This is a genomic window from Stenotrophomonas sp. STEN056 (assembly GCF_056759635.1).
On the sequence record NZ_JBRRDL010000006.1, the window covers coordinates 112,878 to 169,606 of the forward strand.

51 protein-coding genes, 5 tRNA genes and 1 pseudogene (1 of these 57 only partly in view) are annotated in these 56,729 nt (G+C 64.5%); 24 read left to right on the forward strand and 33 right to left on the reverse strand.

The annotated features are described in order from the left end of the window. Window positions 1-22: 22 nt before the first annotated feature. From rplA to ACVOLO_RS05735, 11 genes are all read right to left on the reverse strand, one after another. The gene (rplA, locus tag ACVOLO_RS05685) at window positions 23-721 is read right to left on the reverse strand and encodes a 50S ribosomal protein L1 (RefSeq protein ID WP_481569299.1); all 699 of its coding nucleotides are present in this window, start codon (window positions 719-721) and stop codon (window positions 23-25) included. A gap of 4 nt (window positions 722-725) precedes the next feature. After that, window positions 726-1,154 (reverse strand): 50S ribosomal protein L11, encoded by a 429-nt coding sequence (rplK, locus tag ACVOLO_RS05690; protein WP_055767456.1) that lies wholly within the window; start codon window positions 1,152-1,154, stop codon window positions 726-728. A gap of 205 nt (window positions 1,155-1,359) precedes the next feature. Next, a complete protein-coding gene (nusG, locus tag ACVOLO_RS05695) occupies window positions 1,360-1,920 on the reverse strand; it encodes a transcription termination/antitermination protein NusG (RefSeq protein WP_481569300.1) in 561 nt (186 codons plus the stop codon). A gap of 10 nt (window positions 1,921-1,930) precedes the next feature. Continuing rightward, on the reverse strand, window positions 1,931-2,338 hold the full coding sequence (gene secE / locus ACVOLO_RS05700) for a preprotein translocase subunit SecE (protein ID WP_481569301.1): 408 nt from the start codon (window positions 2,336-2,338) through the stop codon (window positions 1,931-1,933). 50 nt (window positions 2,339-2,388) lie between these two features. After that, window positions 2,389-2,464, reverse strand: a tRNA-Trp gene (locus ACVOLO_RS05705). A gap of 102 nt (window positions 2,465-2,566) precedes the next feature. After that, complete coding sequence (tuf, locus tag ACVOLO_RS05710) at window positions 2,567-3,757, reverse strand: elongation factor Tu (RefSeq protein WP_481569293.1); 1,191 nt, start codon at window positions 3,755-3,757, stop codon at window positions 2,567-2,569. A 47-nt stretch (window positions 3,758-3,804) separates the two neighbouring features. Beyond that, window positions 3,805-3,880, reverse strand: a tRNA-Thr gene (locus ACVOLO_RS05715). Window positions 3,881-3,917: 37 nt separating this feature from the next. Then, a tRNA-Gly gene (locus ACVOLO_RS05720) sits at window positions 3,918-3,991 on the reverse strand. 29 nt (window positions 3,992-4,020) lie between these two features. Then, window positions 4,021-4,106, reverse strand: a tRNA-Tyr gene (locus ACVOLO_RS05725). A 136-nt stretch (window positions 4,107-4,242) separates the two neighbouring features. Next, on the reverse strand, window positions 4,243-5,259 hold the full coding sequence (locus ACVOLO_RS05730; protein WP_481569302.1) for an isoaspartyl peptidase/L-asparaginase family protein: 1,017 nt from the start codon (window positions 5,257-5,259) through the stop codon (window positions 4,243-4,245). Between the two features lie 113 nt (window positions 5,260-5,372). Further along, window positions 5,373-6,395: a cyanophycinase gene (locus tag ACVOLO_RS05735; RefSeq protein ID WP_481569303.1), complete on the reverse strand. Its 1,023-nt coding sequence runs from the start codon at window positions 6,393-6,395 to the stop codon at window positions 5,373-5,375. Between the two features lie 186 nt (window positions 6,396-6,581). Here ACVOLO_RS05735 and ACVOLO_RS05740 point away from each other — a divergent pair, with 186 nt between their 5' ends. From ACVOLO_RS05740 to ACVOLO_RS05755, 4 genes are all read left to right on the forward strand, one after another. Beyond that, a complete protein-coding gene (locus tag ACVOLO_RS05740) occupies window positions 6,582-9,359 on the forward strand; it encodes a TonB-dependent receptor plug domain-containing protein (protein ID WP_481569304.1) in 2,778 nt (925 codons plus the stop codon). A 285-nt stretch (window positions 9,360-9,644) separates the two neighbouring features. Beyond that, on the forward strand, window positions 9,645-12,347 hold the full coding sequence (locus ACVOLO_RS05745) for a response regulator (RefSeq protein ID WP_481569305.1): 2,703 nt from the start codon (window positions 9,645-9,647) through the stop codon (window positions 12,345-12,347). Window positions 12,348-12,528: 181 nt separating this feature from the next. Further along, the gene (locus tag ACVOLO_RS05750) at window positions 12,529-12,891 is read left to right on the forward strand and encodes an Hpt domain-containing protein (RefSeq protein WP_481569306.1); all 363 of its coding nucleotides are present in this window, start codon (window positions 12,529-12,531) and stop codon (window positions 12,889-12,891) included. A gap of 12 nt (window positions 12,892-12,903) precedes the next feature. Next, entirely contained in the window at window positions 12,904-13,512 is a 609-nt protein-coding gene (locus ACVOLO_RS05755) for a response regulator (RefSeq protein ID WP_481569307.1), read from the forward strand. Window positions 13,513-14,307: 795 nt separating this feature from the next. Here the strand turns inward: ACVOLO_RS05755 and ychF are convergent. The 8 genes from ychF to ACVOLO_RS05795 all read right to left on the reverse strand — a co-directional run bounded on the left by ychF (window position 14,308) and on the right by ACVOLO_RS05795 (window position 21,191). Then, complete coding sequence (gene ychF, locus ACVOLO_RS05760; protein ID WP_481569308.1) at window positions 14,308-15,399, reverse strand: redox-regulated ATPase YchF; 1,092 nt, start codon at window positions 15,397-15,399, stop codon at window positions 14,308-14,310. Window positions 15,400-15,480: 81 nt separating this feature from the next. Then, a complete protein-coding gene (gene pth / locus ACVOLO_RS05765; protein WP_481569309.1) occupies window positions 15,481-16,062 on the reverse strand; it encodes an aminoacyl-tRNA hydrolase in 582 nt (193 codons plus the stop codon). A 52-nt stretch (window positions 16,063-16,114) separates the two neighbouring features. Then, window positions 16,115-16,723 (reverse strand): 50S ribosomal protein L25/general stress protein Ctc, encoded by a 609-nt coding sequence (locus tag ACVOLO_RS05770; RefSeq protein ID WP_481569310.1) that lies wholly within the window; start codon window positions 16,721-16,723, stop codon window positions 16,115-16,117. Window positions 16,724-16,828: 105 nt separating this feature from the next. Then, complete coding sequence (locus ACVOLO_RS05775) at window positions 16,829-17,788, reverse strand: ribose-phosphate diphosphokinase (RefSeq protein ID WP_449465937.1); 960 nt, start codon at window positions 17,786-17,788, stop codon at window positions 16,829-16,831. A 110-nt stretch (window positions 17,789-17,898) separates the two neighbouring features. Further along, window positions 17,899-17,975: transfer RNA gene (locus ACVOLO_RS05780), tRNA-Gln, on the reverse strand. Between the two features lie 3 nt (window positions 17,976-17,978). Further along, window positions 17,979-18,854 (reverse strand): 4-(cytidine 5'-diphospho)-2-C-methyl-D-erythritol kinase, encoded by an 876-nt coding sequence (gene ispE, locus ACVOLO_RS05785; protein WP_481569311.1) that lies wholly within the window; start codon window positions 18,852-18,854, stop codon window positions 17,979-17,981. Next, window positions 18,841-19,509: a lipoprotein insertase outer membrane protein LolB gene (lolB, locus tag ACVOLO_RS05790; protein WP_481569312.1), complete on the reverse strand. Its 669-nt coding sequence runs from the start codon at window positions 19,507-19,509 to the stop codon at window positions 18,841-18,843. The genes ispE and lolB overlap by 14 nt, the downstream gene beginning before the upstream one ends. Next, complete coding sequence (locus ACVOLO_RS05795; RefSeq protein ID WP_481569313.1) at window positions 19,506-21,191, reverse strand: tetratricopeptide repeat protein; 1,686 nt, start codon at window positions 21,189-21,191, stop codon at window positions 19,506-19,508. Before ACVOLO_RS05795 ends, lolB begins: the two co-directional genes overlap by 4 nt. A gap of 67 nt (window positions 21,192-21,258) precedes the next feature. Between ACVOLO_RS05795 and hemA the strand changes: the two genes are divergently transcribed. The 4 genes from hemA to ppk2 all read left to right on the forward strand — a co-directional run bounded on the left by hemA (window position 21,259) and on the right by ppk2 (window position 26,991). Then, window positions 21,259-22,542, forward strand: coding sequence for a glutamyl-tRNA reductase (gene hemA, locus ACVOLO_RS05800; protein ID WP_481569314.1), 1,284 nt, complete (start codon window positions 21,259-21,261; stop codon window positions 22,540-22,542). Then, entirely contained in the window at window positions 22,520-23,605 is a 1,086-nt protein-coding gene (prfA, locus tag ACVOLO_RS05805) for a peptide chain release factor 1 (RefSeq protein WP_481569315.1), read from the forward strand. Before hemA ends, prfA begins: the two co-directional genes overlap by 23 nt. 837 nt (window positions 23,606-24,442) lie before the next feature. Further along, window positions 24,443-26,155, forward strand: coding sequence for an O-linked N-acetylglucosamine transferase, SPINDLY family protein (locus ACVOLO_RS05810; protein WP_481569316.1), 1,713 nt, complete (start codon window positions 24,443-24,445; stop codon window positions 26,153-26,155). Window positions 26,156-26,199: 44 nt separating this feature from the next. Next, window positions 26,200-26,991, forward strand: coding sequence for a polyphosphate kinase 2 (gene ppk2, locus ACVOLO_RS05815; RefSeq protein WP_481569317.1), 792 nt, complete (start codon window positions 26,200-26,202; stop codon window positions 26,989-26,991). A 127-nt stretch (window positions 26,992-27,118) separates the two neighbouring features. Here the strand turns inward: ppk2 and ACVOLO_RS05820 are convergent, their stop codons facing one another. Together ACVOLO_RS05820 and ACVOLO_RS05825 are read right to left on the reverse strand one after the other, a co-directional pair. Continuing rightward, entirely contained in the window at window positions 27,119-27,697 is a 579-nt protein-coding gene (locus tag ACVOLO_RS05820) for a TlpA family protein disulfide reductase (protein WP_481569318.1), read from the reverse strand. Then, complete coding sequence (locus ACVOLO_RS05825) at window positions 27,694-28,968, reverse strand: YihY family inner membrane protein (protein ID WP_481569319.1); 1,275 nt, start codon at window positions 28,966-28,968, stop codon at window positions 27,694-27,696. Before ACVOLO_RS05825 ends, ACVOLO_RS05820 begins: the two co-directional genes overlap by 4 nt. Before the next feature lie 77 nt (window positions 28,969-29,045). Here ACVOLO_RS05825 and wrbA point away from each other — a divergent pair, with 77 nt between their 5' ends. From wrbA to ybaK, 4 genes are all read left to right on the forward strand, one after another. Continuing rightward, complete coding sequence (gene wrbA, locus ACVOLO_RS05830; RefSeq protein WP_481569320.1) at window positions 29,046-29,639, forward strand: NAD(P)H:quinone oxidoreductase; 594 nt, start codon at window positions 29,046-29,048, stop codon at window positions 29,637-29,639. Beyond that, window positions 29,636-29,986, forward strand: a complete 351-nt coding sequence (locus ACVOLO_RS05835; protein WP_481569321.1) for a DUF2069 domain-containing protein — start codon at window positions 29,636-29,638, stop codon at window positions 29,984-29,986. Before wrbA ends, ACVOLO_RS05835 begins: the two co-directional genes overlap by 4 nt. 164 nt (window positions 29,987-30,150) lie before the next feature. Further along, window positions 30,151-30,636, forward strand: a complete 486-nt coding sequence (locus ACVOLO_RS05840) for an asparaginase domain-containing protein (RefSeq protein ID WP_481569347.1) — start codon at window positions 30,151-30,153, stop codon at window positions 30,634-30,636. Then, window positions 30,637-31,113, forward strand: a complete 477-nt coding sequence (gene ybaK / locus ACVOLO_RS05845) for a Cys-tRNA(Pro) deacylase (RefSeq protein WP_481569322.1) — start codon at window positions 30,637-30,639, stop codon at window positions 31,111-31,113. 111 nt (window positions 31,114-31,224) lie between these two features. On the opposite strand, the gene ACVOLO_RS05850 is transcribed toward ybaK, so the two are convergent. The 4 genes and pseudogenes from ACVOLO_RS05850 to sufT form a co-directional block, all read right to left on the reverse strand. Further along, window positions 31,225-31,611 (reverse strand): proprotein convertase P-domain-containing protein, encoded by a 387-nt coding sequence (locus ACVOLO_RS05850; protein ID WP_481569348.1) that lies wholly within the window; start codon window positions 31,609-31,611, stop codon window positions 31,225-31,227. Then, window positions 31,591-33,324: pseudogene (locus ACVOLO_RS05855) on the reverse strand (S8 family peptidase); the annotation flags it as partial. The pseudogene ACVOLO_RS05855 and the gene ACVOLO_RS05850, both read right to left, overlap by 21 nt. A gap of 324 nt (window positions 33,325-33,648) precedes the next feature. Next, window positions 33,649-34,749 (reverse strand): branched-chain amino acid aminotransferase, encoded by a 1,101-nt coding sequence (locus ACVOLO_RS05860; RefSeq protein ID WP_481569323.1) that lies wholly within the window; start codon window positions 34,747-34,749, stop codon window positions 33,649-33,651. A gap of 127 nt (window positions 34,750-34,876) precedes the next feature. After that, complete coding sequence (gene sufT, locus ACVOLO_RS05865; protein WP_481569324.1) at window positions 34,877-35,428, reverse strand: putative Fe-S cluster assembly protein SufT; 552 nt, start codon at window positions 35,426-35,428, stop codon at window positions 34,877-34,879. Between the two features lie 108 nt (window positions 35,429-35,536). Here sufT and ACVOLO_RS05870 point away from each other — a divergent pair, with 108 nt between their 5' ends. The 3 genes from ACVOLO_RS05870 (at window position 35,537) to ACVOLO_RS05880 (ending at window position 39,880) form a co-directional block, all read left to right on the forward strand. Beyond that, window positions 35,537-35,959 (forward strand): hypothetical protein, encoded by a 423-nt coding sequence (locus tag ACVOLO_RS05870; RefSeq protein WP_481569325.1) that lies wholly within the window; start codon window positions 35,537-35,539, stop codon window positions 35,957-35,959. Window positions 35,960-36,288: 329 nt separating this feature from the next. Next, the gene (locus ACVOLO_RS05875; protein ID WP_481569326.1) at window positions 36,289-39,243 is read left to right on the forward strand and encodes a TonB-dependent receptor domain-containing protein; all 2,955 of its coding nucleotides are present in this window, start codon (window positions 36,289-36,291) and stop codon (window positions 39,241-39,243) included. Beyond that, window positions 39,197-39,880 carry a 2OG-Fe(II) oxygenase gene (locus ACVOLO_RS05880; protein WP_481569327.1) on the forward strand — a complete coding sequence of 228 codons (684 nt, stop codon included), beginning with the start codon at window positions 39,197-39,199 and terminating at the stop codon, window positions 39,878-39,880. Before ACVOLO_RS05875 ends, ACVOLO_RS05880 begins: the two co-directional genes overlap by 47 nt. Here ACVOLO_RS05880 and ACVOLO_RS05885 read toward each other — a convergent pair. Beyond that, a complete protein-coding gene (locus tag ACVOLO_RS05885) occupies window positions 39,865-41,673 on the reverse strand; it encodes a tetratricopeptide repeat-containing sulfotransferase family protein (protein ID WP_481569328.1) in 1,809 nt (602 codons plus the stop codon). The genes ACVOLO_RS05880 and ACVOLO_RS05885 overlap by 16 nt on opposite strands. Window positions 41,674-42,056: 383 nt before the next feature. On the opposite strand from ACVOLO_RS05885, the gene ACVOLO_RS05890 reads away from it, so the two are divergent. Beyond that, window positions 42,057-42,995 (forward strand): helix-turn-helix transcriptional regulator, encoded by a 939-nt coding sequence (locus ACVOLO_RS05890; RefSeq protein WP_481569329.1) that lies wholly within the window; start codon window positions 42,057-42,059, stop codon window positions 42,993-42,995. Between the two features lie 8 nt (window positions 42,996-43,003). Here the strand turns inward: ACVOLO_RS05890 and ACVOLO_RS05895 are convergent, their stop codons facing one another. Genes ACVOLO_RS05895 through ACVOLO_RS05905 form a run of 3 tightly spaced genes read right to left on the reverse strand, consistent with a single transcriptional unit; the run spans window position 43,004 to window position 45,236 of the window. Further along, window positions 43,004-44,443 carry an NAD(P)(+) transhydrogenase (Re/Si-specific) subunit beta gene (locus ACVOLO_RS05895; protein ID WP_481569330.1) on the reverse strand — a complete coding sequence of 480 codons (1,440 nt, stop codon included), beginning with the start codon at window positions 44,441-44,443 and terminating at the stop codon, window positions 43,004-43,006. Next, a complete protein-coding gene (locus ACVOLO_RS05900) occupies window positions 44,440-44,937 on the reverse strand; it encodes a hypothetical protein (RefSeq protein ID WP_481569331.1) in 498 nt (165 codons plus the stop codon). Before ACVOLO_RS05900 ends, ACVOLO_RS05895 begins: the two co-directional genes overlap by 4 nt. Next, the gene (locus tag ACVOLO_RS05905; protein WP_057633060.1) at window positions 44,934-45,236 is read right to left on the reverse strand and encodes an NAD(P) transhydrogenase subunit alpha part 2; all 303 of its coding nucleotides are present in this window, start codon (window positions 45,234-45,236) and stop codon (window positions 44,934-44,936) included. Before ACVOLO_RS05905 ends, ACVOLO_RS05900 begins: the two co-directional genes overlap by 4 nt. Window positions 45,237-45,370: 134 nt before the next feature. Between ACVOLO_RS05905 and ACVOLO_RS05910 the strand changes: the two genes are divergently transcribed. From ACVOLO_RS05910 to ACVOLO_RS05920, 3 genes are read left to right on the forward strand one after another with little or no spacing between them, the layout of a single operon-like run. Continuing rightward, entirely contained in the window at window positions 45,371-45,919 is a 549-nt protein-coding gene (locus tag ACVOLO_RS05910) for an RNA polymerase sigma factor (protein ID WP_481569332.1), read from the forward strand. Window positions 45,920-45,924: 5 nt separating this feature from the next. Then, window positions 45,925-46,281, forward strand: a complete 357-nt coding sequence (locus ACVOLO_RS05915) for a hypothetical protein (RefSeq protein WP_481569333.1) — start codon at window positions 45,925-45,927, stop codon at window positions 46,279-46,281. Further along, window positions 46,278-46,709 carry a DUF3106 domain-containing protein gene (locus ACVOLO_RS05920; RefSeq protein WP_481569334.1) on the forward strand — a complete coding sequence of 144 codons (432 nt, stop codon included), beginning with the start codon at window positions 46,278-46,280 and terminating at the stop codon, window positions 46,707-46,709. Before ACVOLO_RS05915 ends, ACVOLO_RS05920 begins: the two co-directional genes overlap by 4 nt. A 298-nt stretch (window positions 46,710-47,007) precedes the next feature. Here ACVOLO_RS05920 and ACVOLO_RS05925 read toward each other — a convergent pair whose 3' ends face one another. Then, a complete protein-coding gene (locus ACVOLO_RS05925; protein WP_481569335.1) occupies window positions 47,008-48,111 on the reverse strand; it encodes an NAD(P) transhydrogenase subunit alpha in 1,104 nt (367 codons plus the stop codon). A gap of 81 nt (window positions 48,112-48,192) precedes the next feature. Next, the gene (locus tag ACVOLO_RS05930; protein ID WP_481569336.1) at window positions 48,193-50,499 is read right to left on the reverse strand and encodes a DUF1631 domain-containing protein; all 2,307 of its coding nucleotides are present in this window, start codon (window positions 50,497-50,499) and stop codon (window positions 48,193-48,195) included. 314 nt (window positions 50,500-50,813) lie between these two features. Between ACVOLO_RS05930 and ACVOLO_RS05935 the strand changes: the two genes are divergently transcribed. Genes ACVOLO_RS05935 through ACVOLO_RS05950 form a run of 4 tightly spaced genes read left to right on the forward strand, consistent with a single transcriptional unit; the run spans window position 50,814 to window position 53,659 of the window. Further along, window positions 50,814-51,389: a nitroreductase family protein gene (locus ACVOLO_RS05935; protein WP_481569337.1), complete on the forward strand. Its 576-nt coding sequence runs from the start codon at window positions 50,814-50,816 to the stop codon at window positions 51,387-51,389. After that, window positions 51,377-52,324, forward strand: a complete 948-nt coding sequence (locus ACVOLO_RS05940) for a 5'-3' exonuclease (RefSeq protein WP_481569349.1) — start codon at window positions 51,377-51,379, stop codon at window positions 52,322-52,324. Before ACVOLO_RS05935 ends, ACVOLO_RS05940 begins: the two co-directional genes overlap by 13 nt. After that, complete coding sequence (locus ACVOLO_RS05945; RefSeq protein WP_481569338.1) at window positions 52,321-52,872, forward strand: NUDIX hydrolase; 552 nt, start codon at window positions 52,321-52,323, stop codon at window positions 52,870-52,872. Before ACVOLO_RS05940 ends, ACVOLO_RS05945 begins: the two co-directional genes overlap by 4 nt. Then, complete coding sequence (locus ACVOLO_RS05950) at window positions 52,865-53,659, forward strand: N-formylglutamate amidohydrolase (protein WP_481569339.1); 795 nt, start codon at window positions 52,865-52,867, stop codon at window positions 53,657-53,659. Before ACVOLO_RS05945 ends, ACVOLO_RS05950 begins: the two co-directional genes overlap by 8 nt. Window positions 53,660-53,704: 45 nt before the next feature. Here the strand turns inward: ACVOLO_RS05950 and ACVOLO_RS05955 are convergent, their stop codons facing one another. Further along, the gene (locus ACVOLO_RS05955) at window positions 53,705-54,376 is read right to left on the reverse strand and encodes a DUF7716 domain-containing protein (RefSeq protein WP_481569340.1); all 672 of its coding nucleotides are present in this window, start codon (window positions 54,374-54,376) and stop codon (window positions 53,705-53,707) included. Continuing rightward, complete coding sequence (locus tag ACVOLO_RS05960) at window positions 54,373-55,791, reverse strand: MFS transporter (protein WP_481569341.1); 1,419 nt, start codon at window positions 55,789-55,791, stop codon at window positions 54,373-54,375. Before ACVOLO_RS05960 ends, ACVOLO_RS05955 begins: the two co-directional genes overlap by 4 nt. A gap of 90 nt (window positions 55,792-55,881) precedes the next feature. Between ACVOLO_RS05960 and ACVOLO_RS05965 the strand changes: the two genes are divergently transcribed. Further along, window positions 55,882-56,729 carry the 5' portion of a LysR family transcriptional regulator gene (locus ACVOLO_RS05965; RefSeq protein WP_481569342.1) on the forward strand. Its footprint extends 55 nt past the window's final position, so the window shows 848 of its 903 coding nt (coding positions 1-848); it begins with the start codon at window positions 55,882-55,884; its stop codon lies beyond the right edge, outside the window.

Consider the following 56,729-nt stretch of genomic DNA (forward strand, 5'->3'; position numbering starts at 1 on the left):
GTACCGAGGCCGCTTGAAACAATTACTTCAGGGTCAGCGAGGACTGATCAACCGTCACGCCCGGGCCCATCGTCGAGCTGACCGAAACCTTCTGCAGGTAGGTGCCCTTCGAGGTGGCCGGCTTGGCCTTGATCAGGTCCAGCAGCAGCGCCTGCAGGTTCGACTGCAGCGCGCCGTTTTCGAAGCTGGCCTTGCCGATGGTGCAGTGGATGATGCCGGCCTTGTCGGTGCGGTAACGCACCTGACCCGACTTGGCATTCTTCACGGCTTCAGCCGGGTTGGCCGAAACGGTGCCGACCTTCGGGTTCGGCATCAGGCCACGCGGGCCCAGCACGGTGCCCAGCTTACCGACAACGCGCATCGCGTCCGGGGTAGCAATGACGACGTCATAGTTCAGATCGCCGGCCTGCATCTTCTCGGCCAGGTCGTCCATGCCGACGGCCTCGGCGCCAGCGGCCAGAGCCTCGTCAGCCTTGGCACCGGCCGGTGCGAACACGGCGACGCGGACCGACTTGCCGGTACCAGCCGGCAGCACGGTGGAGCCACGGACCTGCTGGTCGGACTTCTTCGCATCCACGCCCAGGCGCACGGCCACGTCGATCGACTCGACGAACTTGGCCTTGCTGACGGTCTTCAGGATATTGATAGCCTCATCGAAGGCATACGCCTTGCCCGGGACAACGGCGGCCTTTGCGGCCTTCTCACGCTTGGTCTGTGCCATCAGATTAACCCTCTACCACCAGGCCCATGGAACGGGCAGAGCCCGCGATCGTACGCACGGCGGCGTCCAGGTCAGCAGCCGTCAGATCCGGCTCCTTCGCCTTGCAGATTTCTTCAAGCTGCTTGCGGGTGACCTTGCCCACCTTGTCGGTGTTCGGGCGCTTGGAACCGGAGGTGATGCCTGCGGCCTTCTTGAGCAGCACGGTGGCCGGGGTGCTCTTGGTGATGAAGGTGAACGTACGGTCCGAATAGGCCGTGATGATCACCGGCACCGGCAGGCCCGGCTCCAGCTTCTGCGTGGCAGCATTGAACGCCTTGCAGAATTCCATGATGTTCAGACCGCGCTGACCCAGCGCAGGACCGACCGGCGGCGAGGGGTTGGCCTGACCGGCCTTCACCTGCAGCTTGATGTAACCGACAACTTTCTTTGCCATTTGAGTGCTCTCCGGGTGCTAGCGCCTTGCGACAACAGGCTCCCCATCGGACCGGGAATCACGCGTCCCGGCATCGCGCTTTGAAATCCTTGAATCGCACCAAAGGCCACCTCTCGGCAGCCTTTGATCAAACCCCCAAGACAGGGAGCCGGCAATTCTAGCAGTTTTTTCAGCGCCTGCCTGAACAGGCAGGGCGCGGGCGGAATCAGACCGCCTTTTCGACCTGGCCGAACTCCAGCTCGACCGGGGTGGCGCGACCGAAGATCAACACCGAGACGCGCACGCGGCTCTTCTCGTAGTTGACTTCTTCCACAACGCCATTGAAATCGTTGAACGGACCCTCGGTGACGCGAACCATTTGACCCGGCTCGAACAGCACCTTCGGACGCGGCTTCTCGACACCTTCCTGAACGCGGTCCAGGATCGCAGCAGCTTCCTCGTCGCGAATCGGCAACGGACGATCGGCAGTGCCACCGATGAAACCCATGACCTTCGGGGTTTCCTTCACAAGGTGCCAGCTTTCGTTATCGATACGCGGAATGCCGGCTTCTTCGTGAGTTTCGATCTGAACCAGAACATAGCCCGGGAAGAACTTGCGCTCGGAACGGCGCTTCTGGCCGGCGCGCATCTCTACCACTTCTTCCGTGGGAACCAGCACGTCGCCGAAAAGCTCCTGCATTTCGTCACGCGCGATGCGATCACGCAATGCCTGCGCCACCGACTTCTCAAAACCTGAATAGGCGTGAACGACGTACCAACGCTTCACTGTTAACTCCTCAACGACCCAGGAACCACTGGGTCAGCTTCTGGATCACGAAATCGAAACCACCCAAGAGCAGGCTCAACACGATCACCACCACGACCACCACCCACGTCATACGGATGGCTTCCTGGCGGGTCGGCCAAACGACCTTGCGCAGTTCAAAACGGGATTCTGAAAGAAACTCGAGCGTCTGACGGCCCTTCGTGCTCAGCATGAACACGCCGCCTGCAGCAACCAGGCCCACGACGACAGCCAAAGCACGCAGCTGGCCGGACCATGTACCCAACTGGGTCGAGCGGATCGGATCGGCGAACCAGAACCACACGAACAAACCCGCCAGCACCAGTAATGCAGCACTGATGTACTTGACGATATCGCCACCGGAAGCGGCGGACTTGGAGTGGTCGATCTTGCTGTTCATCCGGCTCTTGCTGCTGGTGCGACCAAGGTCACTGGATAGGGAGTTGCAAGTGGCACGCCAGGAGGGACTCGAACCCCCAACCTGCGGTTTTGGAGACCGCTGCTCTGCCAATTGAGCTACTGGCGTACTGAAAAAACCTGCCTTCCCTTAGACGGCGAAGGCGGACCGAGGTTCCCGGCCCGCCATTCGCAAGACCAGCGGCACTATGCAACCGCCGGCATTACAAAATTACGCGATGATCTTGGAAACGACACCGGCGCCGACGGTACGACCGCCTTCACGGATGGCGAAGCGCAGACCTTCGTCCATTGCCACCGGGTTGATCAGGGTGACAGCCATCTTCACGTTGTCGCCCGGCATCACCATCTCAACGCCTTCCGGCAGCTCAACCGCACCCGTGATGTCGGTGGTACGGAAGTAGAACTGCGGACGGTAGCCCTTGAAGAACGGGGTGTGACGGCCGCCCTCGTCCTTCGACAGCACGTACACTTCGGCGTCGAACTGGGTGTGCGGCTTGATCGAACCCGGCTTGGCCAGCACCTGGCCACGCTCGACGTCGTCACGCTTGGTGCCGCGCAGCAGCAGACCGGCGTTGTCACCTGCCTGACCCTGGTCCAGCAGCTTGCGGAACATTTCCACGCCGGTGACGGTGGTCTTCTGGACCGGACGGATACCGACGATTTCGATTTCTTCGCCGACCTTGATCACGCCGCGCTCGATACGGCCGGTCACCACGGTGCCGCGGCCCGAGATCGAGAACACGTCTTCCACCGGCATCAGGAACGGCTTGTCCACGTCGCGCTCCGGCGTCGGGATCCAGCTGTCCAGGGCGTCGACCAGCTTCAGGATGGCCGGCACGCCGATTTCGCTCTGGTCGCCTTCCAGCGCCATGCGAGCCGAGCCCGAGATGATCGGGGTGTCGTCGCCCGGGAAGTCGTACTTGCTCAGCAGCTCGCGGACTTCCATTTCAACCAGTTCCAGCAGCTCGGCGTCGTCCACCATGTCGGCCTTGTTCAGGAACACGACGATGTACGGCACGCCGACCTGACGCGACAGCAGGATGTGCTCACGGGTCTGCGGCATCGGGCCGTCAGCGGCCGAGCACACCAGGATCGCGCCGTCCATCTGCGCAGCGCCGGTGATCATGTTCTTGACGTAGTCAGCATGGCCCGGGCAATCCACGTGGGCGTAGTGACGGGTGTCGGATTCGTACTCAACGTGTGCGGTCGAGATCGTGATACCACGCGCCTTTTCTTCCGGCGCGGCGTCGATCGAGGAGTAATCCTTGAACTCGCCACCGAAGCGCTCGGCACCGATCTTGGTCAGTGCGGCGGTCAGCGTGGTCTTGCCATGGTCGACGTGGCCGATGGTGCCGACGTTGACGTGCGGCTTGGTACGTTCGAACTTACCCTTGGACATGGCTGCTTCTTCTCGGTAACAGGTTGGTTATGGCGCTATCGGCAAGATGGTGCTCACGAAAGGAATCGAACCTTCGACCTCCTCCTTACCAAGGAGGTGCTCTACCGACTGAGCTACGTGAGCGAGTTTTCTATTATGACATGTTTTCAGAATCGTTCAATGGAGCGGGAGACGGGAATCGAACCCGCACCATCAGCTTGGAAGGCTGAGGTTCTACCGTTGAACTACTCCCGCACCGGGAACACACATCACAACATTGAAACTGGTGGAGGGAGGTGGATTCGAACCACCGAAGGCGTAAGCCAGCAGATTTACAGTCTGCCCCCGTTGGCCGCTTGGGTATCCCTCCGCTCCACCCCTTTTTGAGGACCTTGGCCTAAACGGTCAGGGGTGGGAGAGCGCGCTATTCTGGTGATGAACGCCGATGCTGTCAACAGAAATCTTCACATCTGATGAAATATTTCCGTCCACGCTCGGCGCAGCCATCACTCCTTCGGCATCGCCAGCTTTTCGCTGTCGAAAATGGCAACGTGCGGCACGCCGTCGGCACCGATCCAGCCGCGATACATGCCCTCGGCATTGAAGGGAGTCGCTGCGCTGCCGTCTGCTGAAAGCACGATGGCGCCGCCATCACCGCCCAACGCCGGCACGCGCTTGCCAATGACTTCCTCACCGGCCTGCGCTGCGGTTTCTCCCAGGTATTGCATGCGTGCGCAGATCTCATGCGCCACTGCCAGGCGGATGTAGAACTCCCCCCAGCCCGTGCCGGACACCGCGCAGCGCGCATTGGCATAGGTGCCGGCGCCGATGATCGGCGAGTCGCCGACGCGGCCGTAGCGCTTGTTGGTCATGCCGCCGGTCGAGGTACCCGCGGCCAGCTTGCCCTCGGCATCCAGCGCCACCGCGCCGACGGTGCCGAAGTGCTTTGCGGTTTCCAGATCGGCGTGCGCCTGGCCATTGGCCTCCTCCTTCAATGCACGCTGCAGCTGCTGCCAGCGCTTGTCCGTGCGGAAGTAGGAAGGATCGACCAGCGGAATCTTCTGCTCGCTCGCGAACATCTCCGCGCCCTCTCCCACCATCATCACGTGCGGGGAATGCTCCATCACCGCGCGCGCCAGCAGGATGGGGTTCTTCACCGTATGCACGCCTGCCACTGCGCCCGCGCGCAAGGTGGCACCGTCCATCAACGAGGCGTCCAGTTCATTCTTGCCATCGTGGGTGAACACCGCACCGCGGCCGGCGTTGAAAGTGGGATCGTCCTCCAGCACGGTGATGGCGGCGGTTACCGCATCCATCGCCGGCTTTCCGGCCATCAGCGCCTGGTGCCCTTTGCGCAGCGCCTCGGCCAGTGCCGTGCGCGCGGCGCGCTCTTCCTCCGGGCTGAAGTCCTTGCGCTCCACGCCTGCACCGCCGTGGATGACCAGCAAGGGGGAGGATGCGGCCATCGCAACCCCTGAAGACAACGACGCCAGGCCCAGCAGTACCGCAGAAGTCAGCTTCATGTTTCTTCACTCCGGAAAGGAAGCCGATTCTAGGCATCCCATCGACAGGCTGAACAGACAGGCACGAAAAAGGGGCCGAAGCCCCTTCCGGTCACGCTCCGCCTGCAGGCCGCTCAGTGCGGCCGCAACTGCAGCTCGCCATCCACCACACTTGCCACGGCGGTGAAAGCAGCGTTGTCGACCTTGAAACCATCCAGGTGCAGGCGACTGCCCTGCCCCACGCCGGTCACCGGGATCGCCCCGAAGTCCAGTGGTGCACCAGGATTCAAACGCCCGGCCTCATGACGCGGCATCACCAGCCATGCGTAGCCGTCGTTCAAGGAATAGACGCGCCCGCGCCCGTCGGCTTCCACGCACAAGGCGGTGTCTTCATCCACGCCGATGCCGATGATGTCGCTTTGGCCTTCCTCCTGCGCGGCGCGGGCCACGAATACGATCAGACGCCCCAGTCGGTCGCGCCTGGCGAAATGCGTGTCCGTGACCACGTTGGACAGGTAAGGCATGTTCAAAAAGCCCTTGTCCATGGTGACCTCGCTGCCCATCGGGTCATTCATGGCGGTGAGCGAATCAACACTGCCGCCATCCAGCGCCCCATAGGCATGGCGACCGAGAATTGCCAGGCCTGCACTGGTGCCACCAATCGGCTTGCCGGCACGAATGTGCTCGTTCAAGGCCGTGTTGAGCGCCGTGCCTTTCCAGAAACGGATGTAGCGCGCCTGGTCGCCGCCTGCGATGAAGATGGCATCGGCACCGCGCACCACGCGCAGTACGTCCGGGTCATCGGCAGCCTTGCGGTTGTCGAATACCAACGTCTGCACTGCGGTGACGCCACCGATGTCGTGATAGATCTCGTTCTGCAGATCATCGGCACCGGACGCGCGCAGGACCACCACACGCCCGTTGCCGGCACGTTCCACCCACCAACGGAAAGCCTCCGGGGCAAAGTCACCGCCGCCCATCAGCAGCATCGCGGCCTCGGTCTTGCCGGGGCGCGGCGCGTCCAGTTTGCCGATCTCGTAGTAGCGATAACCGGCGCGAGAGAGCGTGTCCGTGTCCTGTGCAACTGCAGCACTGGCCACACCCGCAATTAGTGCCAAAAGAAACCATCGGCCACGCCGGGAATTCTTACGTTTCATCACACTTTCCAGCCCGCTGATGTAATCGCTTGCAGCCCAAATGCCAGACTTTTCGGCAGTGGTCAAGGATGTAAAAAAGGTGTTAGATGCGGCCAACCCATTCAGATTTTCTGACTGGGATAACCGGCACCTACTGAGGCGCTGGATCGGGAATTTCCAGAACACTTTTCATCAGAGAGCTGATTCATGCGTAAACGCGCAGTGGTGTGTTCAATCCAGCTGGCCCTGTTGGCCATGTCTGCCCCCGTTCTGGCCCAGACCGCATCAGGAGGCCAGCCCCAACAACTGGATACCGTGCAGGTCACCGGCTCGCGTATTCCCCGTGCACAGGTTGAAGGGCCGGCGCCGATCACGGTGGTGACGGCGGAGCAGATCACGTCCGCCGGCTTCACCAGCATTCCGGATGTACTCCGCGCCATGACCCAGAACGGCGGCGAAACGCAGAGCCAGCAGTCCTCCAGCGGCGCGGACTTTTCACCCGGCGCCCAGCAGGTGGATCTGCGTGGGCTCGGCCCCAATCACACGCTGGTGCTGGTGAATGGACGCCGCATCGCCGACTTCCCGATGCCATTCAAGGGCCGCAGCAATTTCACGGACATCTCCAACATTCCGTTGGGCATGATTGATCGCATCGAAGTGCTCACCGGCAGTGCTTCAGCCATCTACGGCTCGGATGCGATCTCCGGCGTGGTGAATTTCATACTGAAGAAGAGCGCCGACGGCACCACGGTTGACGCACGCGTTGGCACCACCACCGAAGGCGGTGGCGAATCGTTCGACATCAGCATGGTCAGCGGCTTCGAGAAAGGCCGGCTGAGCGGCGTCTACAGCATCGAGCTGCAATCACAGACACCGTTGTGGGCGTACCAACGCGGCATCCAGGATTCGAGCAAGGATGCACCGAGTGATCGCTATCGCATTGCCCGTCGCAACTACCTGCGCACCAACTGGAGCGATGAGTACCTGGATCCAGGTAAAGCTGCCTGCGACAGGCTGGCGGGGCAGAACGGCAACAGCACCTACTACGCTGCCCGCCCCGGCTGGGGCCCGGAGGACCCGGTTACGAAAGACGCGACGGACGGCTACTACTGCGGCAGCGACGAAGCCATCGGTTACGGCACCATCATCAGCAAGCGCCGCGGAATAAACGGGTTCGCCTCCCTGAGCTATGCCTTCGACAATGGCAGTGAATGGTTTGCCGATGTGCAGATGGGCTACCACGACATAGCCCTGTTCAACGACGTCACCTCATGGAGCCACATGGCCGCCGATGGCAATGAGGACGGCTATTTCTTCAACCAGGCCACTGACCAGGTGGAGTTCTGGCAGCGCCAGTTCTCGCCGGAAGAAATGGGTGGGCTGAACAATGGAATGGTCAAGAGCACCCAGAAAACCCTGGGCGTGACTACCGGCCTCAAGGGAACCTGGGCCGACAGCTGGGGCTACGAGGCTGCACTGAGTTACTCGCAGTACCGTTCAAAGATCAGCTGGCCGCAGATCATCGCCGCCAAAGCCAATGCGCTTTTCCTCGGCCCACAGCTTGGCGTAGACGGCGATGGGTTCCCCATCTACAACGCCGACCCGGATCGCCTGTACCGCCCACTCACGCGCGCGGAATACGACTCCATTGCCGCGCGCTCCGTGTACACCCCGAAATCCGAAACCGGCACGCTGTCGCTTACCGTCAGCAAGGGTGACCTGTTCACCCTTCCCGGCGGCGATGCCGGCTTTGCTGGCACGGTCGAGCTGGGCCGCCAATCGTACGCACTGAACCCGGATCCGCTGGCCAAGGAGTATTACTACTACAGCTGGAAGGACTCCGACGGCGAAGGCAGCCGCAACCGCTGGGCGGGCGCTGCGGAACTGCGCCTGCCACTGCATGAAACACTGAACTTGAGCGTGGCCGGTCGCTACGACCAGTACCGCTATTCCGGCAACAGCATCGGTAAAGCCACATGGAGCAGCGGTATCGAATGGCGCCCCATTGCTTCGCTGCTGCTTCGTGGCTCCTATGGCACGGCCTTCCGCGCGCCGGATCTCCACTATGTGTACTCCGGCCCGGGCAATGACGAGACCACGGGCAACGATTACTACGCCTATGCGCAAAGCACCGATCCGGACGAATCACCGGCCGACTACGAAACCGGATTGATCCGCAGCCGTGAAGGCAATCGCAACCTCGACCCGGAGACCAGTACGTCATGGACCGCCGGTATCGTCTGGTCGCCGATGGATGGCCTGGATATCTCCGCCGACTGGTTCAACATCGACATGCGCGATCAGGTTCAGGATATGAGTACCGATCAGATCCTTCGCGACGAGGCCGCCTGCAGACTCGGCAACCTGGATGCCGCCTCGCCTACCTGCGTGGATGCTCTCGCACGCGTTACCCGCAGCAGCAATGGCTCGCTGTATGGCGTTCACGTCAACCCCATCAATATTGCCAAGGAGTCCACGGAGGGCCTTGATGTCGCCGTGCGCTACCGTCTGATCACCGGCATTGGGCAGTTCACCTTCAGCGGAACGCACACCTGGGTAAGGAAGCATGACTTCCAGCAATATGCGGGCGATGTGGTGAAGGACCAGTTCGAGGTCAACAGCGGCTTCGATATTCCCCGCACAAAAAGCAGCGCCAGCATCAGTTGGGAAAAGGACGCCTGGGCGGCTACCGTCTACGGCCAACGTCTTGGGAAGCTGCCCAATGGCTGGTCCTATGATCAGATCTGGGAAGACGGCGATCCGGGCCCCTACATCCGCGCCACCTATCGCTACAACGCATCGGTCCAGTACCGCTTCGACGAGCACTCACGCCTGACGCTCTCGGTCGCCAACATCTTCAACAAGATGCCGCCCAAGGATCCGACCTACACGTCCTACCCGTACTACGACATTTCCTGGTTCGACAGTGTTGGCCGGCAGATCAACCTGCAATACACCCACAAGTTCGGTGGCAGCGCGTTGTAACCCCTGCCCCGCTCGGCCTTTCACCCACAAAGCCCGCCGCATGGCGGGCTTTGTCCATTGAGAAAACCAGAGCGGCCAGCGCAGGATTTTCACCTCATGAAAATTAGGAATCAGCTGATGTGCGCATCAGCATGCGCCACCTAGCATGCGCCGATGCATCGCCTCCTGCCTCGGCGCCCCGCCGTTGACGCTCCCTCCGTAGCAGCCACCGTGCTGCTCCGCTGCCTTTCAGTGTGCGTGCTGCTTTGCCTGCTTGGCGCCGCAGGTTTCCACCTCGCAGCACAGGTGAGCGAAAGCACTTCGCAGCACCGCCGCGACATGAACGCGGCTGCCTACCGCGCACAGCTCTATTTCGATCAACGCGAAGCCCTGCTGAAATTCCTGGCCGACTCCGTTGTGGCATGGCCGGCACTGCCGGCAGCATCGGTCACGGGCAACGGCAGCGACATGCGCCGCATATCGCTGGGCACCACCCACGATGGCCTGCCGCTGCAGCTGCTGTTGTCGGCAAAGGCCGAAGAGACCCTGGACAGCCTCGGCGCGCAACTACTGCACGTCAACGATCATCCCGTGCCATCGATGCGCTGGCTGCACACTCCGGTTTCGCAGGACACTGCCGTGCTTCCCGCCCTGGACCCCGCGTTGCTGCAGCAACATGCTCTGCCCACGCGCGGCAACACGGGCGTGTTCTGGATGGTGCCAGCAGCACCTGACAACACCGCGCTCTACCTCTATCGCGCCGTGGGCGGCAGTATTGTCACGCGGAATTGGCTGGTGCTGGTACTGGATGCCAATGCCGTGACGCGCGCCATCCAGTCCAACGGGGACGAAGACGCGGCCCTGCTCAACCCCCATGACCTCCAGGCACTTTCCAGCGGCGCCGGCTCCCCGCCATCGCCCCGATGGCTGGGCTCGCATCGCAAGGATGCGTTCTCCACGGTCTGGGAACACGGGTTGCCAAAAGGCCTGGCGCTGGTCAAGGGCGTCGGCCAGGACGGCTGGCGTGTGGTCTACCACCTGCCCCTGATGCAACTGCTGCGCGACATCCGTGGACATCTCGTGGGCGCGCTGCTGGCATGCCTGCTCGCGGCCGGCACATTGTGGGCATTGATGCGGCGGTTGGATCGTCAGTTGATTCAACCGGCACGCCTGCAACACCGCCAATTATTGGAAAGTTTCGAGTTCGGCGCGACCGTCATCGACATAGCGCCGGTCGGCATCTGTGTCCTGCGTTGCCGCGACAACGAAGTGGTGCTGGACAACCAATGCGCGCGTGACTGGCTGGGGTGTGACACCGGCAAGGGCGACTGGGATGGCAGCTGGCGACACCTGCTGGGCTCATCGGATGCACAGGCCGGCAACCCGGTGGACTTCACCACACATGACGGCCGGCAACTGCAGGTACTGCACGCGACCACCCGATACCACGACGAGGACGTGCTGCTGTGCGTCTTCAATGACATCAGCCAGCATCAGCAGGTGCGTTCAGCACTGGAAGCCGCACGCAGTGCCGCGGACATGGCCAGCCGAGCAAAGAGTACCTTCGTCGCCACGCTGAGCCATGAAATCCGGACACCACTGTATGGAATGCTGGGCACGCTGGAACTGCTCGCCCGCACACCATTGGATCCCAAACAGGCGCAGTACCTGCGGCTGATACAACAATCCTCCTCGGTGCTGCAGCAACTGATACGCGACACCCTGGATGTCACCCGGATAGAAGCGGGGCAACTGGTACTGGCTTCGGCCGCATTCTCGCCACTGGACCTGGCCGAGAACACGTTGCGCGCCTACGCAGACTCGGCCCTGCGCAAACAGTTGCAGATACTGGTCTGCACCGATCCGCAGCTGCCTGCGCGGGTACTGGGGGATGCCGACCGCATCCGCCAGGTGCTGGGAAACCTTCTCAGCAATGCCATCAAATTCACTGACAGCGGACGCATTTTCCTGCGCGTACGCCTGCTGGATTGCCAAGACGGTGTTGCGTCGATCAGCTGGCAAGTCACTGATACCGGCGCAGGCATCGCAGCTTCGGAGCAGGCCCGGCTGTTCAAGCCCTTTGGCCAGCTCCAAAGCCGGGCACGCGGCGATGGCAGCGGCCTGGGCCTGTCGATCAGCGACCACCTGGTGCGACTGATGAAGGGTGAGCTGCGGCTGGTCAGCGAGCCCGGCCTGGGCAGCAGCTTCAACGTGATACTGCCCTTGCCGCTCGCCCCCGGCGACGCGGCGGGTACGCAGGATGCAGCACCGCAATTGCAGGCCAACCCTCCCGTCTACGTTCGTGCGTCCATTCCGGAACTGGTGGAAAGCGCCTGTCAGTGGCTGCAGCGCTGGGGCGCCACCGCGTTTGCCTACACCGACAGCATGGAACCGACCGCACCCGATGCGATCCTCATTGACAGCGACCCGCGTGATCGAGCGGCCTCCGACTGGCCCGGCCCGCGTGTCATCACCTCACCCGAAGCAAGCGAGGTGCCGAACCGGGATCCCGCTCGGCCGGAGCAGCTCACGGTCACATTGTTCAGCATCCGCGCCATCGCCCAGGCCGTCGCCGATCTGCAGCGGGGTACCCATGCCGCCACCATTGCACCTGCACTGCCACAGGTACTGACCGAGCTTGGGTTAAGGGTGCTGGTCGCCGAGGACAACCCCATTAATCTGCTGCTCCTGAAAGAGCAACTCAGAACGCTGGGATGCAGTGTGGTAGCTGCCCGTAATGGACGTGAGGCGTTGACCTACTGCGCAACCCACCAATTCGATGCTGTGCTGACGGACCTCAACATGCCCGAAATGGACGGCCTGACCTTGACCCGACAACTCCGCAGCCAGGGCTTCACCGGGCCGATCATTGGCGCCAGTGCTGATGCCTCCGAAGAAGACCGCGCACGCTGCATGCGCGAGGGCATGAATGACTATCTACTCAAACCGATCAGCATCCCTGCATTGCGCAGGGCACTGAGCAACGTGCGCGACGGGGCGTCCGCATGAGCCGGGTGCCTCGCCGGCCCCAACCTCAAACACCGTCGGCTCCGCATCACCCCCCGTCACTCCAGCGGCAGGCTGCATGGCAATGGCAGGTTGCCGGCGCATACAGCAGGCCATCTGCCGCCGCCGCACCAAATACGCCCTGCATCATGCCAACGCCCCCGTCTTCACGAGAGGCCTGCCAATGAACCTGACCTTCAGTGGCGAGCATGGCGACCATATCGTGGTTCCGGAGGCGGTACGCGAGGTATTCCTGCCTTCCATGCGCAATGATCAGCGCCGGCTGGCAGCGGCGTTGGAACTCCAGCGGCTTGACCTGATGCGGCAGTTGCTTCACCGCATGCGTGGTGCCTTGGTGATTGCGTCGGCAACGCACCTGGCTTTCGCTGCGTCACTGATCGAGGACGCCATTGCCAAGGGCGCCGAACCGGAGGAATGCGCGGAGTTTGTCCTCCGCTTCCTGCAGGCGCTGGATTCTGCCTTGTCCCGCCTCGAACTCACCCAGTGGCGGCGCAGCGACGCTCCCTTGCCACCGCCTCCTGCCTGAAGGCCACCCCGCATGAAGATCATCATTGCCGATGACCACCCCATCGTCCTGGCCGGTGTTCGCGATGTGGTCGCAGATGACCCCAGCATCGAGATCATCGGCCAGGCCATGTCGCCTGCAAGCCTGGTGGAGATGATGTCCGCGCTCACCCCGGACCTGGTGATATGTGACTACAACATGCCCGACGACGGCCCGCTCGGTGACGGCATCAAACTCATCTCCTACCTGCGGCGCCACTTTCCCCACTGCAAGGTGCTGGTCCTGACAATGATCTCCACGCCCTCCATGGTCGCCGCGATGTACCGTGCCGGCGCAAACGGCGTGGTGAAAAAAAGCGGCGACCTTATGGAGCTTCGCCTTGCCTTGTCCACGCTGCGATCGCGGCGCCTGTATCGCTCATTGCCAACGACGGCGGACACAAGCCCCGCCGCATTGTCTCCGCGCGAATTCGAGGTCATACGTCTGTTCATCAGCGGAAAGAATGTGAGCGATATCGCCAGGCAGCTCAATCGCAGCAGCAAGACGGTCAGCACCCAGAAAATCAACGCCATGCGCAAGCTAGGCACGCACAGCGACCAGGACCTCATCACACTCTGTCTGGAATCCGATCTGTTCCGCTAGGACGCATCGCCGCGTGGGTTCTCCACAGCGCATGTGGAGACTGCATCGGGAAACATGTGGATAAGCCTCCGCAGCCCTTGTCGCGTAAGCGCTTACGGAGGGCGATCAATTTTTCACCACCCTTCGGATGCGCCTTTGCCAGCGGGAAAATCCCAACAATCGCGTTCTCCACAACCCGTGTGGAGCGGAGTGCGGGAAAGATGTGGATAAGCCTCCGCAGGCCAGCCATACCAAGGCTCTGCAACGCCTGGTCATTTTTTGACCAGCATCGGATCAGCCTGCATCCGGCACGGATCTTTGCTTTCAGCCACTTCTCCACAACGGATGTGGAGCGGGATGCGGAAAACATGTGGATAAAGACGAAAACGCAAGTCGGAACAACACATTGCAAAAATTGGTCAATTTTTCACCAACCGCGCCACACGCTCCTATCTTCTTTGCAGCGCAATCGTTGATTCGAGACAGCACAAGCTGTGCGATTCAAGGCCTCTTCGCGCCGCAGGCGCATTCCACGGGATACCCCGGAACGGGACGCTGCAACCTGGTCCTTGCCGGCATCGTGCATCGGAACGTTGGGCTGGACGAGAAGCTGCGAGCCCCAAGTGCACCCTGCCTATCGGCGCAACTGATTTACTCCACATCGCCGATCACCGATACCAGCGACTCACATTCGGCTCCAATGGCGCCACAGTGCCGGTATGAATATCCGCATGGTTTTCCGGACACCACAGTCGTCCAGATGCAACAAAGCCCCGCAATGCGGGGCCTTGTTGTGCAGCAACGACGCCGGAGCGATCAGACGTTGAAGCGGAAATGCAGCACGTCGCCTTCCTTGACGATGTACTCCTTGCCTTCCAGACGCAGGCGGCCCGCTTCCTTGGCGCCCTGCTCGCCCTTGAGGTTGATGAAATCCTCGTAGCTGATGGTTTCGGCGCGGATGAAGCCACGCTCGAAATCGGTGTGGATCACGCCCGCCGCCTGCGGTGCGGTGGAACCGGCGCGCAGCTGCCATGCGCGGACTTCCTTCACACCGGCGGTGAAGTAGGTCTGCAGGCCGAGCAGCTTGTAGCCGGCACGGATCACACGGTTCAGGCCGGGCTCTTCCAGACCGAGATCCTTCAGGAACTCATCGCGGTCGGCATCGTCCAGCTGCGCCATTTCTTCTTCGATGGCCGCACACACCGGCACCACTTCGGCGCCTTCGGCCTCGGCGCGTGCGCGCACCACGTCGAGCAGCGGGTTGTTCTCGAAGCCGTCTTCGGCAACGTTGGCGATGTACATCAGCGGCTTCAGCGTGATCAGGAACATGTCCCGGATCAGCGCCTTTTCCTCGGCATCAAGGCCGGCCGAACGCGCCGAACGGCCCTGGTCCAGCACCGCCGACAACTTCTCCAGCACCGGCTTGCGCGCCAGCGCTTCCTTGTCGTTGGCCTTGGCCGCGCGGGTGGCGCGGTCCAGTGCCTTCAACACCGACTCCAGGTCAGCCAGCGCCAGCTCGGTATCGATGGTTTCGATATCGGCAATCGGATCAACCTTGTTGGCCACGTGGATGACGTTGCCGTCCTCGAAACAGCGCACGACGTGGGCGATGGCGTCGGTCTCGCGGATGTGGGCCAGGAACTTGTTGCCCAGGCCTTCACCCTTGGATGCACCGGCAACCAGACCGGCGATGTCGACAAATTCCATCGTGGTCGGGATCACCCGCTCCGGCTTGACGATGGCCGCCAGCGCGTCAAGGCGCGGGTCCGGCACCGGCACCACGCCCGTGTTCGGCTCGATCGTGCAGAACGGGAAGTTGGCCGCGGCGATACCCGCCTTGGTCAACGCATTGAACAGGGTCGACTTGCCGACATTGGGCAGACCGACGATGCCGCATTTGATACCCATGGTTCAGCCCTCGGGAATTGAGAATCGGGAATAGGGAATGGGAGGGCATCTCGTGCCTTCCGATTCCCCATTCCCCATTCCCTACTTACCGCTGGTATGCAGCCGCTTCATGGCTTCGTTGAAATCACCTGCCACTGCCAGCGGCATCACGTCGATGGCTGCATCAATGGCTTGATCCATCAACACCGCATCCTGGGGCGAGGGACGATTCAACACCCAGCCCACCACGCGGTCCTTGTGACCGGGATGGCCAATACCCAGACGCAGACGATGGAATTTTCCGTGACCCAGCAGACGGATGGTGTCGCGCAGGCCGTTCTGGCCGCCGTGGCCGCCATCGAACTTGAGCCGTGCCACGCCAGGCGGCATGTCCAGTTCGTCGTGTGCAAGCAGCGTCTGCTCCGGCTCGATCTTCCAGAACCGCTGCGCGGCGGTCACCGATTTGCCGGAAAGATTCATGAAGGTGGCCGGCTTGAGCAGCCACACCGGCTGTCCGCCGATATCGACCTTGGCAACTTCACCGAACAGCTTGCTTTCAAGCGTCCAGCGCGCACCCTGCCGCTCTGCCAGGGCCTCAACGAAATGAAACCCGGCATTGTGCCGGGTCCGGGCATGTTCGGGTCCGGGATTGCCCAGACCGACGATCAATCGCAAGCCAGTCATCTGTCAGATGCATCCGTCATGCCCGCCCCGGAGGGCGGGCACAACATGCCGATTACTCGGCGGCTGCTTCGTCTTCTTCAGCAGCGCCGATCTTGGCGATGACCACGGCATCGTCGTGGCTCTTGCCCAGCTTCAGCGCCGGAATTTCAACACCAGCCGGCAGCTTCAGGCCCGACAGGTAGATGATGTCGCCAGCCTTCAGCTCGCCCAGGTCGACTTCGATCGACTGCGGCAGATCCTTCGGCAAGCAGGCGATGGCCACTTCCTTCAGTTCGTGGGTGACCAGCACGTCGGCAGCCTTGCCAGCCGGCGAGGTGTCTTCGTTGATGAAGGTCAGCGGCACCGAAGCGTGCAGCACTTCGTTTTCGTTCACGCGCTGGAAGTCCAGGTGCATGACCAGCTGCTTGTACGGGTGACGCTGCATGTCACGCAGCAGCACCTTGTGGATGGTGCCGTCGAGGTTCAGGTCGATGATCGAGGAGTAGAACCAGTCGTTGAACTGGGCCAGCCAGATCTCGTTGTGGTTGAACTGGACCTTCACCGGCTCCTTATCACCGCCGTAAACGATACCCGGGACGACGCCTTCATGACGCAGGCGGCGGCTCGCACCCTGACCTTGCACGTCACGACGGGCGACTTTGATTTCGTGGGACTTTGCCATTGTTGACTACTCTAGGTTGTTGCACCGCCTCGCGGCGCTGCGTAAAGACTCTTCCGCGACCAGAAGAGCCCGTTGTGATCCCCGGCAAGCCGGGGACCGGATGCATCAATCCACGTACATCGAGCTGACCGACTCACCGAAGGCGATGCGGCGCATCGTCTCGGCCAGCATTTCGGCCACGCTGATCTGGCGGATCTTGGGACAGACGCGCGCCACTTCGGAAAGCGGAATCGTGTCGGTCACCACCAGCTCGTCGAGCTGGGAGTTGTTCAAGTTGTCCACCGCCGGGCCCGAGAGCACGGCGTGGGTGCAGTACGCAGCAACTTTGAGTGCACCGCGCGCCTTGAGGGCAGCAGCGGCAGCACACAGGGTGCCGGCGGTGTCGACGATGTCATCGACCATCACGCAGGTCTTGCCTTCAACGTCGCCGATGATGTTCATCACCGTAGCGACGTTGGCACGCGGGCGGCGCTTGTCGATGATGGCCAGGTCGGCATCATCCAGGCGCTTTGCCACGGCGCGGGCGCGTACCACGCCGCCAACGTCCGGGCTGACCACGATCAGGTTGTCGGTGCCGTAGGCGCGCCAGATGTCGGCCAGCAGCAGCGGCGAGGCGTACACATTGTCCACGGGGATGTCGAAGAACCCCTGGATCTGGTCGGCGTGCAGATCGACCGTGAGGATCTGGTCGGTATTCACTGCCGAGAACATCTTGGCGGCAACCTTTGCCGTGATCGGCACGCGCGAGGAACGCATGCGGCGGTCCTGGCGGGCATAACCGAAGTACGGCACCACCGCGGTGACGGAAGCGGCGCTCGCGCGCTTGAGCGCGTCGATGATCACCAGCAGTTCCATCAGGTTTTCAGCACTCGGGGCGCCCGTGGACTGGACCACGAACACATCCTGCTTGCGCACGTTTTCCTGGATCTCGACCTGCACTTCACCGTCGGAGAACTTGGAAACCAGCGCCTTGCCCGGCCTCACCCCCAGCTCCTTGCAGATGCTCTGCGCAAGGTGTTTGTTGGCGTTGCCGGAAAAGACCAGCAGGTTCGGGGAATCTTGCATGACAGCTCTCTCGGGCGGGGGCGAGTAGCGGAAGGATCGGGATTACGACAGTGGTGGCACGTATTGCGGTTCGCGCATGTCCATTGCGCTTACAACCTCCAGGAAAGGAGTGGCAGGGGCGGTAGGATTCGAACCTACGAATGCCAGGATCAAAACCTGGTGCCTTGGGCCTCTTGGCGACGCCCCTGCATCAAACAATTCCCGTCGTATCCAGTGCATCAAGCAGTGGCGAGCGATCAACGCCCGCGGCCACCCATGCCCGCAGTTCCTTCGGCAATTTCGCCAGGGCCTGCTCTGCAGCAGCGCGCGTGGTGAATTCGACGAAACAACCGCTTCCCGACCCCGTGAGCCGTGCCCGGCCGATACCTGACAGGGCCTGGAACACGGCCTCGATGGCTGGTTCCCGACGCCGCAGTACCGGCTCGAACGCATTTCCGAGGACGGTCCCGGAAGCGAAGTCCGCTATTTTCACGGGCGCGGCATCCCGCGTCAAATGCGGGGAGCGAAAAAGTTCAGCCGTGGGCACATGAACACCCGGATCCACCAGCACATACCACGCTTGTGGCAGGTCAATGGCCTGCAGCTTTTCGCCCACGCCTTCGGCCCAGGCACTGCGCCCGCGCGCAAAAACCGGCACATCGGCACCCAGTTGCAGGCCGATGGCGGCCAGCGCGTCCTCGCCCAGGCCGGTGCCCCACAGCGCGTTCAGCGCCACCAGCACGGTGGCGGCATCGGACGAGCCGCCACCGAAACCGCCGCCTGCCGGAATCTTTTTCTCGACCCGGATATCGGCACCTTGAGAACAATTGGCGGCAATTTGCAAGGCAATCGCAGCGCGAACAACAAGGTCGTCCGCCTCGGCGACGCCCGGCACCGACGGCCCATCGCGACGTATCAGGCCGTCTTCACGCACACGCAGGCCGATGCGGTCGCCCCAGTCCAGCAGGCGAAAGACGGTCTGCAGCTCGTGATAGCCATCCGGCCGCCGGCCGGTGATATGCAGGAACAGGTTCAGCTTTGCCGGCGCAGGCCAGTACGACCAGCCCGCCATTTCAACCACCGTCATTGCTGCCCGCGCCCCATTCATCAACAATCAACCGCACCTTGGCATCGCCATTGACTGCCTCGATGCGACGCGGCAATGACGGGCGACCGGCTTCGGCCGGGTACCAATCCAGGTAATCAACCTGCCAACCCTGCTGACGCAGTACGCGCGGGCGGCCTTCGGCATCAAAACCCTGGTGATCAGGCACGCCTGCCACCTGTGCGGGCAGCCCGCGCACCCAGTCGGGCAATTGCACGACAGGGATTTCCCAGCCGGTAGCCTGCAACAACACTTGGCCAGCATCGTCGCCGCCGCGCGGGCCACCCTCCAACCCTTCCAGACGCGCCTGCTGGCCCGCGCCGCCGGTCAGTTGCCAACTCTGCCGGGTGACCGGCGCCGAGAGACTGATCCGGTAGCTCTGATCCTGCTGTTGCCAGTCAATGCGACCATTGCCGCCCTTGTTGCCCTTGCTGATGGCGACCCGGCCCTGGAACGCCCACTCCGGCTGCGCACGCAATGCCGCCTGGCGCGCCTGCTCGGCGGCCTGCGCTTGTGCGGAAACCTGCTCCACTTCTGCCGCCACCGGCGCCTTCTGCCGGGTGGAAACCGAGGTACACGCGCCCAGCGCACCTGCCACCAACACCACCAGCGGCACCCGCCACATCACTATCTTCATGCGCCAAATTTCTCGATCGCACGCTGCAGCGCGCGGTTGTCCGGGTCCAGCTTGCGGGCCTCCTCGAAGAAACGCCGCGCTTCTTCCTTCTGGCCCAGTACCCACAGCACTTCACCGACATGCGCGGCGATTTCTGGGTCCTTGTTCAAGCCCCAGGCGCGACGCAGATGTACCAGTGCTTCTTCGTTGCGACCCAGCCGATAGAGCACCCAGCCATAGCTGTCGACGATGGCCGCGTTGTCCGGCTCGGCCACGCGCGCGCGGTCGATCAGTTCCAGCGCTTCCTGATAACGCTGGGTGCGATCGGCCAGCGTGTAACCCAGTGCGTTGAGCGCGGCCACGTTTTCCGGCTCGGCCACGAGGATCTTGCGCAGGTCAGCCTCGGCGCGCGGCACGTCATCGTTGCGCTCCCAGGCCAGTGCGCGGGCATACAACAAGGCCCCATCGTCCGGGTAGGCCGCCAGCCCGCGGGTCAGCACCGCCATTTCCGCCTCGGTATTGTCATCGCGCTGCTGCAGCTCGGCCTCCAGCAGGTAGGCATCACGGCGCAGGTCGTCGTCCACCGCGGCATCGGCCTGGATGGCGTGCACTTCGGTGCTGGCCTGTGCCTTTTCGCCCATCAGGTGCAGCGCATTGACCGCACGCAGCTGCGCCTCCCCGCGTTGCGGGCCGCCCGGCACACCGTGGTACCAGTCCACGGCTTCCTGATAGCGCTTGAGGTACTCGGCAATCTTGCCCAGCAGCAGGCGCTGGTCCGGATCCGGCTTGCTGGCCTTGGCCGAGATGTCCTGGTACAGCGCCAGCAGGGCGGTGTCGTCCTTCTGCTTGGCCAGCAGCGAGGCACGCATGCCCCAGGTCTGCAGATTCTGCTCACCGACGGCCAGCACGCGCTCGGCCGCCTTCGACTCCCCGAACACGTCGTAGGTGATGGCCAGCGCATTGCGCAGTTCTTCGTCCTGCGCCGCCTTGGGCTCAACGTTCTTCAGCAACGCCAGCGCCTCGTCCTTCTTGCCGGCCTGGTTGAGCTGGCTGGCATGCAGCAGGGCCACGCGCGGTTCGTCCGGGAAGCGCCTGACCACTTCACCGACCATGCGCCGCGCCAGCTCCGGGCGCTCCATGCGCAGCGCCAGCCGGCCGAATTCCTGCCAGGCTTCCAGGTCTTCGGGAATGGCATTGGCGTCGACCAGCTCACCCAGCACCTGCGCCGGCACCGCCGGATCACGCCCGCCGGTGGCCAGCGCCAGCAGCGCGTAGCGCCAGGCGCGGGGCTCGGAGGAACGCAGCACCGCCAGCAACTCCTGGCGGGCCAGACGGGTGTCGCCCTTGCGCATGCCCAGCGAGGCGCGGGTTGCGCGGACCGCCACGGCATTTGGATCCCGCTGTGCCCACAGCGCAAGCGCCCGGCTGGCGCCGGCATCGTCGCCGGCCAGCATGGCAATGCGGGTGGCGCGCTCGGCCAGCCCCACATCGCCCTCGGCCTCCTGCGCGGCCTGCAGATACCAGCGCGCCGAATCGGCCAACTTGCCGGCCTGCAGCGAGAATTCCCCGGCCAGTACCGGGGTCATGGGGCCTGCCGCTTCAGCCGCCGAGGGCGCCGGGGCGGCCCGAACAGGGGCGGCCAGCACCGGGAAAACCGGCAGGGAACACAACAGAACGGTGCATATGCGATGGAATACGGGCATCTGGCGCGACCGGGCCGTAAAATGGCGGCCTTCAACAGCCAGCAGCTTATCGCAAGCAACTGAACAGATGACCCTGTGGGTGCTCGGACTGAATCACCAGACTGCGCCAGTAGAACTGCGCGAACGTGCTGCCTTTGGCGGTGACGCTCTGCCGCGCGCGATGGATTCGTTGCGACAGGCGCCACAACTGGCCGAAGCGGTCCTGCTGTCCACCTGCAACCGCACCGAGCTGTATGCCGTGGCCGAGGACAGCCAGGCCCTGGCCCACTGGCTGGAACACCACGCCGGCAGCCTGCAGGGCTATCTGTACCAGCACAGCGAGGGCGAAGCCGTGCGCCACCTGTTCCGCGTGGCCACCGGGCTGGACTCTATGGTGCTGGGCGAGCCGCAGATCCTGGGCCAGGTGAAGGATGCCTGGGCGCGCGCGCATGACAGCGGCGTCATCGGCCAGCAGTTGGACCGCCTGTTCCAGCAGACCTTCTCGGTGGCCAAGCGCGCGCGCACCGATACCCGCGTGGGCGCCAACCCGGTCTCGGTGGCCTCCACCGCGGTGCGGCTGGCGCAGGACTCGTTCGCCCGCATGGATGAATCCACCGTGTTGCTGGTCGGCGCCGGTGAAACCATCGAGCTGGCGGCCAAGCACCTGAGCGAAGCGCGGGTGAAGCGCTTGCTGATTGCCAACCGCACCCTGGCCCATGCGCAGGACCTGGCCAGCCGGCACGGTGGCGTGGCCCTGCCCCTGAGCGAGCTGGAACGGCACCTGGGCGAAGCCGACGTGGTGTTCTCGGCGACGGCGGCGCGCGAGCCGGTGATCCTGGAAAGCCACGTCGCCACTGCCCTGCGTTCGCGCAAGCACAAGCCGATGCTGCTGTTCGACCTGGCCGTGCCGCGTGACATTGAAGCCGGCGTGGGCAAGCTGGCCGACGCCTACCTGTACAGCGTTGACGACATGGAGCGGGCCGTGGAAGAAAACCGCCGCAGCCGCCGCGAAGCCGCCGCCGAGGCCGAGGCCATCATCGACCTGCAGGTCGGCCGTTACCTGGAAAACCTGCGCGCTGCACAACTGCAGGCGCCGATCCGCCAGCTGCGGGCCTTTGGTGAAGCCTCGCGCGCGGAGTTGCTGGCCAAGGCGCGGCAACAGCTGGCCCACGGCAAGGACGCGGACGAGGTGCTTGAGCAATTGGCGCACGGCCTGACCAACCGCCTGCTGCACCCGCCGACGGCCGCCCTGCGCCAGGCCGCGCTCGAAGGCGATACTGACCTGACCCGCGCCGCCGAGCGCCTGTTCCCGGCAACCCCCGGGTATCAACACCCTGTAGTGAGGACCGATGACGCCGACCCTGCGCCGTAAGTTGCTGGCCCTGGCCGAGCGCCGCGAAGAACTGGAACGCCTGCTTTCCGACCCGGCCGTCGTCGCCGACAACGAACGCTTCCGCAATTTCTCCCGCGAGTTCTCGCAACTGGAGCCGCTGGCCAACGCGCTGGCGGCCGAAGCGCATGCCAAGGCGGACCTGGTCTCGGCTGAAGCAATGCGCGCCGACCCGGAACTGCGTGAACTGGCCGAAGAGGAAATCGCCGCCGCCCAGATCCGTCTGCAGGCCCTGGACGAAGAACTGGCGCTGCTGCTGGTGCCGCGCGACCCGCGCGACGAAGGCAACCTGTTCCTGGAAGTCCGCGCCGGCACCGGCGGCGACGAAGCGGCAATCTTCGCTGGCGATCTGTTCCGCATGTACGCACGTTATGCCGAGCGCCAGGGTTGGAAGGTCGAGATCGAATCGGACAACCCCGGCGAACACGGCGGTTACAAGGAAGTGGTGGCGCGCGTGGTCGGCCGCGGCGCGTATTCGCGGCTAAAATTCGAGTCCGGCACCCACCGCGTGCAGCGCGTGCCCGCCACCGAATCGCAGGGCCGCATCCATACCTCGGCAGCGACCGTGGCGATCATTCCCGAAGCCGATGATGTGGAAGACATCGCCATCAACCCGGCTGATTTGAAGGTGGATACCTTCCGCTCCTCCGGTGCCGGCGGTCAGCATGTCAACAAGACCGAGTCAGCGATCCGCATTACCCACGTCCCCAGCGGCGTGGTGGTCGAATGCCAGACCGAGCGCAGCCAGCACGCCAACCGCGACAAGGCGATGAAGCGACTGAAGGCACAGCTGCTGGATGCCGAACGCAGCAAGCAGGCGGCAGCGCAGGCAGAATCGCGGCGCTTGCAGGTGGGCAGTGGTGATCGCAGCCAACGCATCCGCACCTACAACTTCCCGCAGGGGCGCATCACCGATCACCGCGTGGAAGGGCTGACCCTGTACGACCTGCCCAACATCATCGAAGGCGAACTGGATGCGCTGGTGAGTCGTTTGCAGCATGAGCACCAGGTGGATGAGTTGGCGAGGTTGGCCGAAGGCAGCTGAGCCTACACCCGCTCCCTTGCGCACAAGGGATGCTTTAGCCGCTGCTTTGGCTTTGGCTTTGGCTTTGGCTTTGGCTTTGGCTTTTGACTTACCGGGTTCCCTTCCGCAGCGACGGAGCCGACGGACAAGACCCCGCAGGGGCGACGTGCATGGATGCACGTCGTTTTTCGACGAGACACGGATGTCTCGTCGAAAAATCCCGGCGGCGCAGTGGCCCCATGTCGCGCAGCGGCGTGGGCGCGAAGGCAGGGTGTGCTTTCTTTGGGCCACGTTTCTTTGCACAAGCAAAGAAAGGTGTGCTCGCACCCCGAAGGGGGCGAAAGCTCTTGTCTTCTGCGTTCGCTGTTGGCTTTTGAAGCAAAGATCAGATCAAAGGCTTTCACTCCCCTGCGGGGCGCGAGTTACTTTTCTTTGCTTGTGCAAAGAAAAGCTAACCAAAAGAAAGCACACCCTGCCTCCGCGCCTTCCGCGCTGTGCGCTCCAGGTCCACTCCGCTAACGGGATTTTTCGACGAGACATCCGTGTCTCGTCGAAAAATCCCGCACATCCATGTGCGGCGCCCCATTCGGGGTCTTGTCCGTCAGCTCCGTCGCTACAGAAGGGAACCCGGTAAGTCAAAAGCCAAAGCGACAGCACAGCAACGGCAACGGCAACGGCAACAACCAAAATCAAAATCGAAACCAGAGCAGCAGCCCCCGCTGCTCGAAAGGGAGCCAGCATCAGCTGCAGCGCGTTGTCTGCAGTCCTTTACCCCTACCCTGCAAATGAGCAGGCACAAGCAAAAGCCGCACCGGCAAGGCAAAATCACCTCGATTGCACCCACCGCAGCCTGATTCAATGCCCAACGCCCCCAGCGAACGCGAACAACTTCGCAATGCCGTCATTCGACAACCCGCCGACTTCATCGCCTGGGTGATGTTGGCCGATGCCGAACTCGGTGCCGGCGACATCGCCGCCGGGGAAGCGGCTGCACTACGCGCCCTGCGCCTGCGCCCGGACCATCCCGAAGCCCTGGCCCGGCTGGGCCGTGCACGCTGGATGCAGAACCAGCATCAACAGGCCGCCGAGCTGCTGCAACGCGCCTGCCAACTGGCACCGCAGCATCCGGGCATGGCGTTATGGCTGGGCCATGTGCTGGAAGATGCCAACCAACCCGAAGCCGCTGCCGACGCTTACCGTCGCGCGCACCAGCTGGCACCGGACGAGCCCTACATGGCCGCGCAACGGCTCAACTGGCAACGCCGCCTGTGCGACTGGCGCGAGCTGGATGCACTGTCACGACAGGTTCGCGCGGCCGTCGCCCAGGGCAACCCTGCGGTGGAACCGTTCGCCTTCCTCAGCGAAGACGCCAGTGCGGCCGAGCAACTGGCCTGTGCGCGGCAGCGCGCGCAGGTGCTGGCCCAGTCGATCCCACGCCTGCCCGGCACTGCCGTGCGGCAGCGGGGCACATTGCGTGTGGGCTTTCTTTCCAATGGATTCGGCGCCCATCCCACCGGCCTGCTGACCGTGGCGTTGTTTGAACAACTGCGCGCGCATCCGCAGTTGCAGCTGCACCTGTTCGCCTTGAACCGCGATGACGGCAGCAGCATCCGCCAGCGCCTGCACGCGGCCGCGCACATGCTGCACGATGTCTCGGCGCAGCCGCATGCCGCCATCGCCGGCCGCATTCGTGAAGCTGGCATCGACATGCTGTTCGACCTGCGCGGCTGGGGCGGCGGCGGCACGCCGGAAGTGCTGGCGATGCGGCCGGCGCCGGTGCAGATCAACTGGCTGGCCTACCCCGGTACGTCCGGTGCACCGTGGCTGGATTACGTGCTGGCCGACGGCTTCGTGCTGCCGCCACCACTGGAGCCAGCGTTCAGCGAAAAGGTGCTGCGCCTGCCGCGTGCCTTCCAGCCCTCGGACAACACACGCGTTGTTGAGCAGGCACCCTCGCGGCGTGACTGTGGTTTGCCCGAACACGGCGTGGTGTTCTGCTGCTTCAACAACAGCTACAAGCTCAACCCGCGCAGCGTCGGGCGTTTGCTGGATGTGCTCCGGGGCGTTCCCGGCAGCGTGCTATGGCTGCTGTCCGGGCCCGGCAAGGCCGATGAGCGGCTGCGTGAGGTGGCCGCTCGGAACGGTGTTGATCCTTCGCGGCTGGTGTTCATGCGCAAGCTGCCGCACCCGCAGTACCTGGCGCGCTATCGCCATGCCGACCTGTTCCTGGACACGCATCCGTACAACGCACACACCACCGCCTCCGATGCACTGTGGGCGGGCTGCCCGGTGCTGACCGCCCCCGGCGACACCTTCGCCGCGCGCGTGGCTGGCAGCCTCAATCATCATCTGGGGCAGGACGAAATGAACGTGGCCGATGATCACGCCTTTGTTGCAACAGCCATCGCCCTGGGCAACGACCCGGCCGCGCTGAAGGCCTTGCGTCAGCGGCTGGCCGATGCCCGCAGCCGCGCCGGGCTGTTCGACATGGCAGGCTTTGCAGCGGACTTGGCTGCACTGCTGCAGCAACTGGCCGGTGAACACGGCTGGCAAGGCACTGACGCCGGCTGACACCACACTGCGCTAGGCTCGGCGCTTCCACACCGGGAGTAACCATGGCCAAGCTCAAACGCAAGGAATACGAACAGCTGCTCGAACCCATGCAGCTGGAACTGGCCAACATGGCGCGCTGGGCCCAGCATTGCGGGCAGCGCGTACTGGTCCTGTTCGAGGGGCGCGACACCGCCGGCAAGGGCGGCGTCATCCAGGATGTGGCAAAGCACCTCAACCCGCGCCAATGCCGCGTGGTCGCGCTGCCCAAGCCCACCGAGCGCGAAAGCACGCAGTGGTATTTCCAACGGCATATTGCCCACCTGCCGGCCGCTGGCGAAATCGTGCTGATGGACCGCAGCTGGTACAACCGCGCCGGCGTGGAAAAAGTGATGGGCTATTGCACCGATGCGCAGTACCAGGCCTTCCTGGCGCAGGCGCCGGTGTTCGAGAAGCTGCTGGTGGACGACGGCATCCTGTTGTTCAAGTACTGGCTGTGCGTGGACCAGGAGCAACAGGAAAAACGTTTCGCCGAGCGCCGCGAGGATCCACTCAAAGGCTGGAAACTGTCGCCGGTGGACCTGAAATCACGCCAGGCCTACCAGGCCTACGGCGATGCCCGCGAGGCGATGCTGCAGGCCACCCACACCGATCATGCGCCATGGACACTGGTGGATTTCAACGACCAGAAACGCGGCCGATTGACCTTGATCCGCAACCTGCTCGACCGGCTGCCCGACACCCACGTCGAAGAACCACTGGTGGAACTGCCACCGCTGAAAGGCAAGCCGAAGAAAGAGAAGTACGGCGTGGTGAAGCCGTTGCCGTCGCTGTCCGAGGATGCGGCGGACGTTTGAACACCGAAGCTCTTGAGCCATGGAGCGCCCTCACCCCAACCCCTCTCCCGTAAACGGGAGAGGGGCTTCAGTTCTTTTTCGTATCAAACATCCCGCATTTCCGCGTTCTGCAATCTTTGCAATCCACTTACGCGGCCTTGCCGCCGGCAGCGGCAATCGCCTGCTCGATGTCATGTGCGTTGACCGGCCCCAGGAACTGCTTGGCAACCTTGCCGTCCGGCGCGATCAGGTAGGTCATCGGCAGGCCGCGCGGGGTGGCGAAGTCCCGGGGCGGGTTGTAGGTGTCGATGATGGCGATGGGATAGGCCACCGGATGCTCCTTCAGGAAGGCCTGCATCTCATCCAGCTCGATGTCCTCGTAGGCCAGCCCCACCACTTCCACGTTGCCGCGCATGGCATGCAGGGCCGACAACTCCGGCATTTCCTGCAGGCACGGTGCACACCAGGTGGCCCAGAAGTTGACCACCACCCACTGCCCTCGATGGCTGGCCAGGTCATAGGCCTTGCCGTCCACGGTCTGTACCTGCAGCTGCGGTACTTCAGCGGTCTGCTGCACGACGCCGGGTTGTACTTCTGGTGCTGGTGCCGGAGCCGCCGCTTCCGGCGGGGCCGTCGGCTGTTGTGCCGGGGCCGCAGCCTGTTGGTCGGGCTTGCAGCCAGTCAGCACCAGGGCCAGCAGTGCTACAGGGAGGAGCTTGGGGTTCATCGGGAATCTCCGGTGCTTGCGTAGATATCGTCCACGCGGCGCTTGAGCAGTTCGCGCAATGGCATGCGCAGTTCATCCAGGGCACGGCAGACCGCCCGGCCCAGCGCGTCATCGCGGAAAGGCAGGTATTCCTCGGCCACGGGAATGCGCAACTGCGCGCTTTCGTACAGTTCGTGCAGGCTGATGCGGTCCAGGTCACGCGCAAGCAGCCACTGGCCCTGTTCGTCACGGCGCAACAGGTTGATGCTTTCCATCTGTTCCAGCAGTTGCTGCAGCAGGGAGTCGGTAAGCATGGGTTCCAGCGCCAGTATCTGCTCTTCGTCCAGGCCCCAGCCCTGCTCCCTGGCCTCGCGGAAGCGGCCGAGCAGGCGCAACAGACCGTACAACTCCCCGCCCTGCGGCAGCCGCAATGCCACCGGCTGGTAGCGGAATGCCGCACTGGACGAGGCCAGCGAGGCGCCCATCAGCACTGACACCCAGCCCAGGTAGATCCACAGCAACAGGATCGGCACGAAGGCCACCGTGCCGTAGAGCTTCTGATAGGACTGGAAGCTGCCCAGGTACAGGCCCATGCCCCACTTCACCGATTCGAGCATCAGCACCGCCAGCATCGCGCCGGGAATGGCATGGCGCCATTTCACGGTGTGGTGCGGCACCACGCGGTAGATCAGCATCACGCAGGCAAATTCGATCAACACCGGCGCCAGGCGCAGGCCCATGTCCGCCAGCCAGCGGCCTTCGGAGGTACCGAACAACGGCAGCGACAGCACCTTGGCCGAGACCGCCAGCGACGCGGCGGCCAGCAGCGCGCCCAGCGTCAGCACCGTCCAGTAGACCAGGAAGCGGGTGAGCTTGGGCCGCCCCGAGGCGACCCGCCAGATGCGGTTGAAGGTCTGCTCGACGCTGTTGAGGGTGATCAGCAGCGACACCACCAGGGCGATGAAGCCTGCGGCGGTCAGCTGCCCGGCACTGGCCGAGAACTGCCGCAGGTAGCCCTCGGCTGCACGCGCGGCCGACGGCACGAAGTTGGAGAACACGTAGTCACTCAGCGCCTCGCTCCAGCGGTCGAACATGGGGAACGCCGAGAGCACGCCAAACACCACGATGGCCAACGGCACCAAGGCAAACACCGTGGTATAGGCCAGTGATCCGGCCGCCTGGAACAGGCGGTCATCCAGAAAACGGCTCCACAGGAAGCGCGCGAAGCTGATGTTCCGCGCCCGGTCGCGCACGCGTTCCATCCATAGATTGAGTGAGTCCAGTGGTTCCATGCGGCAAGGGTACCCGATGCAAAGCGCCGCCCGCATCGCCGATACTGCCGGCTCCTGCGTGATGATTGGATGGTGTGATGGCGGAAATCCTGGTGCTGTATTACAGCCGTGGCGGCTCGGTGGCGCGGCTGGCCCGGCAGATCGCCCGTGGCATTGGCGAGGTGCCCGGCATGAGCGCGCGCCTGCGCACGGTGCCGCCGGTGGCTGCCGTCACCCAGACCAGCGCGCCGCCGGTTCCCGACGATGGCGCCCCGTATGTGGAGATCAGCGACCTGGCCGAATGCGACGGCATCCTGCTCGGCAGCCCCACCCGCTTCGGCAACATGGCCGCGCCGGTCAAACACTTCCTGGATGACCTGGGCGCCGAATGGGTGAACGGCACGCTGGCCGGCAAACCGGCCGCCGTGTTCACCTCCACCGCTTCGATGCACGGCGGCCAGGAATCGACCCTGCTGTCGATGCAGATTCCGCTGCTGCACCACGGCTGTTTGATAGTCGGCATCCCGTTCACCGAGCCGGCGCTCAGCCACACCACCACCGGCGGCACGCCTTACGGCGCCAGCCATGTGGCCGGCGCCCAGGACGACCCGCACCCCAGCGACGACGAAGCCCACCTGGCCCGCGTGCTGGGCCGCCGCGTGGCTGACATCGCCAGGCGACTGGCGCAATGAGTTCGCGCGGGCGCGATCTGCTGCTCGGCCTGGCCCTGCTGTTGCTGGCGGCACTGTTTGCCTGGTGGTTCCGCGCCGACCGTCACCTGGCGGCGGTGCTGCTGGTGTTTGTCGCCCCGCCGCTGTTGCTGCTGGCCGGCGTGCTGGCACAGCGCGCGGTCGCCCGCTTCTGGGCCGGGGTGCTGGCGCTGTTCTGGTTCAGCCACGGCGTGATGAGTGTCTGGGCGCACCGCGACATGGCGCTGTATGCCTGGGCCGAGATCGTGCTGTCGCTGCTGATCGTGGCACTGGTCAGCGTGCCGGGAATGCGCGCCCGGTTTGCACGCAAAAAGGCAGGGCAAGGCTGAAGCCGGGCCCGGGGAAGCCGGGTACAGCCGAGCCATGCTCGGCTGGAGCTTTCCCGATGATGCCCAGCCGAACATGGCCCGGCACCACCCGGCCTTCCGGCTTTATCATGCGCAGCATCGCGGCACGGCGCCGCACGCAGTCACCGCAAGGATTTACCGCAATGATGGAAGAACTCCTGGTCGTCACCACCGGCGGCACGATCGACAAGATCTACTTCGACGACAAATCCGATTACCAGATCGGCGACCCGCAGATCGGCATGATCCTGCGCGAGCTCGGCGTCACCTTCCGTTTCAACGTGATCCCGATCCTGCGCAAGGATTCGCTGCACATCACCGACGACGACCGTGAGCTGATCCGCGCCACCATCGCTGCCCAGCCCACCCGCCATGTGCTGGTGACCCACGGCACCGATTCGATGGTCGCCACCGGCAAGGTGCTGCAGACCATCGCCGACAAGACCATCGTGATGACCGGCGCCCTCAGCCCCGCGCGTTTCCGCGGCTCGGATGCGGAGTTCAACATCGGCTGCGCGATCGGTGCGGTGCAATCGCTGCCGCCGGGTGTCTTCATTGCCATGAACGGCCGCATCTGGGACCCGACCAAGGTGCGCAAGAACGTGGACGCAAACCGCTTCGAGGCCGTCTGAGTGGCCAAGGGCACACGGGCCAATGCCGCGCTGGACAAGGCTGGAATCGCCCACGGGCTGCATGCCTATGACTATTCCGCCGATGTCGACAGCAAGGGCCTGGCCGCCGCGCAGGCGTTGGGCATCGCGCCAGCGCGGATGTTCAAGACGCTGATGGCATGGGTGGACAAGCAGCCGGTGATCGCGGTGATCCCCAGCGACCAGCGCCTGTCACTGAAGAAGCTCGCCGCCAGCTGCGGCGGCAAGCATGCGCAGATGATGGACGTCGCCGAGGCCGAGCGACGCAGCGGCTACAAGGTGGGCGGCATCAGTCCGTTCGCGCAGCAGCGCCCGGCCAGCGTGTTGTTTGCCGATGACGTGCAGCAGCACGAAACGGTGTACATCAACGCCGGCCAGCGCGGCCTGCTGCTGGATATCGCCCCGGCCGATGCACTGCGCTTCCTGCAGGCGCGCTGCGCCGACATCCTCGAACGCTGACACACACCGCCATCCCGCCCGTTTCAACAGAAAAGGCCCCGGCTGATGCCGGGGCCTTTGTGCATCTCGGCGATGGGCCGTATCAAGCAGCGCCACTGCCGTCTGACAACATCAGAACGTAACCGACCAGCCGTTGATGCGGCCGGTATCACCACTGGCCCGGTCACTGACGCGCAACTTCCAGGTGCCGTTGAGTGCCTCGCTGGACAGGTTCACGGTGAAGGTCTGCTTGATGTTGTCCGCGCTGCCCCCCGCGTAATTGCTCAGCACGTACACGCTGCCATCCGGCGCGACCAGATCCACCTTCAGGTCACCCTTCCAGGTGTGGCTGATATCCACCGCCACCGGCGTGGCCGCTGCTGCATTGCCACTGCGGCCGGAGACGGCAATGGCGCTTTCGACCGTGGCGTTGTCCACGATGTTCACCGCCGTGGCATTGCTGTAGGTCTGCGGGCCACCCGTGCCGCCGCCACTGCCCCAGCTGGCCTGCAGGCTCACCCCGGAAAACGCCGAGTAGGCCGACAGCATCACGTGGTACGTCCCCGCCACCGGCGTGGCGAAGCTGCAGCTCTCCGCGTTGCCGCTCTTGTAAGGGCGGCAATCGTAGGTGGAGAGGGTCGGCTGGCTGCCGGCACGCACATACAGATCAACGTCACCGCTCCCACCGGAACTGGCGATGACCAGGTTGGTCGCGCCGGCAGGCACCTGCACGGTGAAGAACTGCGTGCTGCCGGTCGCACCGGACAGCCCGGTCACCGGCACGCCATTGCTCAGCTCTCCACCCGGGCCCGGCGGCGTGCCGCCGTTGACCGCATCAACGACAGCCTTGGCATTGAGGATGCCCGGGCCGATGGTCTGCGAAGGCGTGGACGGAAACGCAGTCACATTGCCCTTGATCAACGCCTCGACCTGCGCAGGTGTCTTCGGTGTCGTGGCCTGCGCCTGGATCAGCGCCACGACAGCGGCCACATGCGGCGTCGCCATCGAGGTGCCGTTGTAGGCCGCGTAGCTCTCCGCACCCGGCGTGGTGGTGCCGGTATTGAGCGTGGACAGGATGTTGGAGCCTGGCGCGGCAATGTCGATCAACGCACCGTAGTTGGAAAAGCTCGAACGTGCGCCGGTACTGGTGGTGGAAGCCACCGCGATCACGTTGCTGCAGTTGGCCGGCGAAGCATTGGACACGTTGACGTTGTCATTGCCCGCAGCGATGACCAGCGTGGTGCCACGGCTGACCGCCCCGTTGATCGCACTCTGCGTGGTCGCGCCGCAGGCACCGGCACCGCCCAGGCTGAGGTTGATCACTTCCGCCGGATTGGCATTGGCAGGCACCCCCGACACCGTACCGCCGGACGCCCAGACAATGGCATCGGCGATATCCGAGTCGTAACCACCGCAGGTGCCCAGCACACGCACCGGCACGATCTTGGCGCCATAGGCCACGCCCGCCACGCCCTTGGCATTGTTGGTCACCGCGGCGATGGTGCCGGCCACATGTGTGCCATGCCAGCTCGAGTTCTGCGCGGCATGCGTGCCACCACATTGGTTGGCCCGCACCCAGTCACCCGGGTCGCTCGGGTCATTGTCACGGCCGTTGCCATCGTTGGAGACCGTCGTGTCGGCGATGAAGTCGTAACCCGGCAGCAGGTTGGCATTGAGATCAGAGTGGTTGGTGATGCCGGTATCCAGCACCGCCACCACCGAGCCGGCCCCGTTGGTCACATCCCAGGCCTGGTTGGCCTTGATGCCGTACGTCCCTGAATACCCCCATTGCTCGCTGTAGCGGGTGTCGTTGGGGGTCAGGCGGATGGTGTTGAGGCGGTCCACCTCCACGTATTCGACATTGGGATCGGCGGCGAGCTTGCGCATCAGCGTTTCAGCCTCGACACGATCCAGCGGGACATCCACACCGACCACGTCCGAGCCCACGGCAAGGCGCCGCAGGTGCTGCATGCCAACGGCCTTGCCCGCGCGCGCGGGCAACACCCGCGATGCCGTGGACAGGCTTTGTTTCAGCGCGTTCCCACCGGCCAACTGCCGGCTGTCCTGACGGTACTTGATGATGAAGCGCTGGTGCGTGGGCGCGGTTTCCAGACCGGCCAGATGCACCTGGCCCGCAAATGCGGGCGTACACAGGAGCAATGAAGACAGCGAAGCAGTGCCAACTACAAGCACGAACCTACGGCCAAGCCTATGGTGCGATTTGCGTGACATTGATGAGCCCTTCTGCAAGAGAATTGCCGCATTGCGCGGCATTGGGTTCCACCCGGACTACTTCAAAGCTTCCATCGGTACGACGCGTATTGCCCGGGCAGAACCACCCGGACCAGTCCCCTGTCACCGATCCGCCGCTGGAGATTAAATGCCAGGTGAACCCCTGCCAAGAGGGTTACAGCAGAAACTGTCACTCATGCCAAATTCCCATAAGTGACTGTTCCAAAAGGAATATGTGACAACAATCACGGATTGTTACATATGAAAAAACCCACCCGGGCGGTCGCCCGGATGGGTTTGGAGGCCTTTACAGCGGCGCCGGACTCAGCCGTCCAGGCGCACCAGCCAACCGTGACGGTCCGGCTGGCGACCGTACTGGATGTCGGTCAGTTCCTTGCGCAGTGACATGGTCACCTCACCGGCCGGCGCACTCAGGTCGCCCACCGAGAAGCCTTCACCCTTGAGCTGGCCGATCGGGGTGATGACCGCAGCGGTGCCACAGGCGAACACTTCGGTGATCTCGCCCGACGCCACGCCCTGCTTCCACTCCTCAATGGTGACCTTGCGCTCTTCCACATTCATGCCGCGGTCGCGGGCCAGTTGCAGGATCGATTCGCGGGTGATGCCTTCCAGGATGCTGCCCGACAGTTCCGGGGTGACCAGGGTATTGGTCTTGCCGTACACCAGGAACACGTTCATGCCGCCCAGTTCTTCCAGGTACTTGCCCTCGACCGGGTCCAGGAACAACACCTGCGAGCAACCCTGTGCCTGCGCCTGCTGCTGCGGCAGCAGCGAAGCGGCGTAGTTGCCACCGCACTTGGCCGCGCCGGTGCCACCCTTGGCCGCACGCGCGTAGTCGGTGGACAGCCAGATGGCGACCGGCGCAACGCCCTTGGCGAAGTACGGGCCGGCCGGGCTGGCGATCACGTAGTAACTGGCCTTCTGCGCACCGCGCACGCCCAAGAACGCCTCGTCGCCGATCATGAACGGGCGGAAGTACAGGCTGGCCTCGTCGGCATCGGACACCCAGTCCTTGTCCAGCGCAACCAGCTGCTTGAGCGACTCGACAAAGATGTCAGCCGGCAGTTCCGGCAGCACCAGGCGGCGCGCCGAGCGCTGCAGACGTGCAGCATTGGCTTCCGGGCGGAAGGTCCACACCGAGCCATCGGCGTGGCGGTAGGCCTTGATGCCCTCGAAGATTTCCTGGCCGTAATGCAGCACCGCGGCGGCCGGGTCCAGTGCGATGGGGCCATACGGCGTTACCGCCGCATCGTGCCAGCCGGTGTCCTTGTCCCAGCGTACGGCCACCATGTGGTCGGTGAAGTGCAGGCCGAAGCCCGGCTTCTCCAGGATCTTGGCACGCTCCTGCGCGCTGCGCGGGTTGGCCGAACGGGTGACAGCAAAGCTCAGAGAAGACTGGGACACCGGATGATTCCTTCCAGATTGCGGGATGGGACACAACGCCGGCGCGGGGGGCACCGGCTCCAACGCGTCCGGCCGGCGGCAGCTGCGGTACGGGAAATGCCGGTACCGCAGGCCCGCTGGCCAGCCGTTACAGCATGCCAGTTTCCAGACGGGCCGCCTCGGACATCATGTGACGCCCCCACGGCGGGTCGAACACCAGCTCGACGTCGGCCTGCGCCACCGTCGGGATCATTTCCAGCTTGCTGCGCACATCGTCGACCAGAATCTCGCCCATGCCGCAGCCGGGCGCGGTCAGGGTCATCTTGACGTCAACCTCGCGCTGGCCATCGTCCAGGTGCTTGATGTCCACTTCGTAGATCAACCCCAGGTCAACGATGTTGAACGGGATTTCCGGGTCGAAGCAGGTCCGCAGCTGCTGCCAGACCAGTTTTTCAACATCCTCGTCGGCGGCGCCGTCGGGCAGCTCCAGCCCCGGCGGCGGCTCCTTGCCAATGGCATCGCCGTCCTTGCCGGCGATACGGAACAGGTTGCCTTCGACAAACACGGTATAGCTGCCGCCCAGTGCCTGGGTGATATAGCCATAGCTGCCGGCGGGCAGGGTCACGCTATCGCCCTGCGGCACCATGACGGCCGGGCAATCACGCTCGAAATGGACGGGTTCACTGCTGCGCGAATACATGTGGATCGATATGGGGACGCGGGGGCTGCCCGCAAGGTGCGCCATTTTATCCGACTGGGCGCCCACCCCGCTGAAGGGCTATGCTGCGTGACCTGTTTGGGAATACCCATGTCCTTGGTTTCTTCGTCGGCACGCTCCGCCCATCACTGGCTTTGGCCACTGCTTTTGTTGCTGGGAAGCATCACCATCACCGTCGCGTGGCTGCTTGCCGCGCTCGCCACCGGCACCCAGGCCGGCTGGATGGCAGTGCTGGCCGCGCTGGAAGCCGCATGGATGCTGCGTCTTGGCACATTCCGCCCCGGCATGGCACGGGTGGCGCTCGCCATGGCGGCCACGCTGCTGATCGCCGTTGCCGCCAACTGGGCAATCGCCGCTGCATACATCGGCGGGCCGATGGGGCTCACTCCGTGGGAATCAGCGTTTCGCATGGGGCCACATCTGGCCTGGACGCTGTTGTCCCTGGCCAACGGCCTGGCCGAGGGCATCTGGCTGGTGATCGCCCTGCTGGTGGCCTGGCGCGCAGCGCGCTGAAGCAACATCCCGGCCGGGGCAAACCCGCCAGCGCCTCCGGGTTACGCCGGAACCTACCCCGTAAGGCGTTCACAAGCGCCGGAACCCGAGGCTTTGCCGGGCGGTACCCGCCCACCTGTTCCGGAGTGGAGCAACCTGCGCCGTGCCCTGCACCTGCGCCGCGCCAATGGCGCATCAATCATTTAGAGTAATTTTGGTTACACAAAATTTCACTCAAATGAAACCAAATGTCATTTTCGGCACATTTTTCTGTTCCAGAACGGCACATCGAACCACGTTAAATATTCGTAATTTCTTGACTCCCCTGCACCAACACTGCGGAGTCAAATGTGAGTATCCAGCCTCTGAGTCACGCAATTCGTCGTGCCCTGCTGCCCGTCTCCACCGCCGCGCTGGCGCTGGGAGCGGCTGGTAGCGTTCTCGCGCAGGACACCCCACCCAAGGAAGAGGCCACCAACCTGGACCGCATTCAGGTCACTGGTTCGCGCATCAAGCGCGCCGACCTGGAAACCTCCAGCCCCGTCTTCACCATCGACCGCCAGAACATTGAGAGCTCCGGCGCCGCCACGGTCGGTGAGTTCCTGCAGCGCACTCCGGCCATCGCCGGTGCGGCCACCAACCCCCAGGTCAACAACGGCGGCGGCGCAGGCGCGGCCACGGTCGATCTGCGCGGCCTGGGCGTGAACCGCTCGCTGGTGCTGGTCGATGGCAAGCGCTGGATCGGCACCATCTCCAACGCCAACGGTGCGGTGGACGTGAACTCCATCCCGATGGCGCTGATTGAACGCGTGGAAGTGCTCAAGGACGGCGCTTCGGCCATCTACGGCTCCGACGCCATCGGCGGCGTGGTCAACTTCATCCTGCGCAAGGATTTCGAGGGTGTGGAAGCCAGCGCCTTCTACGGCATTTCCTCACGCGGCGATGCCGATACCCAGCGCTTCGATGCCACCTTCGGCATGGTCGGCGACAAGGGCCGGTTGATGCTTGGTGCCAGCTACGACAAGGAAGATTCGGTCAGCGCGGCCGACCGCACCTATTCCAGCCAGCCTTACCAGTTGTATGCCGGCGAGCACGGCATTGGTGGCACCAGCCGCATCCTGACCGGCCGTTACGTGGTGCCGCGCGCGTCGGCCACGGGCGTGGACCTGACAGACCCGGCCTGCCCGGCACCGCCAACCGACCCTGGTGATCCCGACAACGTCGTACTGACCCGCATCGATGGCCGTTCGGGTGCCTCGCAGTCCGACTTCCGTTGCTTCAATCCCGCCACGGACGTCTACAACTTCCAGGCCGACGGCAACCTCAACCTCACCCCGCAGGAACGTACTGCGATATTCATGAGCGGCAACTACCAGCTCACCGACAACATCGAGGCATTCATCCTCGGCTCGTGGCTGCGTACCGAATCCTCGTTCTTCATCGCACCACTGCCATTCGACGGGCGTGCGGCGGTGGACAACGTGCCGATCAGCGCCGACAGCATCTACAACCCGTTCGGCGTGGATATCACCGATGCGCGCCTGCGCCTGCGTGACTTCATCCCCACCCGCACCACCCGCTTCGAAACCGAGACCTACCAGATCACCGGCGGTCTGCGCGGCGTATTCGGCGACAGCACCTGGAGCTGGGATGCGTCCTACGGTTACGGCCGTACACCACAGTCCTCCGCAGTGCGCGGCTATCTGTACAGCCCAGGTCTGACCGACGCACTCGGGCCGTCGATGATCGACCCGGCCACCGGCAACCCCATCTGCGTGCGCACGCCCGGCGATCCGGCCACCGCGATTGCCGGCTGCCTGCCGGTGAACTTCCTCGGGCCGCCGCCGGATGCCACTACCCCAGCCGGTCAGGCCCAACTGGCCGCGCTGGAGCTGATCAACCCCACCATCCACAGCAGCAACGAGAACGACCTGAAGGTCTTCAACGCCAACGTCACCGGCGACTTGTTCAGCCTGCCCGCCGGCGCGGTGTCGCTGGCGGTCGGTGCGGAGCGCCGCATTGAATCGGCCAGTTCCAGCAGCGACTTCCTGACCATCATTCCCCCGGGGGAAACGGTCTGCCTGATCACCCAGGAAGCCTGTACCTTCGGCGACATCAACGGCAAGTTCGACGTCAACGAAATCTACGCCGAAGCGCTGGTGCCACTGTTGGCCGACATGCCTTTCGCCGAGAAACTCAACGTCTCGCTCGGCACGCGCTATTCGGACTACTCCAACTTCGGCGGCACCACCAACTCCAAGATCGGCGTGGAATGGAAGCCCTTCGCCGACCTGCTGGTGCGCGCCACCTATGCGGACGTTTTCCGCGCGCCCACCATCGGTGATCTGTACGCACCTACCGTTCCCAGTGCCAGCACCTATACCGATCCCTGCAATGGCTACACCGGCGGCAATCCCACCGCCTGCGCCGGCGTGCCCACCAACGGCTCGTTCCGCCAGAGCAACAACCAGGTGACCTCGTTCCAGGTCGCCAACGCCAACCTGAAACCGGAAGAAGGCGACGTGCTGACCTACGGTTTCGTGTACAGCCCCAGCTGGCTGGAAGGTTTCAGCATTACTGCCGACTACTGGCGCGTGAAGCTGGATGAATTCATCACCAACCTGCCGGAGAACGTGCTGCTCAACCAATGCTTCAACTTCGGCCGCTTCTGCGACACGTTCGTGCGTGACAGCGCCGGCGATGTGGCACAGATGACCAACATCACCGGCAACTTCGGCTCGCTGAAGACTTCCGGCATGGACCTGGGCTTCCGCTATCTGCTCCCGGAAACCGCGTGGGGCAAGTTCAGCTGGAACCTGGACACCACCTACCTGGCCGAATATGAAGTGCAGTTGCTGTCCGGCGACCCCAGCAGCAACGTTGGCGCCTTCCCGGGCATACCTGGCAGCACCGGCCTGGCCGGCACCTTCGTGGACAACGCTTCGTCGGGCTTTGGCAACATGGCCCGCTGGCGTGCGCTCAATGACATCAGCTGGTCACTCGGCAACCTCAGCGCCAGCCTGACCACACGTTATGTGCACCATGTGTACGAAGCGCCGGACGTGGCCGACGTCAAGGACCCGGGCTACGTCGCCAGGCGTCGCGTGCCGTCCTTCACCCAGACCGATTTCCAGATCGGTTACCGCTTCGAGGACCTGAAGAACAGCTCCATCCAGATCGGTGTGCGCAACCTTACTGACCGCCAGCCGCCATTGATCTATTCTGGCTTCAACGCTTCGACGGACATGCGGACCTACGATGCAATCGGCCGTTACTACTGGATGCGCTGGACTGCCCGCTTCTGAGCCTGCCTCAGCAATACCTGCATCCGCCGCGGCACCTGCCGCGGCGGATGTTCACGGCAACGACCTGCGCCACTACATCCGCATCTACGACGACAGCCTGCCGCCGGAGCTATGCGGCAAGCTGATCGAATCGTTCAACACGCTTGCACGCTTCCAGCAACGCAATGGACGCGGCGTGCGTGCCGGTCTGGAAGACAGCGCCTGGACCGAACTGGACGTCAGCAAGCTCTCCGATGCCGGGTTCCTGGCTTTCTTCCGGCAACGCATCAGCCAGTCGCTGCAGCGCTACAACGCCGATGTCGGCCTGCCCATCGCGGTGCCGGACAGCCCCTTGCTGAGTCCGCTGATCCTCAAGCGCTACCGTGCCGGTGACGAGGAAAAATTCCAGACCCATTTCGACTCGATCAACGAGGTCTGTGACCGCTACCTGGTGTTTCTCTGGTACTTGAACGACGTGGACGAAGGCGGGCAGACCTGGTTCCCCGGCCTGCAGACCGGCGTTGCGCCGCGTGCCGGGCGGCTGCTGATGTTTCCGCCGTACTGGATGTACGCGCATCAGGGGCAATCATCGCCGCGTCAGGACAAGTACATCCTGTCCACCTATCTGCGTTTCCCGCAGCGTCATTCCACCCCGTAACCATGGCGCTGCAGCCACGGCGCGAGCGTGGCCAGGGTGGCATCACTGAAGTGCGCGCGGTAGCGCTTCCAGCGATCGATCGCATTGGCGTTGACCGGCTGCACGACCTGCGCATAGCTCGGCGTGTTGATGCGGCGCGTGCGTGCCGCCGAGGCATGATGCGAGGCCAGCTGCGCAGGTTCCACCTGCAACGACAGAAACGCCATCAGCGTGTCCAGTTCCGCTGCCGGTGACTGCACCAGGTCTTCGTAACGCAGTACATGCACCTGCGCCGGTACAAGCTGCCGCTGCATTTCCCACCAGGCCATCACCGCCGCATAGGTGCTGGCCGCGGACTCCAGGGAGGCGAAGGCGAGCGCGCCACCGTTCATGCCAAAGGCCTGCATGTGGCAACTCAACACACAGTCACAGGGATGCCGCAGCAACAGCAGCCACTGCGCCTGCGGAAACAACCGCGCCACATACGGCAGGCGGGTCATGGTCAGCGGATACTTGTCCACCAGGCGACCACGGGGTTGCAGATGGCGCTGCACCTGCTGCCAGTAGATCGTTCGTGCCTGTGTGATCTGCATGGGCATCAGCTGTGCCAACGAGGTGTCCAGGTCAGCGTCATTCCATCCCGGCTCGCTACGCAGGTATTCAATCGCGATCTCCAGCGCGGGCCGCTCGTCCAGTACCGAAAGTTGCGCATGACCATCGAGCATGCGTTCCAGCAGCGTCGTGCCGGAGCGTGGAAAGCCGACCAGGAACACCGGATCCGGCGGCTGCGCGTCCTGCACCGGCGTACTCCAGGCCGCAGGCGCACGATGCCGCAGCCGCTGCTGCAGCCAACCCAGCACCGGGCCGCCGCCATCGGCAACGCGTTCAAGGAACGCCCGCGATGCCCCCGCGTGTGCGCGCGACAGTGCCGCCATTGCCTCATCCATCAGTCCGGCTGCGTCGTTGCACTTGGCGTACTCGAACTCCAACTGCGCCTGCATCGCCGCAGATGTCGGTGTCCCCAGTACCGGCTGCAAGGTGTTGATCGCCTCGGTGGGCCGCCCCTGCCGCCGTTGCACGCGTGCGACCGCCAGCGCATGCATCCCGCTTGCATCGGATTGGGCAATGCGCAACACCTCGGCCGCGTCATCGATGCGGTTGAGCCGCTCCAGCAGCAGCCCCAGACGAATGCGTGATTCATTGTCCCCGGGCCATGCCTGGAGGAGCTGTTGGTAAAGTGCCAGCGCCCGCTCGTCAGCACCCGCCTGCGCCCATAGCCACGCCAGCGCACGACGTTGATCAACCGACAGATCAGCGGCATTGATGTCGGCAACACAGGCTGCAAGCTCATCAAACCGCTCCAGTTCCAACAAGGCCTGCGCATAGGCAAGGCGCACGTCGGCCGCTTCCGGCTCGCGTGCGAACGCCCGGCCCAGCACCTCATGCGCCTGGACAAAACGCGCCAGTCCAAGCCACGCCAAGCCCAAGCCCAGCAGCACTGCGACGTCATCCCCAAGCAATCCATGTGCGTGCCGGAACGCGTTGTCGGCTCCGTCAGGGTCGCCACATTCCAGGCAGGCATTGCCAAGATTCAACCAGACCTCGGGCGCCTGCGGCTGCAACCGCGCCGCTTGCTGCAACCAGGTGCGGGCCTCTTCCTTTCTGCCCTGTTGCGCCACGGCCAATGCCAGCACCTGCAGTGCGACAACCGACTCAGGCGTAACTTCAATTACACGATGTGCCGAAACTTCCGCCTCGCGGAACCTGCCGTGCCGGAGCAGTTCAAGCGCCTGATCAAGTTGGCTTTCGTTCACCGCAGGCCTCTTCAGTTACGCAGGAAATCATCACTGTGAAATCGCAACAACGGGCTATTGGAATGCAAATCCCGGCACCTCCTCCGCCTTCGCGCACAAGCAGCATAGAGCTGTCCGGAAGCCTGGCAACTCTCTCACAGGCGCGGCCTTTCTCAGCCCTCGACGCAGTGGGGCAAGCGAGGACATTCCGGACCTGCCCGGCCTTGCCCGGGCTTCTTTTTTTCATCACTATTTCACGCGCGCATCCGCAAACATGAGCGCCGCGACGATGTCTGCGCGCAGCAGTTCCGTGCGGCAACAGCGTCACCCCGCAATCATGATGCTCTCCCCTGCCTTTCCGCTGTCCCATCGCACCGTTGGCGCAGGCCAACCACGGAAACAACGTGAGAATCTCGCATCACACGCTTCATGGCGCTCAATCGCTGGACCTGCAGCCGCAGGCGCAGGCGCAGGTCTACGCCGTCGTCGGCAACAGCCGCGGGGCGCGGCTGTCGATTCCAGCCGGCTGGATCAGTATCACCCTGGTGTTGCGTGGCGTACTGGAACTGGGCAGCGGCGAGACACCCTGGCAGCTGGCCTCGCACCATCAGCAATTGTGGCTCGATGGCAGCCTGCGCCTTGCAAGCCGCACACCGTGCTGGTGGTTGTGCGTGGCGGCCCCCGCGCAGCTGTGGCGCGAACTTCCGCACAGTGCGCCCTGCGATGCCAGCCTGATTCCTGTGGAAGCCCCGTGCCCCATCGCACTGGCCCGCGCACTGGTACACATCGCACGGGCACGTTGGTTTGACATGCAAGGGCACACAAGCGCGGTGGTCGACAACATGACCTGGCTGCGCGATGCCATCGTCGAACAGCAGGACGCCCAGCATCAGCAGATGGACCGCTGCAGCGGCCGCACGGCATCGCGCCGGCACCAGACCCTGCTGCGCCTGCTGCGCGTGCAACACATGATCCGCTGCAACATGGATGACCGCATCGACCTCACGCGGCTCGCTGCGGTCGCCAACTATTCCCCCACCCATTTGATCCGGGTATACCGCGAAGTCTTCGGCGAAACGCCCTGCGAGTACGCGGCACGGTTACGTCACCAGCGCGCCTGGGAGCTGGTGCGTTCCACCGACATGTCGGTCTGCGAAATCGCAGACGCCCTCGGCTTTGAAAGCGAGAGCGCCTTCTGCCGTGCGTTCAAGCACGCCTTTGGCTGCACCACCAGCGAGGCGCGACGCGGCGCCCGCGCGATGGTGTCGTTGCACGGCCACGTCGGTTTGACCACCGACGAGGCACGCCACCTCCGCATCGGCGAAGCCGCGCTGGCGCTCTGATCGCTGGCTCAGTGCCCGCCATCCAGTGCCTTCAACTCGCTGACCAACGCGCTTGCCGCTTCGGCACCGTCGCCGTACAGCATGCGGGTGTTGTCGGCGTAGAACAGCGCGTTTTCGATGCCCGCAAAACCCGTGCCCTTGCCGCGCTTGATGACGATGGTGTTCTTTGAATTGACCACGTCCAGGATCGGCATGCCGTAGATCGGGCTGGCCGGATCGGTCTTGGCCACCGGGTTGACCACGTCATTGGCACCAATCACCAGCGACACGTCGGTGACGGCGAACTCGGGGTTGATGTCGTCCATGTCGGCGATCAGGTCATAGGGCACACCGGCCTCGGCCAGCAGCACATTCATATGCCCCGGCATGCGCCCGGCCACCGGGTGGATGGCGAACTTCACCTTCACTCCGCGCTCGATCAGCCGCTGCGCCAGCTCCCAGATCTTGTGCTGTGCCTGCGCCACCGCCATGCCGTAGCCGGGCACGATCACCACGCGCTCGGCAAAGGCCATCATCGCCGCCACGTCGGCCGCTTCGATCGGCTTCTGGCTGCCGGTGATCTCCGCCGCGCCCTGGCCACCGCCGCCGAAGTTGGAAAACAGCACGCCGCTGATCGGCCGGTTCATGGCCTTGGCCATCAAGCGGGTGAGCAGGATGCCGGCCGCACCGACCATCATGCCGGCGATGATCAGCGCCTCATTGCCCAGCACATAGCCTTCAAATGCCACCGCCAGGCCGGTGAATGCGTTGTACAGCGAAATCACCACCGGCATGTCGGCGCCGCCGATGGGCAGCGTCATCAACACGCCCAGCGCCAGCGCCACCACGAAGAAGCTGATGATCGCCACCGGCTGCAGGCTTACCGCCGCCCACACACCCAGCGCGACCATCGCCACGGCGACCAGCAGGTTGAACACCTGCTGCCCGGGGAACGTGACGCGCTTGTCCAGGCGGCCGTCGAGCTTTGCCCAGGCAATGACCGAACCGGACAGCGACACCGCACCAATCGCCGAGCCGATCACCGCCAGGGCCAACACCGTGGCTGACGGCTGTCGCGCCGCAAGGTCGGCGATGGCCTGTGCGCTCCAATGGCTGGTATCGCGGTTGGCCACATCCGAAAAACGCAGCAGTTCCACCGCACCGATGGCCGCGGCCGAGCCGCCGCCCATGCCGTTGTACAGCGCCACCATCTGCGGCATGTCGGTAATGGCCACCTTCTTGGCCGACACCCATGCCAGGCCGGTACCCAGCACCAGCGCCACCAGGATCAGCGCGATGTTGTTCAACCCCGGCAGGAAGAACGTGGCAACGGTGGCGATCAACATGCCCAGCCCGGCCCAATGGATACCGCTGCGCGCGGTCTTGGGCGACGCCATCCTCTGCAGGCCCAGCAGGAACAACGTCGCGGCCACCAGATAACTCGTTTTCACCAGCAACAGCATGCTCATGCACCCGCCTCCGAAACACCGTGTTCTTGTTTGCCAACCTGCTTGTCCAGGCGATGGTGCTCACGCATCTCGATGGCCGTTTTCAGCATGCCAATCATGCCCAGGCCGAACGCGACCATTCCCAGCGAAAGCTGGTTCAGCGCGGTGGAATCGGCCAACGCTGCACCCAGCAATCCCAGTACGATCGGCAGCAAGGCCTGCAGCGCGAGCACGCCCAGCATGAAACGCCCCTTGCGCGGGTGCTCCCACACTTTGCGAGACAGCGTGTTCTGGGTTTTGGTCGGATCCTGCAGCGAGGACAGGCCAACGCCTACACCGGCATACAGCAGGGCGCTATTGAAGGCAGCGAGCATGCTCTCCGGGCCCGTGAAGAATGGCAGCGCGGCATAGCCCAGTGCGGCCAACTGCGCCGGATACTGCAGGTAGCTGAGCCACTGGAAGATCTGCCGCGCCTCCAGCCGATGCGCGGAAGCTGCGGACGTCGTCGCCGTCATTGCCCCTTCCCGTCCGGCTTTTTTGAGCTCTTGAACATTTCCAGCATGCGCTCGGTGACCACATAACCACCGGCAGCATTGCCTGCACCCAGCGCCACGGCGATGAAGCCGATGGCCTTCTCCAGCGTGGTGTCGGCATGCCCCAGCACCACCATCGCACCGATCAGCACGATGCCGTGGATGAAGTTGGAACCGGACATCAACGGGGTATGCAGGATCACCGGCACCCGCGAGATGATCACATGGCCGGCAATGGCTGCCAGCATGAAGATATACAACGCCACGAACCCATCGCTCATTGCTGCTTTCTCCAAGGCTGGAACGGCCTGCCCGGCATCATAACCATGCCGGTCAAAGCGATGCGACCGTTGCGGTGTCAACCAATCCGGCCCGCGCGCGTTAACACCCCCAGTACCGACCGGAACGCTACCCTGTGCTGGTGACCAGCCCTCCCCTGACGTCCACCGCCCCGCCCGCCTCGCTGGATGCCTTCCTGGCGGGCATCGGGCCGCGTGCCTTCCGCTTCGCCGAGGCCGGCCTGCGCCAGCGTGAGGATGCATTGGACGCCGTTCAGGACGCGATGGAGCGCATGCTCGGCTACCGTGAGCGACCGGCCGAGGAATGGACGCCGCTGTTCTGGAGCATCCTGCGCCGGCGCATCATCGACCTGCAGCGCCGGCGGGGTTTCCGTTTGAAGTTCTGGGCACCGCAGGAAGACCACGACCAGGACAGCGCCATCGACTGGGCCGATGAAACCGCCGGCCCGGCCCAGCAGCACGAGCAGCAGCAGGACTATGCGCGGCTGGTGCAGGCGCTGCGGCAGTTGCCCGCCCGCCAACGCGAAGCCTTCGGCCTGCGTGTGCTGCAGGAGCTGGACGTCGCGACCACGGCCAAGGCCATGGGCTGTTCGGAAGGCTCGGTCAAAACCCACCTGTCGCGTGCACGCGACGCTTTGCAGAAACAACTGGAGGCCACGCGGTGAACCGCATGCCCACATCCCCGCACGAAGACTTCGACCAGTCGCTGCGACAGCTGCAGCAACGGGCCGAAGGCGCACTCTCGCCTGCCACGTTGTCGCGGCTGCGGCAGGCGCGTCAGCAGGCCAGCTCGGCCCAGCTGGCCAGTTCCCCCTGGCGTCGTCGTGGCTGGTGGCTGGCCACCGCCTGCTCGGCCGTGCTGGTGGTGACGGTGGCGGTGCGCTTCAACAGCGCCGCGCCCCCGGTCCTGCCTGCCACCACCGCGGCAATCGCCGACGACGATGCCTCCGATGACACCCTGCTGTTCGACGAAAGCCCGGAGCTGTACCTCTGGCTGGGTTCGGACGGCGCCCTGGCGATGGAATGAAGACCATGAAAACCCTGACCACCCGCCTGCTCCTGCCCCTGCTGCTGGTTGGTGCCGGCAGCCCCGCGTTTGCGCAGCAGCCGCTGCCGGAATGGGAGCAGTTGAGCCCGGCCCAGCGCGAAACCCTGATCGCCCCCATGCGCGACCGCTGGAACGCCTCTCCCGAGCGCCGCCAGCGCACCTACGACCACGCCCGTCGCTGGCAGCAGATGACGCCCGAACAGCGCGAGCAGGCCCGCCTTGGCATGCACCGTTTTGAACACATGGCACCGCAGCAGCGCCGCGAGGCGCAGGCACTGTTCGCCAAGATGCGCGGCATGGACAAGGCGCAGCGCCAGCAACTGCATGACCAGTGGCAGAAGATGACCCCGGAACAGCGCCAGCAATGGGTGGAAGCCAATCCACCGCCGGCGCGTTCGCAGCGTTGAGGGTTGGCAGCGTCGTGATGCCCAAGCCTGGATGTGTTCCCGGCAGGCTTGTGGGTTTTTGCGTTGAAGCGGAACGTCAAACGCTCCCCCTCATCCGGTGCTGCGCACCACCTTCTCCCGCAGGCGGGAGAAGGGAATGCAATGTCGCTCAGTGCTGCAGGATTGCTTTGGACCGCGAGCGCTTCAGCACAAGCAGAACCCCCATCCCTTCTCCCGTTTACGGGAGAAGGTGGTGCGAAGCACCGGATGAGGGCGCTTTTGGCTTTTGGCTTTTGGCTCTCCGCCTTTGCCTCACCCCTCAAACCGGCGGAATTTCACCGCCGACCGGCCTCGCGGGCCACACCGTCTTCGCCAGCAGTTCGTCGTTCCAGTCGAATGACAGCGCGCCATCCTTCAGGAACAGTGCGACGAAGTTGTAGACGTTGCGTGCGTACATCTCGCTGGCATGCACCGCGCCCATGCTGGCCAGGTCCAGCGGGCCGGCCACGGTGACGCCGCCGACATCCACGGTTTCGCCCGGACGCGTGGCTTCGCAGTTGCCGCCGGTCTCCGCCGCCAGGTCCACGATCACGCTGCCCGGGCGCATGCCCTCCACCATCGCGGCGCTGATGATCTTCGGCGCGGGCCTGCCCGGCACGGCGGCGGTGCAGACCACCACGTCCACGCCTTTCAGATGCTCCGCCAGACGGCGCTGCTGTTCGGCGCGCTCTTCGTCGGTCAGTTGCCGCGCGTAGCCGCCTTCACCGGCGGCGCTGACGCCCAGGTCAAGGAACTTGCCGCCCAGCGATTCGATCTGCTCACGGGTTTCCGGGCGCACGTCGAAACCTTCCACCTGCGCGCCGAGCCGCTTGGCCGTCGCCACCGCCTGCAGGCCCGCCACACCGGCACCGACAATCAACACCTTGGACGGGCGAATGGTGCCGGCCGCAGTGGTCAGCATCGGGAAGAAACGCGGTGCGAGCTGGGCGGCGATCAGGGTCGCCTTGTAACCGGCCATGCCGGCCTGCGAGCTGAGCACGTCCATCGCCTGCGCGCGGGTGGTGCGCGGCAGGCGTTCCAGCGGGAAGTTCTGCAGCTGCCGCGCTTGCAGCGCGCTGCTGCGCTCGGTGTCGGCCTGTGGATGCAGCATGCCGACCAGCGTTGCACCCGGCTTGAGACGTGCGACCACCGCCGACGGCGGCGACTGCACACACAGCACCAGGTCATCCTGCTCCAGCGCGTCGTCAAGCTGCGCGCCGGCATCCCGGTAGGCCTGGTCGGTGAAACCGGCTGACTGGCCCGCGCCGGGCTGCACATGCACCCGGGCACCTGCGGCCAGCAACTTCTTCACTGTTTCCGGCGTGGCGGCAACCCGCCGCTCGCCGCTTGCGGCTTCTTTCAACACCCGTACATCAACGGCCATTCCGGTACCCGATGCGCAGTGATCAACGGCCGGATCGTAGCAAAGCCGACGCCCTGCGGCAGGCTGCCCGCCGCAGGAAGATCAATGAGCCTGTGCGGCCTGCGGCTCCAGGCGGTCGATCACACCCTGCATGGCGCTGTCGAAGGCGCCATCGTCCACGTGCGGGCGCAGGCGGCCCAGCCGCACCATGACCGCCAGTTCTTCCGGCGAGGCCACGCAGAAACGGATGCCGCGGCGGCTCACGAACAGCAAGCGCGACGAGATCGGGCTCACCCAGGAGAGCTTGCCGGCCTGCATCTTGCCGTCCTTGTCGATGAAGTCCAGCCAGGTGCCGATCTCCATGCGACGGAAACGCTCGGCGTCGGCATCGTCGAAATCCTCGGCCTTGGCGTTGTTGCCGAATTCGATGGCTGGCGCTTCCTGCACCGGCGGGGCAGGCAAAACCACCTGCGGCAGTTCCGGCAGCGCGCGCTCCAGTTCGGGGCGGGCTTCGGCAATGGCCTGCAGCGTGTCGTGCAGCGCGTCGATGGCGCTGCCGCCACCATCGCCGTGCAGGCCCACGCTGGAAAACACCTTGCGCAGTGCCGGCTGGCTGGCCTGCAACCAGGGCTTGCCGACAATGTGCCGGCGCGCCTGGGCCACTTCCTCCAGCATGTCGTCGGCCAGCTTCAGGGCCTCGCCCACGCCCTCGCCTTCGTCGCCTTCGCGCAGCAGGGTCATCGTCAGGTGATGGCTCCACGGCTGGCGCAGGAAATCGTCGATTGCCTTGGGCAACTGCACGCCTTCCACGCGCTTGTCCAGTTCGGCGATGGCACGGCTGCGTGCCATCTCCAGCTTTTCCTGGCCGCGCTGGGTTTCGGCGGCACGGCGTTCGGCAATCTCGATGCGACGCCGGTGCTGGGCGAGAAACTCGCGGAATTCTTCTTCCAGGGTCAGGAAGATCGCCAGGTTCTCGTTGAACTCGGCGGTCAGCCGTTCAATGATTTCTTCCACCTTGCCCATCAGCGCGCGTTCGGCCTGGCTTTCGCCGGCATTGCCTTCGCAGGCCTCGGCCAGCGAGTTGAGCAGCTTGCGCGCGGGGTGGGTCTTCTGCACGAACATGCGCCGGTCGAGCATGGCGACCTTGACGAACGGCACCACCAGCCGGCCGATCAACTCACGCGAGCGGCCCTCCAGGTCACGCTCATCCAGCATCACGTCAAACAGCATGCCCACCAGGTCAATGGCGTCTTCATCCTGCGGGTCCAGGTGCGCCTGCGCCGGGTCCACACCCAGGCGGGTGGCACCGGACAGCACTTCGCTCTTCAACCGCTGTGCCAGCGACTCGCCATCTTCGCCAACGGCCGCCCGCAGCGTGGCGCTGGGCGTGGCCTGCAACAGCGACAGCACCGACATCATCTCGCGCTGATTGAGCGAGCGTTGCTGGCCAGCGGCAGTGTTCAGTGCCGCACCGGCCGCGTTCATGCCTTCGCGGGTCTGGCGGGTCTGCGCCAGCAGTTCATGCAGCGCTTCCAGCACCACGCTCTGGTGGTTGCCATAGCCGCCGTCTTCGTCAAACCCGCCACCCGCGACTGCGGACTCATGCCCGCCCGTGCCGGCCATGCTGCTGCGGCGCTGGCTCCAGCGCTCGGAAAACCGCTGCGCCCACATCGGTGCGTGACCGGCATCCGGGCTGTCATCCTCGTCCTGCTGCTCGGCCGCCGCCGGGCGGGCCGCCCCGGCGCGGCGCGGGGCCGCCACTTCCGGTGCAGCGCCGGCCTGTGCCAGGCGTTCGTCCACCGACTCGTACAACTTGCCGATGCCGGCGGCAAACTCGCGCTCGCACAGCTTGAACAACACCAGCCGTACTTCCGGGGCCAGTTCGCAGGTGTAGAACGCTTCGTGCACAGCCACGCCAATGTGCTCGGGGCCGATGGGGTTGGTGTCCGCGTCCAGCGCAGGCACACCGCTGATCCAGGCCAGGCGGTGATCCAGCCGCGCCAGCACCTGTTTCCAGTCGCGCAGCAGGACGGTGGCAAAATTCCGCACCGCCAGGCGCGATTCAAGAATGTGTTCGGGTACCAGGCTCAGGCCACCGTCACTCTGCCCGGCCAATACGCCATCGGCCGACAGCGGAGTACCCGCTTCCAGCGCCGACCAGGCCTGCTGCAGGTGGCTGCCGAAGCGTTGGGCAATCTCATCGCGACGCCGGCGCAGCTCACGCATGCCGTCAAGAAAGACCAGTTGCGAAGGCCCGGCGGTTTCGGCGCGGTCAAACAACACATCGTCAAAGCCCGCCAGCACCTTGCCGAACGCCTGCGAAAGCAGTGGCAATGCCGCCTCACGCGCCGTGGCCAGCAGGTTCTGGTTACGGCCGGGCTGACCGGCTGGTTGCGGATTGGACATCATGCGCAAAGGCTCCGCACCCTGTGAGGCGCTGGACTACTGGAAAACGGATGGTTGATTGCAGACGCGGCCCCTGAACCCGCGTGCGCATGGTAGGCGGAGAAGCTGAACAGGGTCAGTGATGCAGTGCGCACTTCGTACCTCATGGCCGGCTACCCGGCATAAGCCCACATGCTAAGCGTGCTGGGGATTATTGGCGAATTTCCTGGCGCCAGGTCGTGCTGACGGAGTGCACAGAATTTTGCGCTTTTTGCCCTCCCGGGCTGTCACGGCGCCGACGTCTATAATCCATGGCCGTGTTCTGCCCCCGGTGAGTCATGCCCGACAACTGCTTCCTGCAGGCGCTGGACCAGCGCCTTTCGGTTCCGTCCAAACAACTGGGCGAGCCCGCCCCGGACGCCGACACGCTGCTGCGCATGCTGCAGTCCGCCGTGCGTGTCCCCGACCACGGCAAGCTGGTGCCGTTCCGCTTCCTGCAGCTGCGCGGCGACGCACGCCACGCATTGGGTGAATTCCTGGCCCTGCGCAGCCGCCAACGCGATCCGCAGGCCGCCGACGCCGTGGTCGAAAAGGACCGCCAACGGTTCTCCCATGCGCCATTGATCGTCACCGTCATTGCCCGCCTGCAGCCGGAGCACAAGGTGCCGGTGCAGGAACAGCTGCTGACCGCCGGCAGCGTGTGCTTTGCCCTGCTGCAGGCCGCGCAGGGCTTCGGTTTCGGCGCGCAGTGGCTGACCGCATGGATGGCCTATGACGCCGAGGTCGCTCGCCACCTGGGCCTGGTCGAGAACGAGCACATCGTCGGCTTCATTCATATCGGCACCCCCCGGCTGCAGGTGCCCGACCGCGAGCGCCCGGACCCGGCCGCGCTGCTGCAGGACTGGCAGCCGTGAGCACGGCGCCCGTCCAGCAACCGCTCTATCTGATTGACGCCAGCCTGTATGTGTTCCGCGCCTGGCATTCGATGCCCAACGAGTTCCAGGACAACCAGGGCTGGCCGGTCAACGCCGTGCACGGCTTTGCCCGCTTCCTGCTGGACCTGCTGGAACGCGAGCGCCCCCGGCACATCGCCGTGGCTTTCGATGAGGCGCTGGACAGCTGCTTCCGGCATGCGCTGTACCCGGCCTACAAGGCCAACCGCGACCCGGCACCGGACGAACTGCGCCGCCAGTTCGCCCATTGCAAGGCGCTGTGCGCCGCGTTGGGGCTGGACGTGCTGGCCGACCGCGAATACGAGGCCGATGACCTGATTGGCAGCGCGCTGCAGGCCGGCCGGCCACACGCCCTGCGCGGGGTGATTGTCTCGGCCGACAAGGATCTGTCGCAGCTGCTGCTTGAACACGATGAGCAGTGGGACTACGCCCGCAACCAACGCTGGGGCGCGGCCGGGGTGAAGGCACGCCACGGCGTGCACGCGCACCAGATCGCCGACTACCTGGCCCTGTGCGGCGACGCGGTGGACAACATCCCCGGCGTCTCCGGCATCGGCACCAAGTCGGCGGCGGTGCTGCTGGCCCATTTCGGCAGCCTGGACACGCTGCTCGAACGCATCGACGAAGTGCCATTCCTGCGCCTGCGCGGTGCCGCCACCATGGCCGTGCGCCTGCGTGAGCAGCGCGAACAGGCCCTGCTGTTCCGGCAACTCACCACCATCGCCCTGGATGCACCGCTGGCCAATGCCCAGCCCGCTTTCGTGCGCGGCCAGGCCGATGCCGACATGCTCGGCGGCCTGTGCGAAGCACTGCGCTTTGGCCCGCTGACCCGGCGCAGGCTGCACGCTGCGGCCGGGCTGGAATCCCCCTCTTCCCCTGCCAACGAGTTCGCATGAGCCAGAACACCGCAGAACCCCGCGTCGTCTACGAAGGCAAGTACCAGCGCATGGTCGTGCGCGGCACCTGGGAATACAGCGAGCGCACCCACGCCGGCGGCCTGGCCGCGATCATCATTGCCGTCACCCCGGACGATGACGTGCTGTTCGTCGAACAGTTCCGCGTACCACTGCAGGCGCGCACCATCGAAATGCCGGCCGGGCTGGTGGGCGACGTCACTGCCGGTGAGTCCATCGAGGACTCGGCCGTGCGCGAGCTGGAAGAAGAAACCGGCTGGACCGCCGACCACGCCGAAGTGCTGATGATCGGGCCCACCTCTTCCGGCGCCAGCAGCGAGAAGATTGCCTTCGTCCGTGCCACCGGCCTGCGCAAGGTCGGCAACGGCGGTGGCGATGCCAGCGAGGACATCACCGTGCACAGCATTCCGCGCAACCGCGCTGCTGCCTGGCTGGTGGAAAAAATGGGCGAAGGCTATGAACTGGACGCCAAGCTCTGGGCCGGTTTGTGGATGATCGAACATCACCTGGATGGGAGGCCGCGTGGCTGATTCAGGCCTGCAATCGTTGCCGGCCCTGCTCGGCGCCGACGACCCGGCGGTGTTCACCGTCCACAATCCGCACGGGCCGTCGCCGTTCGTGCTGTTGGCCGACCATGCCGGCCAGTGCGTACAGGCTGCCCTGCAGGCACTTGGCCTGCCGCAGCACGAACTGGACCGCCATATCGGCTGGGACATCGGCATTGCCGGCACCACCCGCGCGCTGGCCGGGCGCCTGGATGCCTGGGCGATCGAGCAGACCTATTCACGCCTGCTGATCGACTGCAACCGCCCGCTTGCCTCGCCTACCTTGATCCCTGAAACCAGCGATGGCACCGCCATTCCCGGCAATCTCGGCCTGAGCGAGGCGCAGCGCGAGCAACGTATCGCCGCAATCCACGCGCCCTACCACGCGCATATCAACAACGAGCTGGATCGCCGCCGCGATGCGAGCATCCCCACGCTGCTGGTGATGATGCACAGCTTCACTCCGGCGATGAACGGCTTCCAGCGCCCGTGGCATGCCGGCGTGCTGTACCACCAGGACACACGCTTTGCGCATGCGTTGTTGAAGGCACTGCGCGAAGAGGGCGACCTGGTGGTTGGCGACAACGAGCCGTATTCGGTCAGCAGTACCAGCGACTACGCGGTGCCGATGCACGGCGAAGCGCGCGGGCTGGTGCATGTGGAACTGGAAATCCGCCAGGACCTCATCGCCGATGCCGCCGGGCAGCAAGCTTGGGCGGAACGGCTGGAACGCATCTTCCGCGCCCTGCAGCCGGAACTGCTGTCCGGGTAATACCGCCGAAACGCGACAACGTCCCTCGCCGCTCCTGGCGCTGCCTCAGTGCGGCGCCGGCACGACAGACCACGGGAACGGCCGGTACGCAGCCACCTGCAGCGGCACGCTGATCGAATCAAACGCGGCCAGCAGTTCACGGCAACGGCTGCGGCCCACCTGTTCTGCCAAGCGCAAGGGCAATGCACGGCACTGCGCCAGCGCCTCACCGACGGGTATCGACATCAACGCGGCCACCCGGCTGGCCGCTTCCTTCAGGCGTTCGGCCGGGCATTCGGCCAGCACAAGGTCGAACGAAGCGAAGATGCCCGGGCCCACGCCCATTGCCTGTGCGGCTTGCTGCTCGGTTGCCGGCGCCTCACCCAGCGCTTCGTCGATACCGGGAACCTGCAGGAACGCGTCGTATTCGACGTAGTAGTCCAGCGCTGCGGCATAGTCCGCCAGGGTGGACAGCGACCGCTGACGCTTCTGCACGTCCAGCACATCGGCAAACGTGGCCGGTTCCAGAAAGGCCGCAAGCCCGCATGCGCGCGCCGCCGTGGGCAGTTCGCCGGCATCGTCGAAGGCCTCGTCTTCGCTGCCCGGCAACCAGAAACGTGCAAGCAGCGCGCCATCGCCGCTCGCGTGCACCCAGCCGAAGCGCTCCCAGACTTCATCGTCGTCGTTGCAGGCGGCAAAGGTGTCCAGGGTCTGGCGGAGGTCCAGCAGCTCGATCATGCGTCGTTGGGCAGGCAGTGCGGTGAAGCGCAGTCTACCCGCGCCCGACGCAGGCCCAATGCAATCCCCATTCCCAGCAACGCGAATGCGGCCGCTCCGTATTGCGCGTTGACCAACCCCTGCAGCGCCTGTGCACTGTCGGCTGCCGCGTTTGCGCGTGTGGCATTGGCCAGCATCACCAGGACCGCCAGGCCCAATGCACCGCCGATCTGCTGCGCGGTGGCCGCCATGCCGGACGCCACGCCCTGCTGCACGGCAGGCACGCCCTGCCCGGCGACGATCCACATGGCCGTCCAGGTCATGCCCTGCCCCAGACTGAGCAGCACGATGCCCGGCAACAGCGGCCAATAACTTGCGCCATGCGGCAAGGCGACCGCCACGGCAGCGATGCCCACCGCGCCGCCGGCCAGGCCCCAGGCCAGCACCTGTCGTGGCGAGCGCGTGGCCAGCATGCGCTCGGCGATGGTGATGCCGAAGGTACACACCAGCGTCGGCGGCAGGAACGCCAGCCCCGCCTGCAGCGGGCTCCAGCCATAACCATCCTGGTAGTACAGCGCCAGGAAGTAGTACTGCACACCGAAGCTGCTCATGAACAACATCGTCAGCCACATCGCCGCGCGCAACCCGGGCACACGCAGCAGCGCGAAATGCATCAGCGGATCCGTGCTGCGCCGCTCGATCACGACGAACATGCCCAGCAACAGCAGCGACACCACCAGGCATCCCAGCGTGATGGGCGCCAACCAGCCCCATTCCGGCCCCTGCACCAGCGTGGTGACCAGCAGGCTGCCGCCGAAGGTGACCGTGAAGCAGCCGGCAAGGTCAAAGGAACGGCCGCGCGCACGCGGGCCGTCCGGCGGCAACCAATGGCCACCGAGTACCGCGCACGCCACAGCAATGGGCACGATCACCAACAACACCGACGCCCAGCCAAAGTGCTGGGTCAACACGCCGCCCAGCAGGGTGCCCAACGCCAGCCCGCCGGCACTGGCCATGCTCCAGATTGCCAGCGCTCGGTTGCGCGCGGCGCCTTCGGCATACAACGTGTTGATCAACGACAACGTGGCCGGGAACAACAAGGCTGCGCCAATGCCCTGCACCGCCCGCGCGGCCACCAGCAACCATGCGCTGTCACTGAAACCACCCACCAGCGATGCCAGTGCGAACAAAGCCATGCCCAATCGATAGAACCGCCGCTTGCCCAGCAGATCGGCAGCCCGCCCGCCCAGCAGCAGGCAGCCACCAAAGGCCACGGTGTAGGCACTGACCACCCACTGCAGCTGTTGCGCGTTGATCTGCAGCGCGCGGCCCATGTCATGCAGGGCGACGAAGATGATGGTGGCGTCCAGGGCAATGATCAGCTGCGCAGTTGCCAGTAGCGCAAGCGCCAGGCGGGGGAATCGAAGAGACGGCATGGGCGGTGTTCGTGGAAGGGGAGCGGCAGTTTCATTGATGCGCGGCCAGACATAAACCGCGCAATGTCGATATCTGTCATGATTTTCCGCATGAATGATTCCAGCTTGGATCTCAATGCCGTGCGCATGCTGGTGCAGGTGGCCGAAGCACGCAGCTTCACCCTTGCCGCTGGCCAACTGGGGCTGAGCCAATCCGGCCTGTCGCGCGCCATCAGTCGGCTGGAAGCCAACCTGGGCGTGAAACTGCTGCAGCGGAACACCCGCAACGTGGGGCTGACTCCGGACGGGCGCCAGTTCATTGACCAGGTGGCGCCACTGCTCAGTGGGCTGGAGGATGCCCGCCGACAGCTGGGCGACCGCCCCTGCACGCCGTCAGGAACCCTCAAGATCACCGCACCGTCGATGTTCGGCCGCAAGGTGCTGGTGCCCCTTGCCGGGCAACTGATGGCGCGTTACCCGCAACTGCAGATTGAAGCAGTGTTGTCCGACCGGCTGGTGGATCTGGTCGAGGATGGCTTCGACGCGGCGCTGCGTACTGGCCCGATTGCCGACATGCGCATGATCGCGCGCCGGCTGCGGCCACTGCGCTGGGTCACCGTAGCCAGCCCGGCGTATCTGGCACGGCATGGCGAACCGGAAACGGTACAGGCGCTGCATGACCACTCGTGCCTTGCAGTACGCAACCTGCGCAGCGGACGTCTGGTGGATTGGCAGTTCCGCGATGGCGACGGCGGCATGCATGAATTCACGCCACCGGCACGGATGGTGTTCGACAGCGGCGATCCGCTGGTGGAAGGCGCACTGGCCGGCATCGGTATCGTGCAGGTGATGGATTTCGCGGTGGCCGATGCGTTGGCTGATGGCCGCCTGCAACGCGTGCTGCAGTCCGCCGAAGGCCGCAACCGCGAACTGTCGTTGATCTATCCACCATCGCGGCA

What these genes read in the sequence shown, in the direction of transcription:
- ACVOLO_RS05730 (WP_481569302.1), bottom strand. Translation starts at nt 5,259, where the DNA reads ATGAAGCTGACTTCTGCGGTACTGCTGGGCCTGGCGTCGTTGTCTTCA.
- ACVOLO_RS05930 (WP_481569336.1), bottom strand. Translation starts at nt 50,499, where the DNA reads ATGATGTCCAATCCGCAACCAGCCGGTCAGCCCGGCCGTAACCAGAAC.
- ACVOLO_RS05895 (WP_481569330.1), bottom strand. Translation starts at nt 44,443, where the DNA reads ATGAGCATGCTGTTGCTGGTGAAAACGAGTTATCTGGTGGCCGCGACG.
- ACVOLO_RS05825 (WP_481569319.1), bottom strand. Translation starts at nt 28,968, where the DNA reads ATGGAACCACTGGACTCACTCAATCTATGGATGGAACGCGTGCGCGAC.
- ACVOLO_RS05755 (WP_481569307.1), top strand. Translation starts at nt 12,904, where the DNA reads ATGAAGATCATCATTGCCGATGACCACCCCATCGTCCTGGCCGGTGTT.
- rplK (WP_055767456.1), bottom strand. Translation starts at nt 1,154, where the DNA reads ATGGCAAAGAAAGTTGTCGGTTACATCAAGCTGCAGGTGAAGGCCGGT.
- ACVOLO_RS05750 (WP_481569306.1), top strand. Translation starts at nt 12,529, where the DNA reads ATGAACCTGACCTTCAGTGGCGAGCATGGCGACCATATCGTGGTTCCG.
- secE (WP_481569301.1), bottom strand. Translation starts at nt 2,338, where the DNA reads ATGAACAGCAAGATCGACCACTCCAAGTCCGCCGCTTCCGGTGGCGAT.
- ppk2 (WP_481569317.1), top strand. Translation starts at nt 26,200, where the DNA reads ATGGCCAAGCTCAAACGCAAGGAATACGAACAGCTGCTCGAACCCATG.
- ACVOLO_RS05835 (WP_481569321.1), top strand. Translation starts at nt 29,636, where the DNA reads ATGAGTTCGCGCGGGCGCGATCTGCTGCTCGGCCTGGCCCTGCTGTTG.
- pth (WP_481569309.1), bottom strand. Translation starts at nt 16,062, where the DNA reads ATGACTGGCTTGCGATTGATCGTCGGTCTGGGCAATCCCGGACCCGAA.
- ACVOLO_RS05935 (WP_481569337.1), top strand. Translation starts at nt 50,814, where the DNA reads ATGCCCGACAACTGCTTCCTGCAGGCGCTGGACCAGCGCCTTTCGGTT.
- ACVOLO_RS05735 (WP_481569303.1), bottom strand. Translation starts at nt 6,395, where the DNA reads ATGAAACGTAAGAATTCCCGGCGTGGCCGATGGTTTCTTTTGGCACTA.
- sufT (WP_481569324.1), bottom strand. Translation starts at nt 35,428, where the DNA reads ATGTATTCGCGCAGCAGTGAACCCGTCCATTTCGAGCGTGATTGCCCG.
- ACVOLO_RS05900 (WP_481569331.1), bottom strand. Translation starts at nt 44,937, where the DNA reads ATGACGGCGACGACGTCCGCAGCTTCCGCGCATCGGCTGGAGGCGCGG.
- ACVOLO_RS05870 (WP_481569325.1), top strand. Translation starts at nt 35,537, where the DNA reads ATGTCCTTGGTTTCTTCGTCGGCACGCTCCGCCCATCACTGGCTTTGG.
- tuf (WP_481569293.1), bottom strand. Translation starts at nt 3,757, where the DNA reads ATGTCCAAGGGTAAGTTCGAACGTACCAAGCCGCACGTCAACGTCGGC.
- ACVOLO_RS05770 (WP_481569310.1), bottom strand. Translation starts at nt 16,723, where the DNA reads ATGGCAAAGTCCCACGAAATCAAAGTCGCCCGTCGTGACGTGCAAGGT.
- ACVOLO_RS05925 (WP_481569335.1), bottom strand. Translation starts at nt 48,111, where the DNA reads ATGGCCGTTGATGTACGGGTGTTGAAAGAAGCCGCAAGCGGCGAGCGG.
- ACVOLO_RS05775 (WP_449465937.1), bottom strand. Translation starts at nt 17,788, where the DNA reads ATGCAAGATTCCCCGAACCTGCTGGTCTTTTCCGGCAACGCCAACAAA.
- ACVOLO_RS05840 (WP_481569347.1), top strand. Translation starts at nt 30,151, where the DNA reads ATGGAAGAACTCCTGGTCGTCACCACCGGCGGCACGATCGACAAGATC.
- ACVOLO_RS05905 (WP_057633060.1), bottom strand. Translation starts at nt 45,236, where the DNA reads ATGAGCGATGGGTTCGTGGCGTTGTATATCTTCATGCTGGCAGCCATT.
- rplA (WP_481569299.1), bottom strand. Translation starts at nt 721, where the DNA reads ATGGCACAGACCAAGCGTGAGAAGGCCGCAAAGGCCGCCGTTGTCCCG.
- prfA (WP_481569315.1), top strand. Translation starts at nt 22,520, where the DNA reads ATGACGCCGACCCTGCGCCGTAAGTTGCTGGCCCTGGCCGAGCGCCGC.
- ACVOLO_RS05820 (WP_481569318.1), bottom strand. Translation starts at nt 27,697, where the DNA reads ATGAACCCCAAGCTCCTCCCTGTAGCACTGCTGGCCCTGGTGCTGACT.
- ispE (WP_481569311.1), bottom strand. Translation starts at nt 18,854, where the DNA reads ATGACGGTGGTTGAAATGGCGGGCTGGTCGTACTGGCCTGCGCCGGCA.
- ACVOLO_RS05960 (WP_481569341.1), bottom strand. Translation starts at nt 55,791, where the DNA reads ATGCCGTCTCTTCGATTCCCCCGCCTGGCGCTTGCGCTACTGGCAACT.
- ACVOLO_RS05955 (WP_481569340.1), bottom strand. Translation starts at nt 54,376, where the DNA reads ATGATCGAGCTGCTGGACCTCCGCCAGACCCTGGACACCTTTGCCGCC.
- wrbA (WP_481569320.1), top strand. Translation starts at nt 29,046, where the DNA reads ATGGCGGAAATCCTGGTGCTGTATTACAGCCGTGGCGGCTCGGTGGCG.
- lolB (WP_481569312.1), bottom strand. Translation starts at nt 19,509, where the DNA reads ATGAAGATAGTGATGTGGCGGGTGCCGCTGGTGGTGTTGGTGGCAGGT.
- ACVOLO_RS05920 (WP_481569334.1), top strand. Translation starts at nt 46,278, where the DNA reads ATGAAGACCATGAAAACCCTGACCACCCGCCTGCTCCTGCCCCTGCTG.
- ychF (WP_481569308.1), bottom strand. Translation starts at nt 15,399, where the DNA reads ATGGGTATCAAATGCGGCATCGTCGGTCTGCCCAATGTCGGCAAGTCG.
- ACVOLO_RS05915 (WP_481569333.1), top strand. Translation starts at nt 45,925, where the DNA reads ATGCCCACATCCCCGCACGAAGACTTCGACCAGTCGCTGCGACAGCTG.
- ACVOLO_RS05880 (WP_481569327.1), top strand. Translation starts at nt 39,197, where the DNA reads ATGCAATCGGCCGTTACTACTGGATGCGCTGGACTGCCCGCTTCTGAG.
- ACVOLO_RS05945 (WP_481569338.1), top strand. Translation starts at nt 52,321, where the DNA reads ATGAGCCAGAACACCGCAGAACCCCGCGTCGTCTACGAAGGCAAGTAC.
- hemA (WP_481569314.1), top strand. Translation starts at nt 21,259, where the DNA reads ATGACCCTGTGGGTGCTCGGACTGAATCACCAGACTGCGCCAGTAGAA.
- ACVOLO_RS05810 (WP_481569316.1), top strand. Translation starts at nt 24,443, where the DNA reads ATGCCCAACGCCCCCAGCGAACGCGAACAACTTCGCAATGCCGTCATT.
- ACVOLO_RS05795 (WP_481569313.1), bottom strand. Translation starts at nt 21,191, where the DNA reads ATGCCCGTATTCCATCGCATATGCACCGTTCTGTTGTGTTCCCTGCCG.
- ACVOLO_RS05740 (WP_481569304.1), top strand. Translation starts at nt 6,582, where the DNA reads ATGCGTAAACGCGCAGTGGTGTGTTCAATCCAGCTGGCCCTGTTGGCC.